56 protein-coding genes (2 of these 56 running past the window's edge) are annotated in these 55,347 nt (G+C 68.8%); 28 read left to right on the forward strand and 28 right to left on the reverse strand.

Annotation, left to right across the window (positions count from 1 at the left end; genetic code table 11):
- The 6 genes from DAERI_RS15130 to DAERI_RS15155 all read left to right on the forward strand — a co-directional run.
- Positions 1-567, forward strand: partial view of a sensor domain-containing diguanylate cyclase gene (locus tag DAERI_RS15130; protein ID WP_103130270.1) — the 3' end only. 909 nt of this gene lie to the left of the window's left edge; only the last 567 of its 1,476 coding nucleotides appear in the window; its start codon lies off the left edge, out of view; the stop codon is at positions 565-567.
- 28 nt (positions 568-595) lie between these two features.
- Entirely contained in the window at positions 596-1,027 is a 432-nt protein-coding gene (locus DAERI_RS15135; RefSeq protein ID WP_103130342.1) for a VOC family protein, read from the forward strand.
- Positions 1,024-1,398: a VanZ family protein gene (locus DAERI_RS15140; protein ID WP_235610415.1), complete on the forward strand. Its 375-nt coding sequence runs from the start codon at positions 1,024-1,026 to the stop codon at positions 1,396-1,398. The genes DAERI_RS15135 and DAERI_RS15140 overlap by 4 nt, the downstream gene beginning before the upstream one ends.
- Positions 1,399-1,408: 10 nt before the next feature.
- Positions 1,409-2,362 (forward strand): AAA family ATPase, encoded by a 954-nt coding sequence (locus tag DAERI_RS15145; RefSeq protein ID WP_103130271.1) that lies wholly within the window; start codon positions 1,409-1,411, stop codon positions 2,360-2,362.
- A gap of 11 nt (positions 2,363-2,373) precedes the next feature.
- Positions 2,374-5,208, forward strand: a complete 2,835-nt coding sequence (locus DAERI_RS15150) for a transglutaminaseTgpA domain-containing protein (RefSeq protein WP_103130344.1) — start codon at positions 2,374-2,376, stop codon at positions 5,206-5,208.
- A 180-nt stretch (positions 5,209-5,388) separates the two neighbouring features.
- Positions 5,389-6,186, forward strand: a complete 798-nt coding sequence (locus DAERI_RS15155; RefSeq protein ID WP_103130272.1) for an IS5 family transposase — start codon at positions 5,389-5,391, stop codon at positions 6,184-6,186.
- Here the strand turns inward: DAERI_RS15155 and DAERI_RS22070 are convergent.
- The 3 genes from DAERI_RS22070 to DAERI_RS15165 all read right to left on the reverse strand — a co-directional run bounded on the left by DAERI_RS22070 (position 6,167) and on the right by DAERI_RS15165 (position 8,814).
- Entirely contained in the window at positions 6,167-6,529 is a 363-nt protein-coding gene (locus DAERI_RS22070) for a hypothetical protein (RefSeq protein ID WP_133162046.1), read from the reverse strand. The two genes, DAERI_RS15155 and DAERI_RS22070, sit on opposite strands and share 20 nt — an antisense overlap.
- A 79-nt stretch (positions 6,530-6,608) precedes the next feature.
- A complete protein-coding gene (locus DAERI_RS15160; protein ID WP_103130273.1) occupies positions 6,609-8,093 on the reverse strand; it encodes an ATP cone domain-containing protein in 1,485 nt (494 codons plus the stop codon).
- A 97-nt stretch (positions 8,094-8,190) separates the two neighbouring features.
- Entirely contained in the window at positions 8,191-8,814 is a 624-nt protein-coding gene (locus tag DAERI_RS15165) for a TetR/AcrR family transcriptional regulator (RefSeq protein ID WP_165794231.1), read from the reverse strand.
- 281 nt (positions 8,815-9,095) lie between these two features.
- On the opposite strand from DAERI_RS15165, the gene DAERI_RS15170 reads away from it, so the two are divergent.
- Positions 9,096-9,443, forward strand: a complete 348-nt coding sequence (locus DAERI_RS15170) for a hypothetical protein (protein ID WP_103130274.1) — start codon at positions 9,096-9,098, stop codon at positions 9,441-9,443.
- A 6-nt stretch (positions 9,444-9,449) separates the two neighbouring features.
- On the opposite strand, the gene DAERI_RS15175 is transcribed toward DAERI_RS15170, so the two are convergent.
- Both DAERI_RS15175 and moaA read right to left on the reverse strand, forming a co-directional pair.
- On the reverse strand, positions 9,450-10,142 hold the full coding sequence (locus DAERI_RS15175) for a GntR family transcriptional regulator (protein WP_103130275.1): 693 nt from the start codon (positions 10,140-10,142) through the stop codon (positions 9,450-9,452).
- A 297-nt stretch (positions 10,143-10,439) separates the two neighbouring features.
- On the reverse strand, positions 10,440-11,441 hold the full coding sequence (gene moaA / locus DAERI_RS15180) for a GTP 3',8-cyclase MoaA (protein WP_103130276.1): 1,002 nt from the start codon (positions 11,439-11,441) through the stop codon (positions 10,440-10,442).
- Between the two features lie 209 nt (positions 11,442-11,650).
- On the opposite strand from moaA, the gene DAERI_RS15185 reads away from it, so the two are divergent.
- From DAERI_RS15185 to acs, 3 genes are all read left to right on the forward strand, one after another.
- A complete protein-coding gene (locus tag DAERI_RS15185; RefSeq protein WP_103130277.1) occupies positions 11,651-11,950 on the forward strand; it encodes a DUF485 domain-containing protein in 300 nt (99 codons plus the stop codon).
- Complete coding sequence (locus DAERI_RS15190; protein ID WP_103130278.1) at positions 11,947-13,539, forward strand: solute symporter family protein; 1,593 nt, start codon at positions 11,947-11,949, stop codon at positions 13,537-13,539. The genes DAERI_RS15185 and DAERI_RS15190 overlap by 4 nt, the downstream gene beginning before the upstream one ends.
- A 206-nt stretch (positions 13,540-13,745) precedes the next feature.
- On the forward strand, positions 13,746-15,698 hold the full coding sequence (gene acs, locus DAERI_RS15195; RefSeq protein ID WP_103130279.1) for an acetate--CoA ligase: 1,953 nt from the start codon (positions 13,746-13,748) through the stop codon (positions 15,696-15,698).
- A 79-nt stretch (positions 15,699-15,777) separates the two neighbouring features.
- On the opposite strand, the gene DAERI_RS15200 is transcribed toward acs, so the two are convergent.
- Entirely contained in the window at positions 15,778-16,959 is a 1,182-nt protein-coding gene (locus DAERI_RS15200) for an aminotransferase class I/II-fold pyridoxal phosphate-dependent enzyme (RefSeq protein WP_103130280.1), read from the reverse strand.
- A 246-nt stretch (positions 16,960-17,205) separates the two neighbouring features.
- Complete coding sequence (gene dnaG, locus DAERI_RS15205; protein WP_165794232.1) at positions 17,206-18,969, reverse strand: DNA primase; 1,764 nt, start codon at positions 18,967-18,969, stop codon at positions 17,206-17,208.
- Between the two features lie 294 nt (positions 18,970-19,263).
- Between dnaG and DAERI_RS15210 the strand changes: the two genes are divergently transcribed.
- Positions 19,264-19,695 (forward strand): hypothetical protein, encoded by a 432-nt coding sequence (locus tag DAERI_RS15210; protein WP_103130281.1) that lies wholly within the window; start codon positions 19,264-19,266, stop codon positions 19,693-19,695.
- A gap of 24 nt (positions 19,696-19,719) precedes the next feature.
- Here DAERI_RS15210 and DAERI_RS15215 read toward each other — a convergent pair whose 3' ends face one another.
- Together DAERI_RS15215 and DAERI_RS21805 are read right to left on the reverse strand one after the other, a co-directional pair.
- Positions 19,720-19,953, reverse strand: coding sequence for a hypothetical protein (locus DAERI_RS15215; RefSeq protein ID WP_103130282.1), 234 nt, complete (start codon positions 19,951-19,953; stop codon positions 19,720-19,722).
- An 81-nt stretch (positions 19,954-20,034) separates the two neighbouring features.
- Entirely contained in the window at positions 20,035-20,193 is a 159-nt protein-coding gene (locus DAERI_RS21805; protein ID WP_165794233.1) for a DUF433 domain-containing protein, read from the reverse strand.
- Positions 20,194-20,402: 209 nt separating this feature from the next.
- Here DAERI_RS21805 and DAERI_RS15220 point away from each other — a divergent pair, with 209 nt between their 5' ends.
- The 6 genes from DAERI_RS15220 to DAERI_RS22455 all read left to right on the forward strand — a co-directional run bounded on the left by DAERI_RS15220 (position 20,403) and on the right by DAERI_RS22455 (position 22,248).
- Positions 20,403-20,816 carry a putative toxin-antitoxin system toxin component, PIN family gene (locus tag DAERI_RS15220; RefSeq protein ID WP_103130283.1) on the forward strand — a complete coding sequence of 138 codons (414 nt, stop codon included), beginning with the start codon at positions 20,403-20,405 and terminating at the stop codon, positions 20,814-20,816.
- Complete coding sequence (locus DAERI_RS15225; protein WP_103130284.1) at positions 20,813-21,052, forward strand: YlcI/YnfO family protein; 240 nt, start codon at positions 20,813-20,815, stop codon at positions 21,050-21,052. Before DAERI_RS15220 ends, DAERI_RS15225 begins: the two co-directional genes overlap by 4 nt.
- A gap of 79 nt (positions 21,053-21,131) precedes the next feature.
- Positions 21,132-21,314, forward strand: a complete 183-nt coding sequence (locus DAERI_RS15230; RefSeq protein WP_103130285.1) for a hypothetical protein — start codon at positions 21,132-21,134, stop codon at positions 21,312-21,314.
- Positions 21,315-21,434: 120 nt separating this feature from the next.
- Positions 21,435-21,680 (forward strand): antitoxin, encoded by a 246-nt coding sequence (locus tag DAERI_RS15235; protein ID WP_103130286.1) that lies wholly within the window; start codon positions 21,435-21,437, stop codon positions 21,678-21,680.
- 2 nt (positions 21,681-21,682) lie between these two features.
- Positions 21,683-22,093: a type II toxin-antitoxin system tRNA(fMet)-specific endonuclease VapC gene (gene vapC, locus DAERI_RS15240; protein WP_103130287.1), complete on the forward strand. Its 411-nt coding sequence runs from the start codon at positions 21,683-21,685 to the stop codon at positions 22,091-22,093.
- On the forward strand, positions 22,090-22,248 hold the full coding sequence (locus DAERI_RS22455) for a hypothetical protein (RefSeq protein ID WP_165794234.1): 159 nt from the start codon (positions 22,090-22,092) through the stop codon (positions 22,246-22,248). Before vapC ends, DAERI_RS22455 begins: the two co-directional genes overlap by 4 nt.
- A gap of 608 nt (positions 22,249-22,856) precedes the next feature.
- On the opposite strand, the gene DAERI_RS15245 is transcribed toward DAERI_RS22455, so the two are convergent.
- From DAERI_RS15245 to gcvT, 4 genes are all read right to left on the reverse strand, one after another.
- Positions 22,857-23,594, reverse strand: a complete 738-nt coding sequence (locus tag DAERI_RS15245) for a TIR domain-containing protein (RefSeq protein WP_103130288.1) — start codon at positions 23,592-23,594, stop codon at positions 22,857-22,859.
- A 68-nt stretch (positions 23,595-23,662) separates the two neighbouring features.
- Positions 23,663-26,539: an aminomethyl-transferring glycine dehydrogenase gene (gcvP, locus tag DAERI_RS15250; RefSeq protein ID WP_103130289.1), complete on the reverse strand. Its 2,877-nt coding sequence runs from the start codon at positions 26,537-26,539 to the stop codon at positions 23,663-23,665.
- 81 nt (positions 26,540-26,620) lie between these two features.
- Positions 26,621-26,983 (reverse strand): glycine cleavage system protein GcvH, encoded by a 363-nt coding sequence (gene gcvH / locus DAERI_RS15255; protein ID WP_103130290.1) that lies wholly within the window; start codon positions 26,981-26,983, stop codon positions 26,621-26,623.
- A gap of 71 nt (positions 26,984-27,054) precedes the next feature.
- Entirely contained in the window at positions 27,055-28,125 is a 1,071-nt protein-coding gene (gene gcvT / locus DAERI_RS15260; protein WP_103130291.1) for a glycine cleavage system aminomethyltransferase GcvT, read from the reverse strand.
- Positions 28,126-28,256: 131 nt separating this feature from the next.
- On the opposite strand from gcvT, the gene DAERI_RS15265 reads away from it, so the two are divergent.
- Positions 28,257-28,787: a 2'-5' RNA ligase family protein gene (locus DAERI_RS15265; RefSeq protein ID WP_103130292.1), complete on the forward strand. Its 531-nt coding sequence runs from the start codon at positions 28,257-28,259 to the stop codon at positions 28,785-28,787.
- Here DAERI_RS15265 and DAERI_RS15270 read toward each other — a convergent pair.
- Positions 28,748-29,326: a 5-formyltetrahydrofolate cyclo-ligase gene (locus DAERI_RS15270; RefSeq protein ID WP_103130293.1), complete on the reverse strand. Its 579-nt coding sequence runs from the start codon at positions 29,324-29,326 to the stop codon at positions 28,748-28,750. The genes DAERI_RS15265 and DAERI_RS15270 overlap by 40 nt on opposite strands.
- 48 nt (positions 29,327-29,374) lie before the next feature.
- Between DAERI_RS15270 and DAERI_RS15275 the strand changes: the two genes are divergently transcribed.
- On the forward strand, positions 29,375-30,007 hold the full coding sequence (locus tag DAERI_RS15275) for an SDR family NAD(P)-dependent oxidoreductase (protein ID WP_103130294.1): 633 nt from the start codon (positions 29,375-29,377) through the stop codon (positions 30,005-30,007).
- 9 nt (positions 30,008-30,016) lie between these two features.
- On the opposite strand, the gene DAERI_RS15280 is transcribed toward DAERI_RS15275, so the two are convergent.
- The 3 genes from DAERI_RS15280 to hisF all read right to left on the reverse strand — a co-directional run bounded on the left by DAERI_RS15280 (position 30,017) and on the right by hisF (position 32,413).
- Positions 30,017-30,865 (reverse strand): DUF4394 domain-containing protein, encoded by an 849-nt coding sequence (locus DAERI_RS15280; RefSeq protein WP_235610416.1) that lies wholly within the window; start codon positions 30,863-30,865, stop codon positions 30,017-30,019.
- A gap of 115 nt (positions 30,866-30,980) precedes the next feature.
- Positions 30,981-31,637: a bifunctional phosphoribosyl-AMP cyclohydrolase/phosphoribosyl-ATP diphosphatase HisIE gene (gene hisIE, locus DAERI_RS15285; protein WP_103130295.1), complete on the reverse strand. Its 657-nt coding sequence runs from the start codon at positions 31,635-31,637 to the stop codon at positions 30,981-30,983.
- Positions 31,634-32,413, reverse strand: coding sequence for an imidazole glycerol phosphate synthase subunit HisF (gene hisF / locus DAERI_RS15290; RefSeq protein ID WP_103130296.1), 780 nt, complete (start codon positions 32,411-32,413; stop codon positions 31,634-31,636). The genes hisIE and hisF overlap by 4 nt, the downstream gene beginning before the upstream one ends.
- A gap of 133 nt (positions 32,414-32,546) precedes the next feature.
- Between hisF and DAERI_RS15295 the strand changes: the two genes are divergently transcribed.
- The 3 genes from DAERI_RS15295 (at position 32,547) to DAERI_RS22075 (ending at position 34,587) form a co-directional block, all read left to right on the forward strand.
- Positions 32,547-32,960 (forward strand): response regulator, encoded by a 414-nt coding sequence (locus tag DAERI_RS15295; RefSeq protein WP_103130297.1) that lies wholly within the window; start codon positions 32,547-32,549, stop codon positions 32,958-32,960.
- Between the two features lie 54 nt (positions 32,961-33,014).
- Complete coding sequence (locus DAERI_RS15300; protein WP_103130298.1) at positions 33,015-33,842, forward strand: DUF72 domain-containing protein; 828 nt, start codon at positions 33,015-33,017, stop codon at positions 33,840-33,842.
- 88 nt (positions 33,843-33,930) lie between these two features.
- Complete coding sequence (locus DAERI_RS22075; RefSeq protein ID WP_133162047.1) at positions 33,931-34,587, forward strand: hypothetical protein; 657 nt, start codon at positions 33,931-33,933, stop codon at positions 34,585-34,587.
- Between the two features lie 97 nt (positions 34,588-34,684).
- Here the strand turns inward: DAERI_RS22075 and ttcA are convergent, their stop codons facing one another.
- Positions 34,685-35,560, reverse strand: a complete 876-nt coding sequence (gene ttcA / locus DAERI_RS15305; protein ID WP_103130299.1) for a tRNA 2-thiocytidine(32) synthetase TtcA — start codon at positions 35,558-35,560, stop codon at positions 34,685-34,687.
- A 49-nt stretch (positions 35,561-35,609) separates the two neighbouring features.
- Positions 35,610-36,533: a DUF817 domain-containing protein gene (locus tag DAERI_RS15310; RefSeq protein WP_235610417.1), complete on the reverse strand. Its 924-nt coding sequence runs from the start codon at positions 36,531-36,533 to the stop codon at positions 35,610-35,612.
- 122 nt (positions 36,534-36,655) lie between these two features.
- Here DAERI_RS15310 and DAERI_RS15315 point away from each other — a divergent pair, with 122 nt between their 5' ends.
- A complete protein-coding gene (locus DAERI_RS15315) occupies positions 36,656-39,139 on the forward strand; it encodes a transglycosylase domain-containing protein (protein WP_103130300.1) in 2,484 nt (827 codons plus the stop codon).
- Between the two features lie 64 nt (positions 39,140-39,203).
- Here DAERI_RS15315 and DAERI_RS15320 read toward each other — a convergent pair whose 3' ends face one another.
- Genes DAERI_RS15320 through DAERI_RS15330 form a run of 3 tightly spaced genes read right to left on the reverse strand, consistent with a single transcriptional unit; the run spans position 39,204 to position 40,608 of the window.
- A complete protein-coding gene (locus DAERI_RS15320; RefSeq protein ID WP_103130301.1) occupies positions 39,204-39,545 on the reverse strand; it encodes a YraN family protein in 342 nt (113 codons plus the stop codon).
- Complete coding sequence (locus DAERI_RS15325) at positions 39,542-40,210, reverse strand: HAD family hydrolase (RefSeq protein WP_103130302.1); 669 nt, start codon at positions 40,208-40,210, stop codon at positions 39,542-39,544. Before DAERI_RS15325 ends, DAERI_RS15320 begins: the two co-directional genes overlap by 4 nt.
- Positions 40,207-40,608 (reverse strand): putative dsRNA-binding protein, encoded by a 402-nt coding sequence (locus tag DAERI_RS15330; RefSeq protein WP_103130303.1) that lies wholly within the window; start codon positions 40,606-40,608, stop codon positions 40,207-40,209. Before DAERI_RS15330 ends, DAERI_RS15325 begins: the two co-directional genes overlap by 4 nt.
- A gap of 168 nt (positions 40,609-40,776) precedes the next feature.
- Here DAERI_RS15330 and DAERI_RS15335 point away from each other — a divergent pair, with 168 nt between their 5' ends.
- From DAERI_RS15335 to DAERI_RS15350, 4 genes are all read left to right on the forward strand, one after another.
- Positions 40,777-42,051, forward strand: coding sequence for a uracil-xanthine permease family protein (locus tag DAERI_RS15335; RefSeq protein ID WP_103130304.1), 1,275 nt, complete (start codon positions 40,777-40,779; stop codon positions 42,049-42,051).
- Positions 42,052-42,274: 223 nt separating this feature from the next.
- Positions 42,275-43,150 carry a helix-turn-helix domain-containing protein gene (locus tag DAERI_RS15340; RefSeq protein WP_103130305.1) on the forward strand — a complete coding sequence of 292 codons (876 nt, stop codon included), beginning with the start codon at positions 42,275-42,277 and terminating at the stop codon, positions 43,148-43,150.
- A gap of 149 nt (positions 43,151-43,299) precedes the next feature.
- Positions 43,300-43,905 (forward strand): YceI family protein, encoded by a 606-nt coding sequence (locus DAERI_RS15345; RefSeq protein ID WP_103130306.1) that lies wholly within the window; start codon positions 43,300-43,302, stop codon positions 43,903-43,905.
- Between the two features lie 3 nt (positions 43,906-43,908).
- Entirely contained in the window at positions 43,909-44,316 is a 408-nt protein-coding gene (locus tag DAERI_RS15350) for a hypothetical protein (protein ID WP_103130307.1), read from the forward strand.
- A gap of 420 nt (positions 44,317-44,736) precedes the next feature.
- Here DAERI_RS15350 and DAERI_RS15355 read toward each other — a convergent pair whose 3' ends face one another.
- On the reverse strand, positions 44,737-45,678 hold the full coding sequence (locus tag DAERI_RS15355) for a dienelactone hydrolase family protein (RefSeq protein WP_103130308.1): 942 nt from the start codon (positions 45,676-45,678) through the stop codon (positions 44,737-44,739).
- Between the two features lie 138 nt (positions 45,679-45,816).
- On the opposite strand from DAERI_RS15355, the gene DAERI_RS15360 reads away from it, so the two are divergent.
- The gene (locus DAERI_RS15360; RefSeq protein ID WP_103130309.1) at positions 45,817-46,293 is read left to right on the forward strand and encodes a hypothetical protein; all 477 of its coding nucleotides are present in this window, start codon (positions 45,817-45,819) and stop codon (positions 46,291-46,293) included.
- 10 nt (positions 46,294-46,303) lie between these two features.
- On the opposite strand, the gene uvrB is transcribed toward DAERI_RS15360, so the two are convergent.
- The 5 genes from uvrB to DAERI_RS15385 all read right to left on the reverse strand — a co-directional run.
- Positions 46,304-49,885: an excinuclease ABC subunit UvrB gene (gene uvrB, locus DAERI_RS23395; protein WP_439952257.1), complete on the reverse strand. Its 3,582-nt coding sequence runs from the start codon at positions 49,883-49,885 to the stop codon at positions 46,304-46,306.
- Positions 49,886-50,248: 363 nt separating this feature from the next.
- Entirely contained in the window at positions 50,249-50,944 is a 696-nt protein-coding gene (locus DAERI_RS15370; RefSeq protein ID WP_103130310.1) for a TMEM175 family protein, read from the reverse strand.
- Positions 50,941-51,807 (reverse strand): hypothetical protein, encoded by an 867-nt coding sequence (locus tag DAERI_RS15375; protein ID WP_103130311.1) that lies wholly within the window; start codon positions 51,805-51,807, stop codon positions 50,941-50,943. Before DAERI_RS15375 ends, DAERI_RS15370 begins: the two co-directional genes overlap by 4 nt.
- The gene (locus DAERI_RS23140; protein WP_103130312.1) at positions 51,770-54,472 is read right to left on the reverse strand and encodes a DUF4062 domain-containing protein; all 2,703 of its coding nucleotides are present in this window, start codon (positions 54,470-54,472) and stop codon (positions 51,770-51,772) included. The genes DAERI_RS15375 and DAERI_RS23140 overlap by 38 nt, the downstream gene beginning before the upstream one ends.
- A gap of 93 nt (positions 54,473-54,565) precedes the next feature.
- Positions 54,566-55,347: the 3' portion of a LysR family transcriptional regulator gene (locus DAERI_RS15385; protein WP_103130313.1), read on the reverse strand. It continues 112 nt past the right edge of the window; the window shows 782 of its 894 coding nt (coding positions 113-894); the start codon falls outside the window, past its right edge; its stop codon occupies positions 54,566-54,568.

Genomic DNA, 55,347 nt, shown 5'->3' on the forward strand with positions numbered 1-55,347 from the left:
ACTCCCGAGGAGCGCCGGGCGCTAGAGGCGGGCGCCCGCGCCGTGGCCGTGGCCCTGGAGCGGGCCGAACATGACCGGCGGCTGGAGCGGGCCGTCCTGACCGACCCCCTGACCGGGTTGGGTAACCGCCACGCCTTTGACCGCGCGCTGGAGGAGGCCGACGGCCTGCGCGCGCGGGGCGGGGTGGGCTACGTGCTCGCGCTGGTGGACCTCGACGGGATGCGGCGGGTGAACGACGAGTACGGCCGCGCCCGCGGCGACGAGCTGCTGCGCGAGTTCGCCCGGCAGCTCCAGCACCCCGACGTGGCCGCCTACCGCCTGGGCGGCGACGAGTACGCCCTGCTCCACCTGAACCCCGGCCTGCCCGAGGCCGCCGCGCAGGCGCTCGTGAACCGGGTGGCGGGGGCGGTGCGCTTTACCCGCAGCCTGGCCTTCCCGGTGGGCGCGTCCGTGGGGGTCGCCACCGTGCCCGACGACGCCCCGGGGGCAACCGGGGCCCTGCGCGCCGCCCTGCGCCGGATGCACGCCCAGAAGCGCGCCCGCCGGGGGGCCGGGCATGGCCGCTGACGCCCCGGGCCCCGCTACCCTGGAGCCGATGACCGTCACCCTGCTCGATCACGTCGCCATCGCCACCCCCGACCTCGACCTCGGGGCCGCGCCCTACCTCGCCCTGGGCCTGACCCCCGAGGGGCCGGACGAGGAGGTCCCCACGCAGGGGGTGCGGGTGCGCGCCTTCGTGGTGGGCGAAACCCTGATCGAACTCCTGGCCCCCACCCGGCCCGACAGCCCCATCGCCGCCTTTCTGGAGCGGCGCGGCCCGGGCCTGCACCACACCGCCTATCGGGTGGCCGACCTGGAGGCCGAGATGGCGCGGCTGCGGGGGCTGGGCGCCCGCTTCCTCTCGGGGGTGCCGTCGCCCGGGCGGGCGGGCACCCGGGTCGCCTTCCTGCACCCGAAATGGGGCGCGGGCACCCTGATCGAACTCGTGGAGCATCCGGCGGGGCACGGGGGGCAGGGCCACCGTTGAGCCGCCCCGCCCGACCCCTCTGGTGGCTCCCCACCCTCGCCGTGATGGGGGCGATCTGGTGGCTGAGTTCGCAGCCGCACACGCCCGGCCCGACGCTGGTGCATCCGCTTGACTGGGGGGCGCATTTCACGGCGTACCTGATCCTGGGCTTCTGCCTGGGCCGCGCGACGGGGCGGTGCGGGCTGGCGCTCGTGCTCGCCGCGTGGTTCGGGGCGCTCGACGAGGTGCATCAGGCCTTCGTACCCCCGCGCGAGGCGGGCGGGACCGACTGGCTCTTCGACCTGGCGGGGGCCTGGCTGGGCGCCTTCCTCGCCACCCGCCGCCGTGCGGAGGCGTCGCCCGTCGCAGTTCTGTCAGAAGCCCCCCGCTAGCCTGAGGCCCATGACCCGCGCCGCGCCCTCCACCCCCCTCCGGTTCGCTCCCCAGGCGCAGGCGGTGGGGCGCGCGTTGGAGGGACTCGACCGGGTGATCCTGGGCAAGCCCACCCAGGTGCGGCTGGCGGTCGCCTGCCTGCTCGCCCGCGGCCACCTCCTGATCGAGGACCAGCCCGGCGTGGGCAAGACCACCCTGGCGCACGCGCTCGCCCGCACCCTGGGCCTCGCGTTCCGGCGGGTGCAGTTCACCTCCGACCTGCTCCCCGCCGACCTGCTGGGCGTGAGCATCTGGGACGCGCGCGAGGGGATCTTTCGCTACCACCCCGGCCCGGTCTTCTCGGAAGTCCTCCTCGCCGACGAGATCAACCGGGCGACCCCGAAAACGCAGGGCGCGCTGCTGGAGGCGATGGAGGAGCGCACCGTCAGCGAGGGCGGCGTCACCCGGCCCCTCCCCGACCCCTTCTTCGTGATCGCCACCCAGAACCCGGCGGCCTTCGTGGGCACGTCGCCGCTGCCAGAGGCGCAGCTCGACCGCTTCCTCCTTACCGTGACCCTGGGCTATCCCGACCCCCGCGCCGAGCGCACGCTGCTGGAGACGGGCGGGCGGGCGCAGGCGGTGCGCGACCTCCCCGCCGTGCTGGACAGCGCCACCCTCCTCGCGGCCCAGCGGGAGGTGGACGCCGTTCACGCCGCGCCCCCGCTGCTGGACTACCTTCAGCAGCTCGCCCGCGCCACCCGCGGCCATCCGGCCCTCGCCGCCGGGCTCAGCCCCCGCGCGCTGCTCGCGCTCCTCGCGGTGAGCCGCGCCTGGGCCTTCCTGGCGGGCCGGGACATGGTCCTGCCGGAGGACGTGCAGGCCGTCTTTCCCGCCCTGAGCGCCCACCGCCTGCCCCCCCGAGACCCCGGGGTGCGGATAGGCGACGTGACCGCCCGGATTCTGGCCGAGACGCCGATCCCCTAGGGCCGAGTGTGATGCGCCAGCCGCGTCGGCAGGACGCCCCCTCCCCCTCCCTGCGGCCCACCCGGCTGGGACTTGTCTTCCTGGGCCTGATCCTGGTCACGCTGGTGGGCTGCATCAATTACGGCCTGAGCCTGGGGTACGGGGTGACCTTCCTGCTCGGCGGCGTGTGGGTGGCGACGGCGGCGCACGCGACCCGGGCGGGGCGGGCGCTGGGGGCCACGCTGGAAGCCCCGGCGGAGGTGGTGGCCGGAACGGACGCGGCCTTCGTGGCGCGGGTGTCGAGCAGTGGCCCCGCTTTGACGGCGGTGGTCCGGGCCGGATCAGGACGGCGGGCGGCTTCGTCCACCGTCCATGTCCCGGCGGGGGAGACGGCGACGGTCACCCTCCCCGTCCCGGCGCCTGTCCGTGGTTCCCTCACGCTCACCCGCCCCGGCGTGGCGGCCCTCGACCCCCTGGGGCTGTGGGAGGTGGGGCGCCCCCTCCCGGCCCCCGCCCCCCTGACGGTCTTCCCGGCGCCCGAGGCGAACGCGCCGCCCCCGCCTCCCCGCCCGGTCGCCAGCGTGGGGGAGGGGACGGGGCGCACCCGCGGCGACGAGGAGTTCAGCGGCCTGCGCGCGTACGTCCCCGGCGACTCCCCCCGGCAGGTCTCGTGGCGCCACGCGGCGCGCACGGGAACACTGCTCACCCGCGAGACGGACGCACCTGCGGGCACGGCGCTCGCCCTCGACTGGGCCGAGACGGCGGCCCTGCCCGGCACCGAGGCCCGGCTCTCGCGGCTGGCGGCGTGGGTCAATGCGGCGCGGCGCTCGGGCACGCCCTTTCGCCTCACGCTGCCGGGCGTGGCGCTGCCCGTCGGGGCGGGGGAGGCGCACGCCCGGGCGGCTCTGACCGCGCTCGCCCGGCATGAACCGCTGCCCGCTCCGCCCGCCCCGTCGAAGAAAGCCGTCCCCCGTCCCCCCCTCCCCGGCGCCCCGCTGCGCTTCACCCTGTTCGCCCTGGCGGTCGCGCTCGCCCCCGCCGCGCTCAGGCAGCCCGTGTGGCTGACCGCCCTCATCGCGGGCGTGCTGGGCTACAGCGCCGCGCGGACCCTGCGCCGCCTTCCCGCACCGCCCACCCTGCTCCTGGGCCTGACGGCGGGGCTGGGGATCGCCCTGCTGAACGCCGAGTACGGCACCCTGCTCGGGCGCGAGGCGGGCACGGCGCTGCTGGGCCTGCTCGTCGCGCTCAAGGCCGCCGAGACGCGCACCCGGCGGGACGGGCGGCTGCTCGCGCTCCTGGGGATCTTCGTGACCCTCACCCACTTCTTCTTCGGGCAGGGGCCGCTCGCGGCGGCGCACGCGGCGCTGAGCGTGCTGCTGCTGCTCGCCGCGCTGGGGGGTTGGACCGGGGGGACGGGCTCGCTGCGGGCGGCGGGAGTCCTCGCCCTCCAGGCCGCGCCCCTCGCCGCGCTGCTGTTCCTGCTGTTTCCCCGGCCCGACGGGCCACTCTGGCAACTCCCCGTGCAGGACCGCGCCCGCACCGGCCTGGCCGACGAGATCACCGCGGGCGAGTTCGGCGACCTCGCGCAGAGCCGGGCGGTCGCCTTCCGCGCCGACTTCGCGGGCTCCGTCCCCGCCCCCTGGGACCTCTACTGGCGCGGCCCGGTGTACGAGGCCTACGACGGCCTGCGCTGGACCCAGGTGCGCGCCCGCGTCCCCTCACCCAGCGTGGAGTTCACCGGTCCTTCCCTGGCCTACACCCTCACCCTCGAACCCAGCGGCAAGCCGTGGCTCCTCGCGCTCGACACGCCGACCCGCCTGCCGCCCGGCGCGTTCCTGACTGACGCGTTCCAGGCCGTGACCCCCCGGCCCGCCACGGGCCGCACCCGCTACACCTTCGAGGGCCGCCGCGCCCGGCTGGGGGTGCGCGAAAGCGTGGAGCGCCTGAACTTCGACCTGCGGCTGCCGGTGGGGGAGAGCCCCCGGGCCCGTGCCCTCGCCGCGTCCTGGCGCACCCTACAGCCGGACGCCCGGGTGGCGGCGGCGCTGGAGTTCCTGCGGCGGGGCAATTTCCGCTATACCCTCTCGCCCCCGGCGCTGCCCGCGCACGACCGGGTGGACGCCTTCCTGTTCGGCACTCGGCAGGGCTTCTGCGAACACTACGCCTCGGCCTTCGCGTTCCTGATGCGCGCGGCGGGGCTGCCCGCCCGGATCGTCGGCGGTTACCTGGGCGGCGAGCCCAACCCCGACGGCGGCTACCTGATCGTGCGCCAGCAGGACGCCCACGCCTGGACGGAGGTGTGGCTGCCTGGTCAGGGCTGGGTGCGGGTGGATCCCACCGCCGCCGTCGCGCCCGCCCGGGTGAACGCTGATCTGCCCACCGCGCTGCGCCAGCCCACCGCCCTGGCCGCCCCCTCGCCCGGGGGATTGGACCGCGTCGCCCTGCGCCTCGACGCCCTCCAGAACCGCTGGAATACCTGGGTCGCCGGGTACGGCGGCGATCAGCAGCGCGCCCTGCTGGGCCGCCTGGGCGTGGGCGGGGTCGGGAGCCCCCTCTACCTCGCGCTGGGTGGGGGGCTGCTCGCCCTGGGATTGCTGCCCGCGCTGTTCGCCGCGCGGGTGCGGTACCGCCCCACCGATCCCGCCGCCCGCCTGCTCGACGACCTCACCCGCAGGTTGCACCTGCCCCGCAACCCCGGCGAGACGCCGACCGCTTATGCCCAGCGGGCGGCCCTGAAGTATCCCGAGCAGGCGTCCGCCATCGTGGAGGCAATCCGGGCCTACCACAACGCCCGCTACGGCTCAGGCCGTGATGCCCGGGCTCTGTCCGACCTGCGGGCGGCGGTGCGCCGGGTGCGGGGACAGTGAGCGGAGGGATGAGGATAGAAAATCCCCCTATTCCTTATGCCACCCCATCATCTGATGTTCCTTTTGGCCGCAGATGCTTTGAGTGCAACTATTCTTCTGTTCTTATTATAGTATTCTAGAGGCTGCCAAGAACAAGGTTGAACTTCCAGGGCGAGAGTTTGGACAGGGCAGAATGAGTGGGTGACCCGGCGAGGCTATCCCAGCGACGTGGACGACGACACGTATCTCTTCCTGCTTCCGTACCTGCTGCTCAGTCCCGAGGATGCAAGGCAGCGGAAATACAGCATCCGAGAGGTTTTGAATGCCCTGCTGTGGGTGGCCTGCACCGGGGCACAGTGGGCCTACCTCCCCCACGATTTTCCCCCAGCGGAGACGGTGCGCCAACAGGCGCACCGCTGGTTTGAGGCCGGGTGCTTCGAAAACGCCGCCCACGACCTGCGGGTGCTCTCCCGCGTCGAGCGGTCCAGAAACGGGGAGCCGACGGCCATCATCATCGACAGCCGCACGCTGCAAAGCACGCCCGAGAGCGGCCACCGCGCGGGGTTTGATGGCGCGAAAAAGCGCAAGGGCACCAAGGTGCATCTGGCCGTAGACACCCTGGGTCATCTCCTGGCGGTGTTGACGACCCCGGCCAACGAGCAGGACAGGGCACAGGTCTTTGACCTGTGCCTGGAGGTGCAAGAAGCCACCGGCGTGAACGTTGAGGTGGCGTTCGTGGATCAGGGCTATACGGGAGAGCAGACCGCCCGACAGGCCACTGAGGCGGGCGTGGAGCTGGTGGTGGTCAAACGCCCGGAGGCGACCAAGGGCTTTATCCTGCTGCCACGCCGTTGGGTGGTGGAACGCTCCTTTGCATGGTTGTCACGGTTCCGACGGCTGGGACGCGATTTGGAGCGTTTGCCGTCCACGCTGGTCGGATTCCATTTCCTGGCCGCCTGCGTTCTGCTCTGTCACAACCTCAAGCCTCTTTTTGCCTAACGTCCTTGGCAGCCTCTAGATACTCAGCTAGATATGCCGAAGATAATATGTCCTTCATCACGAATTGCGCTTCCTGATAAATTTCGTCTGATAGAGTTAGCGCGGCCCCATTGTCATAGTCCGAGTAGTTCATCCCAGAAATTTCTAGCCTGATGTAATGCGTGCATATTCCTTTTGGACAAGCAAAAATTACATTCGTTTCAACATCGCCGTACTTGCTGGACATCACCCCTCTAAGCTTTTCTGATATCCAGACAAACAGCCCAAAAGCAAACATGTTCTGCTCGCTGATTCTGTGAATTTCGTTGGAGAATGGCGCATCAATGAATACAGTTATTGCCATTGTGAGCCTCCAGAGTCGCCGGACTCCTCTATCTCTTGATCCCGTTGCAGAATGAGGACGGGGGACAAACCTCTGCTGCTCAGTTCGTGGGGGCAGTGCCCTCGCCGGTCTCCCCCAGCAGCGCGGCCCGCTCCTCCGCCGTCAGGGCGTCCACCACGCGGCGCAGCACCACGTCCACCGCCTGATCGGCGCTCTCGTCCAGCGTCATGCCGTCGAGGAGGGGCACGCCCTCCCGCCGCGCGAGGTCCTCCAGGAATTCCTGCATGAGGCGGATCTCGTCGAAGTAGCGCATGTAGCGGTGCAGGGGGCGGCTCGCCGCCGTCTCGTGGTCGCGCGTCTCGAAGTGGCGGCGGTGCTCGGCCTCGTCGGGCAGGGTGACGAGCATGGGCACGACGAGGGCGCCCGCGTAGTCCGCCGCGCGCAGGTAGCCGGGGACGAGGTGGACCCCCTCCAGCACCAGGCTGGTCCCCTCCTCGACCGAGCGGCGCACGACCGCCCCCACGCCCACGTTGACCTGCCCCACCTGATCGCGGAAGCCCGCCAGCAGCTCGGCGCGGGTGGGTTTGTCGGGCCTCGGCTCACCGGGGGGCAGCAGCGCCTCCCAGGCGTTGAAGGTGCTCGCGTGCAGCCCCGGCACGAGTTCGGGCGAGACCATCGCTCGCATGACCTGCCGGATCGAGTCGGTGCCGATCACCCGCGTGATCCCCAGCCGGTAGGCGACCTCGGCGGCCAGGTAGCTCTTGCCCGTGCCGCTCACGCCACCCAGCAGCACCACCAAAGGGCGGGGCGGGCGGCGGATCACCCGCAGCAGGCGGTAGCGGGCGCTCACGTCCGGGCCGACCTCGTCGCGCAGCAGGGCCTCGACCTTCTCGCGGATCGCGTGGCGGGTCACCAAGCGGTCCTCGCTGCCGCGCAGGTCGCGCTGGGTCACGCGGGCGACCTTGCGGGCCACGTCCGGGGTCACCCCCGCCGCCAGCAGCGACTGCACGAGCAGCCCCTTGCTGAAGGGCGTGGGGCTCCCGCCGTCCTCGCCCACCACGCCCAGCTTGCCCCGGTTGCGTTGCAGGAAGCGGTAGGTCAGCCGCAGGTGTTCCCCGTACCGCTCGGCCAGCGTCTCCTCGGTGAGCGCGTCGAGGTCGCGCACGCTGATCTCCCGGATCCCCGATTGCCGCATCCGCACGTCCACCGCGCTCGCCGTCCCGTAGGCGTCCCGCGGCGAGAGGCCGGTGTCCTCCAGCGTGCGGGCGAGCACGCCGCGGCTGAAGGGCAGCGTGCCCTTCTTCGCCGTCACGAGGATGTCCACGAAGGCCGGGGTCTGCCGGGCGGCGGCGTCCGCCACCTCGTCGCCCGCCACGTCCCGCGCAACCTCGACCATCAGGCCCTGAAGCTCAGCCGGGCTGATCGGCGAGCGCCGGGTGTTCCGAAGCTGCTGCTCGACCCGCCGCGCCACCGCCGCCGCGACCGGCCCACTCGCCCCCGCGTTCACCAACGACTCCACCACCAGCCCCCGGCTGAAGGGCCAGTGGTGCTTGGGCGTGCCGACGGTGAGTTCGGGTTGGGTCAAGGGTAGGGGCCTCCAGGGTCCGGGCAGGAACCGGGAGGCATTCTAGGGGCTGGGAAGGGAGCTGTCTGGACTGTTTGGCCGGAAGGTCGGGACGCGCTCAGGTCGGACGCGGGGTCCCCTCCCGCCGCAGGGCCCCCTCCAGCAACAGGTTCAGCGCGAGCCGCGTTTCCTCCTGCAACGTGCGGTCGGTGCCATACGCGCTCCAGCGCAGGGCGACCATCAGGTACGTATCCGCGATCAGGTTGCTGATGCGCTGGAGGCTGAGGTCGCCGCGAATCTGCCCGGCCTGGTGCAGCGGGCGCAGGATCAGCTCGATCACCTTGCTCAGGGGCAGGGCCTGGTAGGCGGTGCGGGCCCGCTCGGGGTTGGGGTTCATCACCTCGTAGGCGAGCGGCGGGAAGAGGTCGCGCTCGCGCCCGCTCTCGGTGGCGAGGTCCTCCCAGATCTCGTACAGCACCGTCAGCGGGGGCACGCCCTCCCCCAGCCGGGCTTCCGCCTTGTCGCGCAGGCGGTCCATCACCTCGCTGCCGTAGTCGAGGAGGACCGCCTCCTTGTAGGGGTAATAGTTGAAAAAGGTCCCGCGCGAGACGTTGCTGGCCCGGGCGATGTCGGTCGCGGTGGTCGCCTGGAAGCCGCCCCGCTTGAACAGGTCGAGGGCTACGCTGTAGATCCGCGCGCGGCGGCGTTCCTTCTGGCGCTCCCGGAGCGACGACGAGTCCATAGTCCTCCAGATATAGCGCCTGCGGTTCAAAATTGCACCCCGTCAAACCTGGGAAGAGCGCGGCGGGTGGTGGGCGGCAGGGGGGACCGCACCGGAACGGGCCTCTGCTCCCCGGGACAGGAAGGGTGGAGGGTCAACTCTGAGCCTCGCCGACCCCGGTGGGGAGTCCGGCTGCCCTGAGACCGCGGCAAGCCGGTTCCCCTCACCCCCTTGCCGCAACCCCAAAGCCGGGTTAGGGAAAAGGCCATCCTTTCCCTCCGGGCGTCCCCGATGCTGGCCCCATGAAACCTATCACCCCCACGATGCACGGCGGCCTCGACTACGCCTCCTGCGCCACGATGCTGGCCGCCCCGTCACTGCTGAACCTCAGCCCCGGCGCCCGGACCCTGTCCTACCTGTTCGCCGGGTCGTACCTGATGGTCAGCGCCCTCACCGACTACCCGCTGGCGATCCGGCGCATGATCCCCTTTCCCCTGCACGGCAAGATCGAGCTGGCGACCGTCCCCGCCCTGCTGCTCGTCGCCGCCCTCCAGAAGGAGACGCGCGACCGGGCCTACTTCCTGGGGCTGGCGGGCACGGTGGCCGGGGCCTACTCGCTGACCGACTGGGAGGCCAACCCCGACGCCTGACCGGGCTCAGGGCTCGAAGCTGTCCTGAAAGGCGTAGCGGTCGCCGCGCACCCAGTAGTTCACGTAGGACACGCGCCGCGCCCCGCTGTACGTCGTGCGCCGCAGCAGGAAGGACGCCGTGCCGATGGGCACCCGCAGCAGGTCCGCCTCCTCCTGGCGCAGGTTGACCGCTTCCAGGTTCTGCTCCACCCGCGTGAGGGGCACTCCCATGCTCACCATCACCTCGTGGATGCTCTCGGTGCCCAGGTTGTGGTCGAGCAGGCCCGGCACGAGCGCCGCGTTGATGTACCGCTTCTCGATCACCAGCGCCTCGTCGCCCGCCGTCCGCAGGCGGTGGATGAAGATCACCGGGTCGCCGGGCTGAAGCTGAAGCACCAGGGCGATCTCGGGCGTCGCCTCGATCTGCATGGCGCGCAGCACGGCGGTGCGGTGATCCGGGTGCCGCGCCCACTCCTTGAAGGGCCGCACCCGGAACATCCCCTGCCGGAAGCGCTTGCCGGTGGGAAAGGTGCCCGCCCCCTGCACCCGGTAGACGTACCCCTCGCGCTCCAACTCGTCGATGGCGCGGCGGGCGGTCATGCGCGAAACCTCAAATTCGCGGGCCAGTTGCGGTTCACTGGGGAGAGGCAACCCTTCCGGGTAGTGCCCGCCCAGCAGGCGATCTTTCAGCGTCGTTTTGATGAGCGGGTACTTCGCCATGCATCCCTCCGAACCCCCGCAGGCACGGGGGCCTTTGGAAACTCATCTTAGAGTTTGTGTCCGAGGTACACAAGGCGGCCTTGTCTGTTACGGGTGACGAGACATACGGGTGTGACCTTCCCCCGGGACCTCTGCGGGAAGGCGAGGTGAATTCGGTCGGCACCGGGGCGAGGAAAGACAAGCGAGGGCTCAACGCTCCCGCTGAGCTATGGAAGCTTCAGGCTCCCCCTTAAAGGACGGTTTTCATTCGATCCACACGCTGTTTTTCAACCGCTTGATCGTCCGGGGCCGCCGCGTTCAACCGCCGATGTGCGACATCTCCACCTTGCGGGCCCGCGTCACCTCGCCGCGCTCCTCGCTGTAGCGGTCGCGGCGTTCCCGCCAGACGCCCGAGATGAGGTCCCGCAAGTCGGCGTCGGAGGCCCCGGCGCGCAGCGGGGTGCGGAGGTCAGTTCCCTCATCCGCGAAGAGGCAGGTGTACAGCACGCCGACCGCCGAGAGCCGCGCGCGCGAGCAGTCGCCGCAGAAGGGGGCGGTGACAGAGGAAATCAGCCCGACCTCGTGCCCCTGCCCGTCCACGTGGCGGGAGGCGACCTCGCCGCGGTAATTGGGGTTCACTGGGCGCAACTCCCCACCCGTCCCGTCCTCACTCAGCCGGGCCAGCACCTCGCGCGAGGGCACGACCGACTCCAGGTTCCACCCGTTGTGGTTGCCCACGTCCATGAACTCGATGAAGCGCACGACCGCTTTCTCGCGCAGGGCCAGCCACAACTCGCGCAGGCCCGCGTCGTTCACGCCCCGCTGCACGACCGTGTTGACCTTGACGCCCAGCCCGGCCTTCAGCGCCGCCTCGATGCCGTCCAACACCCGCTCGGGATGAATGCCCAGGCCGTTCATCCGCCCGAAGACCTCCGGGTCGAGGCTGTCGAGGCTGACGGTCACGCGCCGGAGTCCCGCCGTCTTCAGGTCGGCGGCCAGGCGGGGCAGCAGCAGCCCGTTGGTGGTCAGGGCCACATCCTCCACGCCCCCGATCCTGACCAGGCGGGCGACGAGGTCGGGCAGGTCGCGGCGCAGCAGGGGCTCACCGCCCGTCAGCCGCAGCTTCCGCACCCCCAGGGCCACGAAGGCCCGGCTGAGGCGCTCGATCTCCTCGAAGCTCAGCAGCTCCGAGCGGGGCAGGAAGGCGTAATCGGGGCCGAATACCTCGGCGGGCATGCAGTACGTGCAGCGCAGGTTGCAGCGGTCGGTCACGCTGACGCGCAGGTCACGCAGGGGGCGGCCCAGCCGGTCGAGAAGCACGCTCCCACCATACCCGCACCGGGGCGCGGCGTCCGCAGACTGACGCACGGTCCGGCGTCACCCCTGTCCCGCACCCGGGAACGCCGACGTTGGACCGAGTTCATTGATTTCAGGTTAAGCGACTTCTACTCTGCGGCTAGCCCCACAACCCAGTCCGCGCCGTGGCCGACGCTCCCCCCTCGCCCCTCACCGCCGCACAGGAGGACCGCATGACCGTCTCCCGCATCCAGTCCGGCTCGCCGCCCCTGCGGAACGCCGCCTACCAGCGTCTGGTGGCCGAGCGCAACCGCTTCACGGTCGTCATGACCCTGACCTTCCTGGTGCTGTACTTCCTGCTGCCCATCCTGGCCGGGTACAACAAGCCGCTCATGGCGACGAAGGTGTTCGGGAACGTGACCTTCGGGTACGTCTTTGCCTTCCTGGAGTTCGCGATGGGCTGGGTCATGGCCGCGATCTACGTCGTCAAGGCCCGCACCTTCGACCGCCTGGCCGCCGAGGCGCAGCGATGACCTTTGTTCTGGCGGCCGTCATCGTGGCGATCACGCTCGCCATCACCTTCTGGGCCAGTCGGCGCAACACCAGCGCCAGCGACTTCTACGTGGCGGGCGGGCGCATCAGCGCGACGCAAAACGGCATCGCCATCGCCGGGGATTACATGAGCGCGGCCTCCTTCCTGGGGATCACCGGCCTGATCGCCCTGAACGGCTACGACGGCTTCATGTACTCGGTGGGGTGGTTCATCGCCTACCTGACGGTGCTCTTTATCGTGGCCGAGCCGCTGCGGAACCTGGGCAAGTACACGCTGGCGGATATGCTCGTCTACCGGCTGAAAGACCCGCGGGTGCGGACCTACGCCGCGATCAGCACCATCGTCGTGAGCGCCTTTTACATGATCGCGCAGGTCGTGGGCGCGGGGTCCCTGATCAGCCTGCTCTCGGGCGGCGTGCTCGGGCCGAGCGTGGCGATTCCGCTCGTCGGCATCCTGATGATCATCTACGTGGTGGTGGGCGGAATGCTCGCCACGACCTGGGTGCAGATCGTCAAGGCCGTGCTGCTGATGTTCGCCACGATCATCATGACGGTGCTGATCCTGAACCGCTTCGGCTGGAGTTTCTCCAACCTGCTGGGGGCGGCTGAGGCGAGGAACGGCGCGGAGTTCCTGGGCGCGGGCTTAAAGTACAAGAATCCCGTGGACCTGATCTCGCTGGGCCTGGCGCTCGTGCTGGGCACCGCCGGGCTGCCGCACATCCTGGTGCGCTTCTACACCGTGCCCACCGCGCAGGACGCCCGCAAGAGCGTGGTGTGGGCGATGGTACTGATCGGCGCCTTCTACGTGATGACCGCCTTCATGGGCAACGCGGCGAACGTGCTGGTGGGCAAGGAGACGATCACGACGGCGAACGCGGCGGGCAACATGGCCGCGCCCCTGCTGGCGGAAGCCCTCTTCGGCGGCAAGGGCACCTTCGGCGGCGAACTCGGCCTGGCCTTCGTGACCGCCGTGGCCTTTGCGACCATTCTGGCGGTCGTCGCGGGCCTGACCATTGCGGCGAGCACGTCGTTCACCCACGACATCTACAAGGGTGTGATCCGCAAGGGGCAGGCCACCGAGCGCGAGGAATTCCGGGTGGCCCGCCTCGCCACCGTCGGGGTCGGCGTGGTCGCCATCGGGCTGGGCCTGCTCGCGCAGACGCAGAACGTGGCCTTCCTGGTGGCGCTCGCCTTTGCCATCGCGGCCAGTTCCAACCTGCCGGTGATCCTCTTCACGCTGTTCTGGCGCCGGTTCAACGCGACGGGGGCGATCTGGGGCATCGTGGGCGGCATCCTGACCTGCCTGGCGCTGATCGCCGTGAGCCCCAACATCCGCGGCATCGACCCGCCGGAGAAGACCACGGGCCGTCACCCGGTGCAGGCCGCCCCGATTTTCCCGCTGGAGAACCCCGGCATCGTCTCCATCCCCGCCGGATTCGCGTTCGCGGCCCTGGGGACCCTGATCGGCGCCGCCCGCCGCCGCGAGGGCGCCGACCAGGACTTCGACGAGATGCAGTTCCGCGCCTACACCGGGGCGGGCACGGACGGGACCGTCGCGGCGCACGACTAGGAGCGGCGAGCCAATCGCAACCAGCCCCCGGCCCCGTGTCGGGGGTTTTCCTGAAAGGGCGCCGCCCGGGAGTTTGAACCCGGTTCAGTACCCCTGCCGTAACCCTACATGTGACGCGTGTATGCGGCGCTACATTAGGCGCACCCACAACCCAGTCGCCGCTGGCAGGCGCAGCAGCCCGCGTTTCTCCCCCCTCGGAGGTCCCCATGTCCAACCCCACCGCGACCGATCACATCGACGCCATGCTGCACGAGAACCGGGTGATTCCCCCCAGCGAGGAGTTCGCGGCCCGCGCCCGCATCTCCCGTGAGCAGTACGACGCGATGTACCGCCGCAGCCTCGACGACCCCGAGGGCTTCTGGGGCGACGTAGCGGGAGAACTCGTGTGGATGAAGCCTTGGGACCGGGTGCTCGACTGGCAGGAGCCCCACGTCCAGTGGTTCGTGGGTGGGCAGACGAACATCGCGTACAACGCCCTCGACCGCAACGTGGGGCGCGGGTTGGGGAACAAGACAGCGATCATCTGGGAGGGCGAGGACGGCACCGTCCGCACCTACACCTACGCCGAACTCCTGCGCGAGGTGAAGAAGGCGGCGAACGCGCTGACCTCGCTGGGCGTCGTGACGGGCGACCGGGTGACCCTCTACCTGCCGCTGATCCCCGAGGCGGCCATCGCCATGCTCGCCTGTGCCCGCATCGGCGCGATTCACAGCGTCGTGTTCGGCGGCTTCTCGGTCAGTGCCCTGGCCGACCGCATCAACGACGCGCAGAGCAAGGTGCTCATCACCGCCGACGCGGGGCAGCGCCGGGGCGGGCTGGTGCGCCTCAAGGAGAACGCCGACCAGGCCGCGCAGAACACGCCCAGCCTGGAAAAGATCGTGGTCGTCTGCCGCGCCGACTGCGACGCCCCCATGCAGGAGGGCCGCGACGTGTACTGGCACGACGTGGTGGGCTCGGCACAGGGGGAGCACGAGGCCGCGGCGCTTGACGCCGAGCATCCCCTCTTCATCCTGTACACCTCGGGCAGCACGGGGAAGCCCAAGGGGGTGCTCCACACGACGGGCGGCTATATGGTGGGCACCTACCTGACGACCGGGACGGTGTTCGACCTGCGCGACGACGACATCTACTGGTGTACCGCCGACGTGGGCTGGGTGACGGGGCACTCCTACAGCGTGTACGGGCCGCTGCTCAACGGCGCGACCGTCCTTATGTACGAGGGCGCCCCCAACCACCCCGACTGGGGCCGCTTCTGGGAGATCGTGCAGAAGCACCGGGTGACGATCCTCTACACCGCGCCCACCGCCATCCGCTCCTTCATGAGGCAGGGGGACGAGATTCCCGCGCGCTACGACTTGAGCAGCCTGAGACTCCTGGGCTCGGTGGGCGAGCCCATCAACCCCGAGGCGTGGATGTGGTACTACCGCGTAATCGGTGGGGAGCGCTGCCCGGTCGTGGACACGTGGTGGCAGACCGAGACGGGCGCGATCATGCTGACGACCCTGCCCGGCGCCCACCCCAGCAAACCCGGCAGCGCGGGTCTCCCCATGTTCGGCGTCGAACCCGCGATCATGACCCACGCGGGCGAGGAGCTCGGCCCCGACGACGGCGGCCTCCTCGTAATCAAGCGGCCCTGGCCCTCCATGCTCCGCACGGTCTACGGCGACGAAGAGCGCTACCGCAAGAGCTACTGGGGCGAGATTCCCCACGTGTACTTCGCTGGGGACGGCGCTCGCCGGGACGCCGACGGCTACGTGACGGTCGTGGGCCGGGTGGACGACGTACTCAACGTCTCCGGCCACCGCCTGGGCACGATGGAGATTGAGTCGGCCCTGGTCGCGCACCCCTCCATCGCCGAGGCCGCCGTGGTGGGCTGCCCCGACGACGTGAAGGGCGAGTGCGTGGTCGCCTTCGTGCTGCCCCAAGCTGGGCACACCGTTGATCCCAACGTCGTGCGCACCCACGTCGCCAAGGAGATCGGCGCCCTCGCCCGCCCCGACGCCATCTACATCGCCGACGCGCTGCCCAAGACCCGCAGCGGCAAGATCATGCGCCGCTTCCTGCGCCAAATCGCCGCTGGAAAGGAAATTCAGGGCGACACGAGCACGCTGGAGGACCCGGGCGTGCTGGACCGGCTGGCGGCGACGCAGGCGGTGTGAGGAGTGGGTTGTAAGAAGAGAGGGGAGAGGGCGCCTACCGGGAAACGGGTTGGGTACCCTCTCTGGTTGCTCAGGAGGTTTACGGCGCGACGGGTTGCAACGTCGGCTCCACGGAGACTGGAACGGTGGCGAGTCTCCGTGCGGCCTCCCCCAAAACTTCTGGCGGCTGCACGAGGGCGAAGCGCACGAAGCCCTCGCCCTGTTCGCCGAAAGCTTGCCCTGGGCTGAGCGCCACCCCCGTCGTCTCGGCAGCACGCACCGCGTAGGTCACGCTGTCCGTCAGGCCAGGCACTCGCGCCCACACATACATGCTCGCCTGGGGAAGCGCGACCTCCCAGCCGATCTCCCGCAGGGCCGGAACGAGCGCGTCGCGGCGAGCCTCGAAAATCCGCGCCCCTGCCCGACTCACCTCGTCCGGCAGGCCCAGCGCGACCGCTGCCGCCCGCTGGATGCCCAGGTAGGGGTGGAAGTCCACCGCGCCCTTCACCCGCGCCAGCGCCGCCACCGCGTGCCGGTCCCCCGCCGCGAAGCCCACCCGGAAGCCCCCCAGGTGGTGCGTTTTGGAGAGCGAGTGCAGTTCGACGACGCCCTCCGTCCCGGCCTCCAGCGCGCTCGGCGCCCGGTAGTCCCCGAAGGTCAGCTCGGCGTAGGGGTGGTCGTGGATGAGGAGCGTGCCCCGAGCGCGGCACCACTCGGCCACCTCCCGGAAAAACGCCGCATCCGCCACCGCCGAGGTCGGGTTGTTGGGGTAGTTCAGCAGCAGGGCGCGGGGGTGAATATCTTTGGGGACCGCGCTCAGATCAGGCAGGAAGCCGCGCTCGGGGGGGAGGGGCAGCGTGACCACACTCAGCCCCGCGACCGCCACCGCGCCCAGGTAGGGCGGGTAGCAGGGGTCGGGCAGCAGCAGCGTGTCCCCCGGATCGGTGACGGCCAGCAGCAGGTGGGCCAGCCCCTCCTGCGCGCCGATCAGCGGGAGCAGTTCTGTCTCTGCATCCAGCCTCAGCCCGAAGCGCCGCCCCAGGTAGGCCGCCGCCGCCTCCCGCAACGGGCGGGTGTCGCTGAAGAGGGGATAACGGTAGGTCTGGGGGTCGCGCGTGGCCTCCCGCAGCGCCTCCAGAGCCGGTTCCGGGGGATTCTGATCACTCGACCCGATGCTGAGGTCGATGACGCTCAGTCCCGCCGCCCGCGCCCGCCCCTTCGCCGCGTCCATCAGCGCGAATACGCTGCCCGGCACTGCTGCCGCTCGTCTGGAGGCCCACATATCAGGCAGGCTAACACCCGGCCCGGAACGCGACATAACCCGCCGTCCGGGAATACGGGCTTGCGGTGGAGTAGTCCTGCTCGCCGGGGCTCTCGAACAAATCGTGGGCTAAACAGCGCCCCGGCCACAGCAACCTGTCGCCCTGAACCCAGTGAAGGGCCTCGCCTTTTGCCCCTGTTGGAGATGCTTCGCGTCCGCTCAGCATGGCGGGGTGGAGGTCACGCGCTGGGCCGAGGAGACCGACCCCTACGCGCTGCCCCGCCGCGCCCGCTTTTCGGCCTCAATGGCCCGTTGCAGATCTTGAATCTGACGGAGCAGGCCAATTTGCTCGGCGGGCGGCGCCCCGGCGACCTGCCGCTTGAGCAGATCGACTTCCGCCCGCATGGAGTCGATGCTCAAGCCGACCTGAATGTCGTCCACGGCGGCGGCGGCGTAGGCCGTCACCCGCTGCTCGTAGAGCTGGTTGGTGTCGCGCGAGATGGCGCCCGTGTCGCGGCCCTCGAACATCAGGCGGATCAGGAGCTGCTCCTCGGGCTGGCCCCGGAAGACTTCCAGAATGTCGTCGGGGCTGCGGGCTCCCTGGGCGGCCAGCATGACCTTGCGGACGGCCTCGTTGCGCCAGGGGGTCGTGCCGTCCAACTTGGCAAGCAGGGTCGGGTCCACCAGGAGTTGCCGCAGCAGGGCGAGTTCGCGGTCCTCCTCGGAGCGGTGGGCGCTCATGCCCGCGAGGTGCGTGTCCGTCAGGCTGCGGCGCTTGGCCTTGCTGCCGATCCACTCCAAGAGCGCCTCGGGCCGGATGCCCAGGAGTTCGCAGGTGAGCGAACGCATCCGCTCGGCGCCCTCGTCCAGCGGGTCGAGGTTCTGCATGCGGGGCAGCAGGGCCATCAGCACGCGGCGCTTGCCCTCGGTCGTCTCCAGCCCGTGCGCCTCCACGGCGGCCTGCACCCGGTACTTGACCTCATCCAGCCCGCCCGCGAGCGCCTGCCGAATGCCCGCGTCATCCCCGGCCAGCAAGGCGTCCGCCGGGTCCTTCCCGCTGGGCACGCTCGTCGCCCGGACGCGGAACTTGGCGCCCAGCACCTGATCGAGCCCGGAGAGGGTGGCCTTGAGCCCCGCCTCGTCGCGGTCGAACATCAGCACCAGGCTGCTCGCACCCAGACGTTCCAGGAGGGTGGCATGCTCGGCGGTCAGCGCCGTGCCCAGGCTCGCCACCGCGCCCGTGAAGCCGTGCTGGTGCAGGGTGATCACGTCCATGTACCCCTCGACCACGATCAGTTCGGCGCCGCTGCTCAGCCCCGCGCGGGCCTTGTCGAGCCCGTACAGCAACTCGCCCTTCTTGAAGGCGTCGGTCTCCGGCGTGTTGAGGTACTTGGGCTTGGAGTCGTCCAGCACCCGGCCCCCGAAGCCCACCAGCCGCCCCAGGTGGTCGCGGATGGGGAACATCACCCGGGCGCGGAAGCGGTCGTACACCCGGCCCGACTCGGGATTCTCGATCAGCAGGCCCGCCTCCAGCAGTTGCCGCTCGGAGAGGCCACGGGAACGGGCGCGCTTGAGCAGGCCGTCCCAGCCCTCCGGGGCGTAGCCGAGTTCAAAGTTTTCGATGGTCGCGTCCGTCAGGCCCCGCCGCCGCAGGTAATCCAGCGCGGGGCCAGGCAAATTCTCGCGGAAGTAGCTCAACGCGAAGGCGTTCACGTCGTACAGGTCGCGGCTGCTGCGCTCGCCGTACTTGGCCTCGACCTGCACGCCCGCTTTCTCGGCCAGTTGGCGCAGGGCGTCCCCGAAGCTCAGGTTCTCGACCCGCTGCACGAAGGAGAACACGTCGCCGCCCGCCTTGCAGCCGAAGCAGTAGAAGTAGCCCTGCTCCACGTCGACCTGGAAGCTGGGGCTCTTCTCCTTGTGGAAGGGGCACAGGCCCTTGAGCCGTCCCTTCCCGGCGGGGGTGAGGCGCACGTGTTCGCCGACGACGTCCGCGATGTTCAGGCGCGCACGCACATCCTCCTTCGTTCCCACGTTGTTCCTCACCCCCTCTTGTTGTTGTAAGACACAACAGTAGAAGGTTAGTGTACGCCCCCCGGCCCCCCGGTGCCAACCCCAAAAAAGGATGTCTGGCACGTGCTTTTTCGGCACAAGCGAGCTTTGGCGTGTTGGACGGCCTCGGCGGCTCCAGCCAGGGTGGTCGGTGAGCCTGAAGTGTGCTCTCACTCCCGGGCCCGGCACACGCCCAACACGGCCCTCTCAAGTCTCCTTGGCCGCCCTTCCCACGGTTCATCCACAGGCAGGGGCGTAAGGTGAGGGTCATTCCCTATGCCCCCCCTCGGCGCCCCCCCGATGTACAGCACGCCCGCCATGCTGGGCCTGGCGCTGCTCTCCCTGCTGACCGCCCTGTGGCACTTCACCCTGGGGGCTCTGGACTATGCGGGCGCGGGGCGGTACCAGGGCCTGGCGCTGATCCTGCTCGCCGGATGGATGCTGGTCTACGGCGTCCTGACCCTGATCCGCTACGTCGAGGCGCTCGACGCCATGACCGACCCCCACCCCCGCACGCCCATGTACGACACGCCCCACCAGAGCCGCGTGCCGCTGATCGGGGTGGGCCTGGCGGGGCTGCTGGTCGCGGGTGACATCGCCTTCGCCCTGGCCGCGCAGCACCCGCTGTGGCACGGGCTCGGCCTCCTTCTGGCCGTCCTCGTCGCCCGCCAGGCGCTGAGGATCAGGCCGCCGCGGGGCGAGGAGTAGGAGGGGGCACACCCTCTCCCGGGCTCAGAGGTCTTCGAGTTCCGTAGTCGTCGGTGAACCTGCCATGTCCGTGTCTACGGTCACGTCCATCGTGCCTGCCATGCCGCCCATTCCCCCCGTGCGGGAGGTGTCCAGCGTGGTATCGAGGCTGGGGGCGGCATTGTTCCCCGGCTCGTTGGCCGTGCTGTTCCCCCCCTCGCCGGGGGAGTTGCTGGTGTCCACGGGCGGGTTGTAGCTCTCCCTGCGGTCGTCGGTCATGGTCGTTCCTCCTCTGCGACGTTTGCCCCTGCATTGTCTGCCCGCCGCTCATCCGGTTCTTAAGAGGGGAGGAAAGGGGTGTTAGGCGTCGGGCGCACAGGGATGGAAGGTCACCCGATGGCCCGCGAGCCGCGCCGCGTAGTCCAGGCACCCCAGCACGTCCTCCACGCTGACGTGTGTTCCGGTGACTGTGAGTTTGCCGCCACTCACCTCAGGGTCGATGCTGACGCGAGCGGTCATCCCTGAGTGTAGACATAAGTAGCTGCCGGGTGATGACAGGGGCATCACCCCGAACGGAGTGAGCAGGCAAAAAGTGGCTGGTGGTGGAGGTGGAGCGTTTCCCGGCGCCCTTTCCGGGAAGGGCGGAACCGTAGCCGCCAGCCACTTAGGGGGAATAAGAGGGGGAAGTGGCGGCAGGAGAGTAGTACCATATATGGTATTGTCTTCCTGTGCGGGTTGTCCTAGACACCAACGTGCTTTACTCGGCACTCCGCTCGAACCGGGGGGCAGCTTTTGCGGTGTTGATGGGACTCAGGCAGGGGCGGTTCCAGATAGCTCTTTCCGTCGCGCTCTGCCTGGAATACGAAGACGTGCTGCTTCGGGAGCCGACGCCTCTTCCCAAACACGCCATCCATGACATCCTCGACCAACTCGCCGCCGTCAGCAGCCATCCCCGTATGTCCTTCCTCTGGCGGCCACAGTTGCGGGACCCGAAGGACGATCACGTTCTGGAACTCGCCATCAACGGCCAGTGTTCCCACATCGTGACCTTCAACGTCCGGGACTTCGGGGGCAGCGAGAGGTTCAACATCCAGGCCGTCACGCCCGCCCAATTCCTGACCCTGATGGGAGGCCCACCGTGAGCACCCTGAGCGTCCGTTTGCCCGACAGTCTGCACAAGCGCCTGAAGGACCTTGCCAAACAGGAAGGCGTGAGCGTGAATCAGCTCATCTCCACCGCCGTCGCGGAGAAGGTAAGCGCCCTGCTGACCGAGGACTATCTGAAGGAACGTGCCGCGAGAGGCAGTTGGGAGAAGTTCGACGCGGCGATGGCCCTTGTCCCCGACGCCGAGCCCGACCCCGCCGACCGTCTTCCCTGACCTGACCCGCGCTCCCAAGCGGGCAGAAGCCGAAGTGCGTGGTGGGCTAAAATGCCTCATAGCCCTCCGTGACGCCCAAATGAATCGTCACGCCCTCGAAATCGCCTCCCTGGAGGATGAAGGCGGTGACCTCGCGTACTGGCTGACGCGCACGCCCGCTGAACGTCTGGAGGCGCTGGAACTCCTGCGGCAGATTCACTACGGCTACGATTCGCTGACTGCCCGGCCTCAGCGGGTTCTTGACGTTGTCGGGGCGACCTGAGCGAGCTCCCCGCCAAGCGGTGACCCGCCTCCCCTTACCCTCGCCACTGAGGGAAGAGGGAAGCCCAGACGAGGATCGCCGCTCGGTATATACTGCTGGTATCTATCGAGGGGGTAGCGGATGACCAGCGCCAAATACGACACTGCGAAGCTCTTTCTGACAGGCCGCAGCCAGGCGGTCCGGTTGCCCAGGGAGTACCGCTTCGAGGGCGAGGAGGTCATCATCAAGCGCGTCGGCGACGGCGTGCTGCTGCTGCCCCGCAACAACGGGTGGAAGAACCTCCTTTCCAGCCTGGAGAAGTTTGACGGTTTCCAGATCGAGCGGGATCAGGGTGAACAGCAGGAGCGCGACTGGGGCGACTTCTGAACATGGCTTCTCCCCTGTACTTCCTCGACACTAACACCTGCATTTACATCATCAACAAGCGTCCGCCTCACGTGGCGGAGGTGTTCCGGCGCCACCGAATTGGTGATCTGGCCGTCAGCACTGTGACCGTAGCGGAACTGGCGTTCGGCGTGGCGAGGAGCAACCGCCCCGGCACCTATGAAGCCCTGGAGGAATTCCTGCTGGACCTTGTGACGGTCCCCTACGATGACGCTGCCGCCTGGGCCTACGGGGAAATCAGGGCGAAGTTGCAGGCGACCGGAAAGCTCATCGGCCCACTTGACCTGCTGATCGCCGCCCACGCCCTCAGCGCAGACGTGACGCTGGTGACCAACAACGAGGGGGAATTCAGGCGCGTGCCGGGGTTGAGGGTCGAAAACTGGTTCCCGGAATGACGAAGGGGGGCAGCACGGCCTACGATCAAGAAGCCAATCTCCTCCGTGTTCTCGTCACCGACCCCCACCCCACCTTCGACCACAAGCGGCAGCGCCTGCAAAAGCAGGGGGAGATAGGAGAGCACGAGTCGGGGATAACGGAGGTAAATGCGTGACGTTGCGCCTGAGGCTCAAATCAAGTTGGCTTTAGCACTCTAATTTTTCAATTAGATTTGAAATAAGCTTGTCAATAAATATCCTTAGCGATCTCTCCGCTCCGGCTCCGACCAATCCATATCTTCTCTAGGCCGCGCAACAAAATTATGGTTAATTAGATAGCTATGGCGACGTTTGTTAAGATTGCATACCCCTACGTAGGGGGTTGTAGAACGCAAGGAGTGAGGCGAGTCAATTATAATAATTAACCCAGTGCAGGAGGGATAGGTGCATCTGCCTGACATTTTGAAGATTTCAAAGAAACTACCTAATTTACGATAGAATAGGCCGTTTCTTATATAACCATTCATTCTGCCAATTGATCTGAAACCAAGTATTATGTCATTGAAGTTTAAAGTAACGTGTAGAAACAGTAGGATAATGGAAATAAAGTAGTAGTTCTGCCCTTTGCTGGCGTCGAAAATATGCAGCAAAGAGTAAGTAAGTTCACCAAGCGTTATCAGGAAGAGGACTAGTGTTAAGAAACAGCCTTTGAAATAGACATTTCTGACGTTAGGTTTACTCAAAACTGTTTTTTCGGTGAGTCTAGTCGTTGGAATCATGCTGCCTATACGTCAAAGAATTCTTGAAGCTCTCTATGTAGGTCGCTAAAACTAGCTTCTATCCTGCCTTTTTCAAATTGAACCCTCCCAAGCCCATCTATGTTGGACGGTATGCTGGTGCCTATCTCATACATCAAACACACACGCTCTATTCCAAACTTAGCTTGAAAAAAGCCAATCTCATGTATAACATTCTCGCGGGCTCTGCTAGCACCATCCTCTGTAATGTCATCACCAGTCATAACTATAATAGCGTAGTTGCAGTTATTTGACTCCTGATCTAGCTTAGTTAATGTGTGCCTACCTCTGTAGGCCTGCTGAGAAAGTTCAATAGTATTTAATCTCAACTGTTTTTCAAGATACGCTTGCAGTCTTCTCCATTGCTCATCTCTTCCATGGGTTATGAAGATCTTATCGCCCTTTGACTTGCCAACGAGACTATCTTGCTCAGACAAAATATCTATTGCGATCCTTATATCGTTGACTACCCTATTGATATCCGAAGCAGTATATAATTCCTCGGAGTAGCCAACTCGTAATGGCTGAAATGGTTCAAGAACTTCAGTCCCATCAACATCTTCATTCTTCAGATCCCGCAAAATTCCAAGGTACTTATCGATGTAGGCATCAACTGCACGAGCTTCTACCGAGCCAAGACTGGCTTGAGAAAGCGAATTTGCAAGTGCTTTTTCTAAACGCTGAAGCGCCCTAAGCTGTCGTCGTTGATGAAGAGGCTCTGCCATACCTCTACTTTACATTGTGGGAAGTTGAGAGCATAGGGATGAATGTGTAACAAGCCCTCCGTTTGAATTCAAACCCCCACCCACTCCTCCATCGGCGGGCAGGAGCACACGAAATTCCTGTCCCCGTATACGTTGTCCACCCGGTTCACCGCGGGCCAGTACTTCCACGCCCTCTGCGCGCGGGTGGGGAAGGCGGCGGTCTCGCGGCTGTAGGCACGGTTCCACTCGTCCGCCATCAGGTCGTCCTGGGTGTGTGGCGCGTGCCGGAGCGGGCTGTCCTCGGCTTTCAGCAGACCGTCCTGCACCTCCTGAATCTCGCGGCGGATGTTCAGCATCGCGTCGATAAAGCGGTCAAGTTCGGCCTTCGGCTCGCTCTCGGTCGGCTCAATCATCAGGGTGCCGGGGACGGGGAAGCTCATGGTGGGGGCGTGGAAGCCGTAGTCCATCAGCCGCTTGGCGATGTCCTCCTCGGTGATGCCGGACGCCTGCTTGAGGGGCCGGATGTCGAGGATGCACTCGTGCGCCACCCGCTCGTGACGGCCCGTGTACAGGACCGGGAACGCGCCGCCCAACTTCTTGGCGATGTAGTTAGCGTTCAGCAGGGCGACCTGCGTGGCCTTTTTCAGCCCGGCGGGGCCGAGCAGCCGGATGTACAGGTACGAGATGGGCAGGATGCTCGCCGAGCCGAAGGGGGCCGCGCTGACCGCCCCGGTGTGGCTCTCGCTGACGGGCCGCACCTCATGGTTGGGCAGGAAGGGCGCGAGGTGCGCCTTCACGCCGATGGGACCCATACCGGGGCCGCCGCCACCGTGGGGGATGGCGAAGGTCTTGTGCAGGTTGAGGTGCGACACGTCGCTGCCGATCAGGCCGGGCTTGGCGAGGCCCACCATTGCGTTCATGTTCGCGCCGTCCAGGTACACCTGCCCGCCGTGCGCGTGGATGATCTCGCAGACCTCGGTGACGTGTTCCTCGTAGACGCCGTGGGTGCTGGGGTAGGTGATCATCAGGGCGCCCAGGTTGGCGGAATGCTGCTCGGCCTTCGCCCTCAGGTCGTCCAGATCGATGTTGCCGTTCGCGTCGGTCTTCACGACGACAACCTGCATTCCCAGCATGGCGGCGCTGGCGGGGTTGGTGCCGTGCGCGGAGGCGGGGATCAGGCAGACGGTGCGGTGGCCCTCGCCCCGGCTCTCGTGGTACTTGCGGATGGTCAGCAGGCCCGCGTACTCGCCCTGCGCGCCGCTGTTGGGCTGCAGGGAAACCGCGTCGTACCCGGTGATGTCGGCCAGCCACGCCTCCAGCTCGGTGAGCATCTGCGCGTAGCCCTGCGTCTGGTCGGCGGGCGCGAAGGGGTGCAGGTTGCCGAACTCCGGCCAGGTGACGGGAATCATCTCCGCCGTGGCGTTCAGCTTCATGGTGCAGGAGCCCAGCGGAATCATGCCGTGGACGAGGCTGTAGTCGCGGTTCTCCAGCGTTTTGAGGTAGCGCAGCATGGCGCTCTCGCTGTGGTGCGTGTTGAAGACGGGGTGGGTGAGGTAGGGGGATGTGCGTTCAAGGGCCTCAGGAATCCCACTGATAAACTTGTGCTGGTACTCAGACAACACCTTGAATTCCTGGCCCTGATCGTTCTGGCGCGTTCCAGTAATGACCTCAATCAGGTCTTCAACGTCAGCAGGCGCGACTGTTTCGTCCAAGCTGACCGAGATCAGGTCGCCTTCGTAGCGTAGGTTGATGCCCTTCGCTTCCGCACGGGCGCGGATGGCAACGCTATCGCCCTTGAATGTCAGCGTGTCAAAGAAGTTCCCGGTAACAACCTCAACCCCAGCCTCTGCCAGGAAACGCGCCAGAATGCCCGTCAGCCTATGCACCCGCTCCGCAATCGTCCGAATGCCCTCCGGCCCGTGGTACACGGCATAGGCGGCGGCCATGTTCGCCAGCAGCGCCTGCGCCGTGCAGATGTTGCTCGTCGCCTTCTCGCGGCGGATGTGCTGCTCGCGGGTCTGCATCGCCATCCGCAGGGCGGTCTTGCCTCGGGCATCCTTGCTAACGCCGATCACGCGACCGGGCATGGACCGCTGGTACTCGCTGCGGCAGGCGAGGAACGCCGCGTGCGGGCCGCCGAAGCCCATTGGGACGCCGAACCGCTGGGCGCTGCCGATCACGATGTCCGCGCCCTGCTCGCCGGGCGGGGTCACGAGGGCGCAGGCCAGCAGGTCCGTCGCCACGATCAGCGCACCCTGCGCCGCGTGGATGCGCTCGGCGATGGGGGAGAGGTCGTGCAGGTCGCCATACGTGCCGGGCGTCTGCACCAGGATGGCGAAGGTTCCCTCCGGGATATCGCCGTTCGCGGGGCCGGTGGCGACCTCGTACCCGAAGTACTCGGCACGGGTGCGGACCACGTCGAGGGTCTGGGGGTGAACGTCGTCGGCCACGTAGAACACGTTGCCCTTGCTCTTGACCTGCCTTCGGGCCAGCGTCATCGCCTCGGCGGCGGCGGTCGCCTCGTCCAGCAGGGAGGCGTTGGAGACGGGCATCCCGGTCAGGTCCATCACCATCTGCTGGAAGTTCAGCAGCATCTCCAGACGGCCCTGGCTGATCTCGGCCTGATAGGGCGTGTACGCCGTGTACCAGCCGGGGTTTTCCAGCATATTCCGCAGAATCACGGGGGGCACGTGCGTGCCGGAGTAGCCCATGCCGATGTACGAGCGGAAGACCTTGTTCTTGGCGGCGACGGCCTTCAGGTCCGCGAGGGCCTGCGCCTCGGTGACGGGGCCGCCGACCTGGAGTTCGCCCCCAAAGCGGATGCTCTCGGGCAGGGTGCTTTCCACCAGCTCGTCCAGGCTGGACACGCCCAGCGCGGCGAGCATCTCGGCCTGTTCCGCTTCAGTGGGGCCGATGTGGCGGGAGGTGAAGTCGTCGGTTTGCAGAAGTTCGTTGAGGGGGCGCATGGGGACTCCTTTGGAGGGATCAGCAAACAGCGGTCAGGTTCAGCCCGGGTGGCCGAATGCTGACCGCTGGGGGTGGAAAGGTCAGCTATTGGCGGCGCTGTACGCCTCGGCGTCCATCAGGTCGCCGCTTTCCTCGGTCACGTCGAGCCGGAAGAGCCAGCCGTCACCGTAGGGGCCGCTGTTCACGAGTTCGGGGCTGCCGGAAAGCTGCTCGTTCACGGCGGTGATGGTGCCGCTGGCGGGGGCGTAGATGTCGGAGGCCGTCTTGACCGACTCGACCACGGCGACCGTTTCGCCCGCCGTGACCACGCGGCCCACCTCGGGCAGCTCGACGTACACCACGTCGCCGAGCTGGTCCTGCGCGAAGTCGGAGATACCGACGGTGCCGTCCTCGGCGAGCCATTCGTGCGTGGGGGCGTACTTCAGTTCGGAGGGAGTCTGCATGGGGTTGATTCTCCTATGTCGAGCAGGGGAGATGTGTGGGATTTGGGAGGGAAAACGGGGTGAGTTGGCGTTTACCGCTTGTAGAAGGGCAACTCCACCCGCCGCGCCGGATGCGCCTTACCCCGCACCTCGACCTCGTAGGCGTCTTCGGAGGCGGCATCCGCCCGAACGAGCGCCATGGCGATGGGGTGGCCCAGCGTCGGGCTGCTCGTGCCGCTGGTGACCTGGCCGACCCGCTCGCCGTTCAGCAGCACGGGGTAGCCCTCGCGCACCGGCACCCGGTCAAGCGCCAGACCGATGAGCCTCACGGGCGGCGCGGCCTGAATGCCCGCGCGGCCCACATGCTCCTTGTCCTTCACGACCCAGGTGTACGTGCTGGCGAGGGGGTGGAGGTCGTCGGCGAACTCGTGCCCGTAGAGGGGGAAGCCCGCCTCCAGTCGCAGCGTGTCCCGCGCGCCCAGGCCCGCCGGAGTGAGGCCCACCGCGAGCAGGCGGTCCCAGAGAGATTCGGCCTCCTCCGCCTTCACGAAGACCTCGAAGCCGTCCTCGCCGGTGTAACCCGTGCGGGCGAGCAGCACGTCGAAGCCGAGCAACGTCGCCTTGAAGAAGGCATTTTTCTTCTTCGTGCTCAGGTCCACATCCACGTGCGGCTGGAGCATGGTCTCGGCCTCGGGTCCCTGTACGGCGAGCAGGCCCCAGCGGTCCGACTCATCGGCCAGCGTCACGGCAAAGCCTGCCGCCTGGTTCAGGAGGTGCGCCCAGTCCTTCTCGATATTGCTGGCGTTGACGACGAGCAGGAATTCTTCCGGCCCCACCCGGTACACGTAGATGTCATCCACCAGGCCGCCCGCCTCGTTCGGCAGCCAGTTGTACTGGGCGCGGCCGGGCTTGAGCTTGCTCACGTCGTTCGTGGTGACGCGCTGGAGAAAAGCCTCGGCGTCCGGCCCGGTGACGCGGAATTCCCCCATGTGGGACACGTCGAAGACCCCGGCGCGGGTCCGCACCGCCTCGTGTTCGGCCCGGACTCCGGTGTACTGCACGGGCATGTCCCACCCGCCGAAGGGCACCATGCGGGCCCCGGCGCGCAGGTGCGCGGCGTGCAGGGGTGTCCGCTTCAGCGGCGTCTCAGGAGTGCTGGTCACGTCTGAACTGTACCGGAGGTCGCCCCGCGCCCGTCCGGCGGACCTGGACGTGAAGTGGGATAGAGTGGCTCATGCCGGAGAGCGAAAAAGCGCCCCCACACGTTGTCTTTTCGTTTCACGGGGCCGGGTAGGTGACGCCCTCTTTCCTGCTGGGCCTGTTGCCTCCCGCCGACTTCGCCGCCCGGGTGGAGGCCTTCCGGGAACGTCTGGGCCTGCGCGAAAGCGCCCCCCACGTGACCGTCAAAGCCCGCAGCGGACTCGGCGGCGATCTGGAGTGGGTGCCGTCCGCGCGGGCAGGCGTCGCGGCCAGTCCCCCCGTCGCCCTGCAAGTAGGCGGCGCGAGGGCCTTTCGCAACGGGAGCGCGGTTTATCTGGCCGTTCAGTCGCCGGAGGTGGTGGCGCTGCACGTCCGCCTCCTCGAGGCTCTGGCACCTGCCGAGCGGTTCGGGTACGAGGGGCCACACATGACGCCGCACCTTACTTTGGCGCTCAGGCGGCGTGGCGTGGACCTTCGAACTGTGTTGGAAGCGGCAAGGGCCGAGTTCGCCGACCTGGAAGTCGGGCCTCTGGCCTTCACCTGCTCGGAGGTCTGGCTCCTGCGGAAGCCCGGACCCGGAGGCCTCTACAGGCCCGAGGAGGCCTGGCCGCTCGCCCAGCGCTGAACGGCCCGCACCCCCGTCTCCGTCGCCAGGAATCCCACCCGCAGGTCGTGGGACTCGCTCGGCAACTCGTCCACGATGAGGGCGTCCCAGACCACCCCGACGGTCAACCCCCTAAACTCCGGCAGCAGCCGGTCGTAGAAGCCGCCCCCGTAGCCCAGCCGCACCCCCCGCCGGTCGTAGGCGAGTGCGGGGAGGAGTACGGCGTCCACCGTCTCCAGCCCCACGCGCGGCGCGTCCGCCGGGGGTTGCAGCACCCCGAAGCGGCTCATCTCGGTCGCCGTCTCCCAGGGGTGCAGCGTGAGGTGCGGCGCGGGCCGAAAGCGGGCGCGGGTGGTCAGGAGGTCGAGGTGAGGGGCGAGGGCGGAAATGTCAGGCTCGCCGGGCAGGGCGCGGTAGGCCAGAACGCGCCTGGCCCCCCGGGCTTGCAGGAAGGTGGTCAGGTGTGCGGTGACCTCCGCCGAGAGGTCGGGCACCTCCTGGCGCCTTGTCCGCGCCCACGCCCGCCACTCGGCCTTGCCCTGCGGTGCGGAAGGCGGCATGTACCCGAGCGTACCGTCCCGCCCGCCCGTGCGTGTTCTGCTGCCCGGGTGAACACGCTCATCGTGGGGGCGACCGGGGGTATCGGCACGGCGACGGCGCGGGCCTTTGCGTCGGGGGGCGCGCGGCTGACCCTGAGTGGACGTGACGCGGAAAAGCTGGAGGCGCTGGCGGCCGAGCTGGGGGCACGGGCCAGGGCAGCGGACCTCGCCTACGAGAGCCATGTGCGGGCGCTGCTGGAGGACCTGAGCGATTTGGACACCCTCGTCTACGCCGCCGGGGCCGCCCTGCCCGGCCCGCTGACGGAAGCCGAGCCCTCCGCTGTGCGCGCGGTGTGGAACGCCAACTACTTCGGGGCGCTGTGGGTCCTCAAGCACGGGCTGGGGCGCATGGCCTCTGGGGGCCGGGTGTACCTGCTCGGCGCCCGGCCCGAACTCGTCACTGCACGGGGCTTCTCGCAGTACGCCGCGAGCAAGGCCGCCCTGAGCCGCGCCGCCGAGGTGACCCGGCTGGAGGCGCGCGGCGTTGGGATCACGCTGGTCCTGCCGCCTGCCGTAGACACGGGGTTGTGGGCTCAGGTGGGCCGGGTTCCACGCGGAGCCCTCTCGCCGGAAGTCGTCGCCCGCGCCATAGTCGCCGACCGTTCCGGTCCCGTGCAGAACGAGTTGCGGGTGGGGCCGTAACCTCCTGACCTACGAGCGCGGCGAGAGCATGACCGCGAAAGCCTTGAGCGCGACCCCATTGATCGTCGACTTCAGGGTGGCCTTGCCGGTGCTCAGGTTCAGCGTGTAGAGCATGGTGTTCGTGCCGCTGCTGGTGGTCAGGTACGCCTCGTTCGTCCCCGCGATGTCAAAGCCCGTCATCCCGGCGCCCGCATCCACACCCAGGCTTCCCACCGTGTTCAGGGTGCTGAAGGCCGGGCCGACCGTGTGCGTGACCAGGGTGTCGAGGTCGGCATCGACCGAGTACAGGGTGGTGGGCGGGTTGAAGTCGGCCATCACCGGCTGGTAACCCTGGAAGGAGTTCGTGTACGCCGCCGCGACGAGGTTGGGGTTCTTGCCCGCGCCCGCGTCGGTCGCCGCGTACATGAGCATGCCGTCGTCCGTGACCGCGCCGTCGGTGGGGGAACCCGTGGCGGGCGTCAGGCGGTAGTTCATGTCCCCGGTGCTGAAGACGCGCAGGCGCAGGGCCGCCGGGTTGAAGTCCATGACGCGGGGGGCGCCCAGGCTCCCGCTGGTGTTGAGCGTCAGGGCGCCCGTGGCCGTGTCCACCCGGTAGAGCTTGCCCGTGTCGGTGAGGGCGTACAGCGCGCCGTCCTTATTGAACACGTCGAGGTCCACCAGGGTCTCGCCCACGCCCAGGCCGGTTAGCGCCCGGGTCGTCACGCTGACGGAGGCGTTGTCGAGGCCGAAGGTGACGAGCCGCCCCTGGGCATCCAGCCCGTAGGCCACGCGGCCTGAGGGCGCGACCGGCGAATTGGTCAGGCCGCAGGAGGAGAGGGCGAGCGCACAGGCGACGGGCAGCAGAGTGAGTCGTCTCATAGGTGAACCTCCCGGCGGCGCGGTTTGCAGGAGCGCCGCACTGTTCACCCAGCGGTATGCGAACACGGGGCCTGCGGATTTCTCATGGGCTTTACCGGGCGTTCACCGTTGCGGCTCACCCCACCTCCTTCGGCCCCTTCAACCCGCTCTTGCCTTCCCGCCCCTGTAGGACGGCGGCCACATCGGCAGGGGAGACGCCCACCTCGGCCAGGGCGAAGAGGGTGTGGAAGAAGAGGTCGGCGGCCTCGGTGGCGAGTTCGGCCCGGTCCCCGTTCTTCGCGGCGAGCAGCACCTCACCCGCCTCCTCGCTGATCTTTTTCAGCACGCGGTCCAGGCCCCCGGCGTGCAGCCGAGCGACATAGCTGTTCTCGGGCAAGGTGGCAAGGCGCTCGGTGATCGTCACATACACGCGCTCCAGCGTGCCGTCCAGCCCGGTATCCGCTGTCTGTTCCCCGAGGAGTGGCCGGTGGAAGCAGGAGTATTCGCCCGTGTGGCACGCGGGGCCGGTCTGCTCGACCCGGTACAGCACGCTGTCGCCGTCGCAGTCGAGGGCGACGGACACGACGCGCTGGGTGTGCCCGCTCGTGGCGCCCTTGACCCACTGCTCGCCGCGCGAGCGGCTGTAGTAGGTGGCCTCGCGGGTGTCCAACGTGCGCTGCACGGCGGCGCGGTCCGCGTACGCCTGCATCAGCACGGCACCGGTCCGGGCATCCTGCGTCACGACGGGGATCAGGCCGTCCGCGCCGAATCTCAGATCGTCCAGCCTCGTCACAGGTCCCTCCACTCCGGGCGCACGGGCAGGCCCTGGCCCCTTAGATACGTTTTGACCTGCGGCACGGTCAGTTCGCCGAAGTGGAACACGCTGGCGGCAAGGGCAGCGTCCGCGAGCCCGTCCGTCAGCACGTCGCGGAAGTCCTCCAGCCGCCCCGCCCCGCCCGAGGCGATCACGGGCAGGTCCACCGCCGAGGCGACGGCCCGGGTGGCCTCCAGGTCGAAGCCCGCCCGGGTGCCGTCGGCGTCCATCACGTTCAGGCAGATTTCGCCCGCGCCCAGGTGTTGCCCCCGCTCGGCCCACTCCAGCAGGTCGAGGCCGGTGTCCACCCGGCCCCCGCCCACGTGGACCGTCCAGCCCTCGCCGTTCGGCCTGCGCTTGGCGTCGATGCTCAGCACCACGCACTGGGCGCCGTAGTGGTCCGACGCCTCGCGGATCACCTCAGGGCGCCGCACCGCCCCGCTGTTCACGCTCACCTTGTCCGCCCCCGCCATCAGCAGTTGCCGGAAGTCCGAGACGGCGTTCACCCCGCCCCCGACCGTCAGCGGCATCATGACCTGCTCGGCGACCTGGGCGGCCACGTCGAGCATCAGCGAGCGGCCCTCGTGCGTGGCGGTGATGTCGTAGAACACCAGTTCGTCGGCCTGCTGCGCCTCGTAGGCCTGGGCGAGGGTGAGGGGGTCCCCGGCGTCGCGGTGGTCCTCGAAAAACCGCACGTTCTTGACCACCCGCCCGTTTTGCACGTCCAGGCACGGGATGATGCGCTTCGTCAACATGGGGGCAGTCTAGAGCGGCTTCCCGTCCCTTTACGGTCGAGCGAACACGGCTCGGTCACACCTCGGTCGTCAGAATTGAGAAAATCTTCATATCCGGCGTGCAGGCTGGGGGGCGAGGGGAAGGAGGCGTTCGGTGGAGCGGCGGCGTATCCTGTTGGTAGACGACAACCCGCATGACGTGGAACTGGCCCTGAACGCCTTTCAGGACAGCGGTGACCACGAGATTCTCGTCGCCGTGGGGGGGCGCGAGGCCCTGGCCGCGCTCGACGGCCCCGCGCCCCTCCCCGACCTGATCCTGCTCGACCTCAAGATGCCGCACATCGACGGTCTGGCCGTTCTGGATGCCGTGCGGGGCCGCGCCGCCACCCGTGCCATCCCGGTCGTCATGCTCACCACGAGTGGCGAGGACCGCGACATCCGCGAGAGCTACGCCCACGGGGCGAGCGCCTACGTGATCAAGCCGATGGACTTCACCCAGTTCCGCGAGGCGGTGCGGACGATTACCGCCTTCTGGGCGCACCTGAACCGCCACCCCCGCGCGGGCTGAAGGCGGCCTTTAGCCTCCGCCCTCCCGCCCGTACCGCCGCGCTACGCTGGCCCCATGCGTGTCTGGATCGGTTGTGGCGGCTACACCAACGACGACTGGGCGGCCCCCGGCCTGATCTACGAGGGCGTGAAGAAGGACGCCTACCTGGAGACGTACTCGCGGTACTTCGATGCCGTCGAGCTGAACTCCTCCTTCTACGCGATTCCCGGCCTCAAGGCCTTCGAGGGGATGGCCCGCAAGTCCGCCGGACGCACCCGCTTCGCCGTCAAGCTCAACAAGGTCTTCACCCACGACCGCGCCCCCACCGACGCCGACTACGACCGGATGCTGCAAAGCCCCGGCCCCCTGGCCGACGCGGGGTTGCTGGGTCCCTACCTCGCCCAGTTCCCCTACTCCTTCCACCGCACCGCCGACAACCGCAAGTACCTGCTGGGCCTGGCCGAGCGCTTCGCCGGACACGAACTCGCCGTCGAGCTGAGACATGCCTCCTGGGACAAGCCCGAGGTCCGCGAGGGCATGGCCGAGTACGGCCTGATCTGGGTCAGCCCCGACTATCCCCCGGTCGGCGGGATGCCCGAGCCGCAGGTTCACGTCACGACTGACGTGGGCTACCTCCGGTTGCATGGCCGCAACAAGGGCAGTTGGTGGGAGGGCGGGAGCGCCGCCGAGCGGCACGACTACCTCTACAACCGCGCCGAGATGGACGAGTGGGCGGAGAAGATCGCGCTGGTGGCGGATGATCTGTCTGAACTCTACATATTTTTTCTGAATACGACCCGCGGACATGCACTCAAGAACATCCCCATGCTGCGCGAGGCGTTGAACGCCCGCGGCGTGCCGATACAGACGCCGGACCCGGGTGACGAGGGGCGGCTAATCTGAGGGTCAGTTGAAGTCCATACACAAATTAGGCAGTGCATGGGCGAAGGGGGCATTACACTTATCTCGGGTTTCCCCGGAAGGAGAAAAAATGAAAATGATCCTCGCCACCACTACTCTTGCTGCCGCCTCTCTTGCGGGTGCACAGGTGGTAGACTGCCCTACCCTAAAAATGGGTAGCTATATTAGATTAAGCTACAAGGAAAAAGCGACTTTTCCTGACGTTCCAAAGGCTACAGATAAGTTTTTAAAATTCGATAACGTAGACATTGATCAGTGCGGCTATACCATAACGGGAGATACTAATAAAGTCTATATTAAGGCAAACAGCGTTTCAGAATTATTGAAGCTGGTTGCTGTGGAAAACACCTCTTCGTTTGCAATTCCTATGCTTAAATCAAGCGGGTACAAATACCCTTCTATAAGAGAGGGCTTCTACTTGTATCCACTCTATGTCGTTCTTAATACCAAGGATAATAGTGTAAGTAACTTAAAAGCTGATAATGCTTATATCGCTGAATCTACTTTTAGAGACTCCGTTATTGGTTATAAATTAAACAATGGTGCGTTAAAACCGTACTACTATGATGGCAAGGTTATTCCCTTTACGATTCCACCGGAGACGAGTACCCTCGATTTTTATGCTAAAAAAGGGGACACAGTAAATGACGGATGGGATCGAATATTGTTCAATTTCAAAGACAATTCTATAACACTATGGTATAATTATCCTTTTCCTCAAAACTAATATATCGATCGTATTTTATCCTGATAATTAGGGGTTAACTTACACATGTCTCCTGCTGTTGATGAATACGAGCAGAAGGCAGAGATTAGGTTGTATTTCATTGAATCAGCGTCATCTCTCTCAACCCCGCTAGAAACTCCCGCTCCGGGTACTCCTCGCCGTCAAACCCTTTGTCGCCCTCGACGGGCTGCACGCTCAGCGAGGCGAAGTCGAAGAGGTCGCGGTCGAGGAGGTGGCTGGGCGTCACGCGCGTCAGCGAGCGCAGGATATTTTGAAGACGGCCCGGATGCTCCCGCTCCCAGCCCTCCAGCATCTCGCCGACGACCCTGCGTTGCAGGTTCTCCTGACTGCCGCACAGGTTGCAGGGGATGATGGGAAAGCCCTTCGCCACGGCATACCGCTCGATGTCCCGCTCCGCGAGGTAGGCCAGCGGCCGGATGACCACGTTCGTCCCGTCGTCGCTCTGAAGTTTGGGCGGCATAGCCTTGAGCCGCGCGCCGAAGAACATGTTCATAAAGAGCGTTTCGAGGATGTCGTCGCGGTGGTGGCCCAGCGCGATCTTCGTCGCGCCGATCTCCCGCGCATGGCGGTACAGGATGCCCCGGCGCAGGCGGCTGCACAGCGAGCAGGTCGTCTTCCCCTCCGGCACCTTCTCCTTGACGATGGAGTAGGTGTCCTCGGTCAGGATGTCGTGCCTCACGCCTAACCGCGTCAGGTACTCGGGCAGCACATGGGTGGGAAAGCCCGGCTGGCCCTGGTCGAGGTTCACGGCGACGATCTCGAAGTCAATCGGCGCCCGCTTTTGCAGGTGTAGCAGGATGTCGAGCAGCGTGTAGCTGTCCTTGCCGCCCGAGAGGCAGACCATCACGCGGTCGCCGTCCTCGATCATGCGGTAGTCGGTGATGGCCTGGGCCGCGCCCCGGACGAGGGTGGAAAAGAGGCGTTGCGTCTCGGGTGTGAGGGTGTGGGTCATGGGGTCTCGCTTCTCTGGCTCTCCCGCGCGGGCGGGGCAGAACGCCATGCTAGGACAAATCGCGGGTAGGCTGCGGGGCAGCGGCACCCTTTGCGGGAGAGAGGGGAGGAGGTGCGGCAACTCCGGTGTGTGCTGCCCGCCCCCGCTCCTCCCAGCGTTTCAATCCCGACACGATCAGAAAGGCCACGACCACCATCAGGGTCCAGGCCAGCCATTTCGCGAGGTGGACGGGCTGCCAGCCGCCCGACTGGTGCGGGTAGACCCAGGCCCCCAGCCGGGTCGCGGCATTCTCGGCCAGGAAGACGAAGCCGCCGATCAGCGCGAAGGCGAGGCCCAGCGGCATGGTGTACCGCTCCGGCCCCACGGTGAAGGCGGCCCTCGTCCGGCGGTAGGCGAGCAGCAGCGCCGCCGTGACCACGTAGCGCAGGTCCGGCCCGAAGTGGTGCGTGAAGAAGTTCAGGTAGGCCGCCGCCGCCAGCCCACCCTGAACGCGCAGGGGTGGGGCATGCTCAAGGGCGAGGCCGAACCGCCGCCACGCCTGGGTCATGTAGCTGCCGACGCTCGCGTACATGAAGCCCGCGTAGAGCGGCACGCCCAGCACCTTGCTCAGCGCGTCCTCCGGGTAGGCCCAGCTCCCGTGGGCGACCTTGAAGGCCTCCAGCGTGAAGCCCAGCGCGTGAAACAGCAGGATGACTCCCGCCTCGCGCGGCGTCTCGAAGCGCAGGGCGAGCAGTGCCCCCTGCACCAGCAGGCAGCCCAGCAGCAGGAAGTCGTAGCGGGCCAGCCCCCACGCTCCCAGCGGCAGCGCCCGCGACAGCGCGAGCAGGCCCACCACCGCGAAGGCGAAGGTGCAGCACGCCGCCTGCCCCCGGGTGAACTGCCAGAGCTGGCGCCAGAACCGGGCGTCCCGGCGCGGAAAGGCGGGGGCGGACATGGGTTCCAGCGTGGCCCGCCCCACCCCGGGGCGCGTCATGCCAAAGGCGGACGATGGCGCCCCGGGGAGCCGGTAGGTTGAAGGCAGGATGCCTGACCTCCCCCCACCGACCGTGAGCCCCGCCCCGTGCGGCCACATGAAAGGCCGTTAGAGTGAGGGCCATGCGGTTGTTCACTGGCCTGGGCGTGCTCCTCCTGCTGGGGGCGGCGGGCGCGGGGGGGATGTGGTGGGCCTGGGGGCGCGACCTGCCCAGCGTGCAGGACCTCGACGTGCTGGAATTCAGCGGCAAGACCCGGGTGTACGACCGCCAGGGGTCTCTCGTGGGCACCCTGACCCCCAGCCTGGGCAGCGGCGAGGGCGTGAACCGCGACCTCCTCAAGCTCAACGAGATCAGCCCCTGGCTGCAAAAGGCCATCGTGACGAGCGAGGACCGCCGTTTCTTCGAGCACCACGGGGTCGACTACATCGGCATTGCGCGCGGGCTCCTGAAGGGCATCTTCGAGAACGACCTGGAGGGCGGCTCCTCCATCACCCAGCAGGTCGTGAAGAACACGCTGCTCTCCGACCTCAAGAGTGCGCGCACCCCCGAGCGCAAGTTCAAGGAGGCGGTCCTCGCCTACCAACTGGAGCGCAGCTTCACGAAGAACCAGATTCTCAACGCCTACCTCAACGTCATCTACTGGGGCGACGGGGGGCGCAGCGACATCATCGGGGCGGGGACGGCGGCGAGGGCGTACTTCAGGAAGAGTGCCGCTGACCTCAACCTCGCCGAGAGCGTCTACCTCACGACCATCGTGCCCGCGCCCAACAAGCGGTACAAGGACTTCCAGGCGTACCGTCCGCTCATGCGAAATCTGCTCGACCGCATGGTGGAGGACGGGCGGGTCACGAAGGCGGAGGCCGACGCCGCGTGGCGCACCCCGATCTACCCGGCGGGCTGGCGCATCGGCTGGAACAGTGACGGTACTGTTCGCAGCGCCGTTTTGGAACGGCCCGAACGCCTCCAGGAGAACATGCCTCCGCCCCCCGTCCAGACCGCCTTTCACTACCTCCAGGCGGTCGAGCGCGAACTCATCCCCAAGATCGGGCGCAAGGCGCTCTTCGGCGGGGGCAAGGTGTACACGGCGCTGGACCTCGGGGCACAGGAGGCGTCTGAGCGGGCGAGTTTGAACGCGCAACTCCCCGACGGCGCCACCCTGGGCCTGGCCCTCGTCAGCCCGAAAAATGGGGAGGTCCTGGCGCTCGTCGGGCAGAAGCTGACGGGCGGGCGGCCCTCGGACTGGAACAACGCCACCCAGGCGCGGCGGCAGGTGGGCAGCTCCATCAAACCGCTGTTGTATACGCTGGCGCTCGAAAAGGGCTGGAAGCAGAGCGACACCGTGCTGGACGCGCCGCTGACCGGTGACTACCAGCCGCAGAACTACGACGGGCGCTGGACCGGCCGCTACGTCACCATGCGGTACGCGCTCGACCACAGCCTGAACCTCCCCACCGTCCGCATCGCGCAGGAGGTGGGGCTGTCCAGTTTCGAGGCCAAGTTGCGCGAATTGGGGCTCGACCCGCCCCCGAACGCGGGCCTGTCCCTGAGCATCGGCACCCTGGAGGCGAGCCCGCTCCAGATGGCCGCCGCCTATGCCCCCTTCGCCAACGGCGGCCTCTACTACACGCCCACGCTGGTGCGCCGGGTGGAGGATGACCGCGGGCAGGTGCTCTACAACCGACCGACCCCGCAGGGCAAAAGGGTGTGGGACGAGCGCACCGCCTGGCTAGGGCTGGACATGATCCGCGGCGTGGTGAACGACCTCACCCCCGCCGAGGGCGGCCTCGCCACCCGCGCGCAGATTCCTGGCCGGGAGGTGGGCGGCAAGACGGGCACGACCAACGACGTGAAGGACCTGTGGTTCGCCGGGGTCACGCCCACGATCAGCGGGGCGGTCTGGGTCGGCAAGCAGGCGGGCGGCGCGCTGCCAGGCTGGGCCTACAGCGGCGAGATTCCCACCCCCGTGTGGCAGCAGGCGGTGGCGGGGGCGCTTGCCGGGCAGCCGCGCCAGAGCTTCACCGAGCCCGGCGGCATCACCTACCGGGTGGTGCGCCGCGTCGAGATGGCCTTCCGCGAGGAGGAGGCCGATCAGGAACAGGTCGCCCGCGACGGCAGCGGGAACGGCGAGGGAGGGGGCTTCTTCAGCCGCCGGGACCGCGCGCCCGCCCCGGCCCCTCAGCCGGAGCCCGACCCCGCCTCCCAGCCTGGCCCCGTGACCGAGGTGCCCCCGCAGGACGCCCCCACCGGGGAGGTGCCCTCCCTCGACCTCAACGCGGTGCCCGTGGACCCGGCCATCGACGGCATTCCCACCGGTGACCCGTATGCCGCCCCTCAGGAGAATCCGGCACCCCAGGAGAACACCCCCGTTCAGCCGAACACGGACGAGACCTTCACGTCCGGTGAGCCCGAACCTCTGCCCGCCGAACCCGCTCCCGACAGCGGCTCCTCCATCGACATCGCGCCGGAACCGGCCCCCGCCGAGCCGCAGCCCCTCCCCGAGGAGGGTGGCGACATACCCGTCTCGCCCGATGGGTTCTCGACGGACGGCAACCAGACAGACGGCAGCAGCGAGAGCAGCCCCTCCGAGACGGCCCCCACCTTCTAACGTGTCGGGCAGAAGAGGCCCCTCACCCAGGGGCTGAGGGGGCTTTCATCCCACGCGCTGGTCGCTACCCGTCCAGCGGAATCAGCGTGAGCGTCCCCGTCTGCGCCGAGCCGTCGATGGTCAGCACCTCCAGGCGGCAGGGCAGGTCGTCGCGGCCATGCTCGCGCACGAGGTAGTTCAGGGCGGCCCGCCGCATCAGCGCGAGTTTGCGCGCAGTCACGCTCTCGGCGGCGCTGCCGTGGCGGGCATTCCGACGTTGCCGAACCTCGGTGAAGATCAGAACTCCACCCTCGCGGCTCACGAGGTCGATCTCGCCCCCCGGAATGCGGTAGTTGCGCGCCACCACCTCCCGCCCCAGCGTTTCGAGGTGGGCAGCGGCGCGGGCCTCAGCATCAGCCCCCTTCATGCCAGCCACTCGTGCCAGGCGGTGAAGTCGGGCACCGCGAGCGACGCGCCCGCCGCGAGCAGCTTCTCCGCGGGGGCCGTGGTCGTCAGGGCCACGACCGTGCAGCCCGCCCCCGCCGCGCTGAGCACCCCGTTCACCGCGTCCTCGTGGGCCAGGCAGTCCTGCGGGTCCAGCCCCAGCAGCGCCGCGCCCCGCTCGAAAGGCTCGGGGTGCGGCTTGCCCCGGGTAACGTGTTCACCCAGCACCCGCGGTCCGAAGCGGGAGCCGAACCCCAGCGCCGCCATCCCAAATTCGACATTCACCGCGTCGGCACTCGTGACGAGGGCGAAGGAGATGCCCCGTTCCTCCAGGGCGTCGAGGTAGGCGCTCAGGCCTGCAACCTCGCGCAGCGCCCCCTGGGCCAGTGTGCGGTAACGCCCCTCCTTCGCCTCGTGGAAGCGCCGGATCAGCCCCTCGTCCGGGTACGTGCCCGTCAGCCGCTCGATGATCTCGGGGTTGCGGCCCCCGTCCACCTTGGTGTCGAGGTCGTGGTCGGTCAGCGTCAGACCCAGCACCTCGGCGGCGACCTCCTGCCAGGCCTGGCGGTGGAAGACGTTGTTGGAGGTCAGCACCCCGTCCATATCGAAGAGCACCCCGGCGGGGCGGGCGGGGAGCGTCAGGCTCACGCCTCCTCCGGCCCGTGCCCCAGCTCGGCGAGGAGGTCGCGGTAGAGCCGGGCGGCGTCGCGGCGCACGTCGTCCAGGGTCGCGTCCTCGGGCGCGAGTTCCAGGGCCGTCTCCAGCGCCCCCTCCAGCACCGCCGCGTAGATGGGCCAGCGGCCCCCCGACCGGGCCACGCCCCCCCCGTCCCGGTCGGCGTCGAGCGTCTGCAGGGCCACCTCCGCCGCCGCTCGCTCGGCGTCGCGCTTGGAGCGGCCCTCGCCCTGGCCGAGGGGGCGGCCCCCCGCCGAGACGGTCACGCGAAACAGCCGGTCGTGGGGCGGGCCGTCCGCCGTGGCGTCGAAGGTCGGCGTGCCCAGGCCCAGCGCCTGAAGCCGCGCGATCAGGTCTCCCTTGGGGTTCATGGTCCCCAGCGTAGACCACGGGAGGGGCCTCGTCCTTGTGGTCGCGCGAATGCTCCCGCGTGCCCCATTCCTCCGGCACCGGCAGGCGGTATGCTCGGCCCCCGGAAGAAGGAGCGCCCTGGTCTGCCCTCCCGGTGGCCCGCGGCGCCCTGCTGCCCCGGAGGCCCCATGACCCAGACCGTCCCCGCCGCCCCGCCCCCCAGCCCGGCCCGCCCGGAGCGCCGCCTGGTTCTCGGCGTGCAGCACGCCATCGCCATGTTCGGGGCGACGGTGCTCGTGCCCATCCTGGTGGGCCTCTCGCCCAGCGTGGCCCTCTTCGGGGCGGGGCTCGCCACCCTGATCTTTCACCTGCTCACCGGGGGCCGGGTGCCCATCTTCCTGGGCTCCAGCTTCGCCTTCATCGCGCCGACTGCGCTGGTCGTGAGGGAGATGGGGCCGGGCGCGGCGGCGGGCGGATTGATTGCCGCCGGGGCGATGTACCTGCTCTTCAGCGGGCTGGTGAGGCTCTTCGGCACCGACCGGCTGCTGCGGGTGTTTCCGCCGGTCGTCACCGGCCCCGTCATCATCGTGATCGGGCTGGGGCTGTCCAGCGTCGCGGTCAACGAGGCGAAGACGAACTGGTGGCTCGCTCTCGTCACGCTCGCCGCCGCCGTGGTCGCCAGCGTGTACGGGCGCGGGCTCTTCCGCATGATCCCCATCCTGATCGGCGTGGTGGTCGGCTACCTCGTCGCGCTCGCTACCGGGCAGATCGGGGGTGAGGCCCTGAACGCCATCTCGGCTGCCCCCTTGCTGGGCCTGCCCGACTTCCACGCCCCCGCGCTCGACTGGCGGGCGGTCGCCATCATCGCGCCCGTCGCCGTCGTGACCTTTATCGAGCACGTGGGGGACGTGATCGTGAACGGGCGGGTCGTCGGCCAGAACTTCCTGCAAAACCCGGGGCTGAGCCGCACCCTCTTTGCCGACGGCATCGCCAACATGAGCAGCGCGGCGCTCGGCGGACCGGCGGCCACGACCTACGCTGAGAACACGGGGGTGCTGGCCCTGACGCGGGTGTACGACCCGGCCATTCTCCGCATCGGCGCCGTGTTCGCCATCCTCTTCGGCTGCTCGCCCAAGCTGGCTGCCGTCCTGAAGAGTCTGCCGCAGGGCGTGCTGGGCGGCGTGTCCATCCTCCTCTTCGGCATGATCGCCTCCGTGGGCATCCGCACCCTGGCCGAGGCGCGGATCGACTTCGCGCACTCGCGCAACCTCATCGTGGTGAGCCTGATCCTGGTGCTGGGCCTGGGCGGGGCGGCCTTTCCCATCACGGTGGGCGGCACGACGCTCACCCTCTCGGGCATGGCGCTCGCCGCCGTGGTGGGCATCGTGGCGAACCTCCTCCTGCCCGCCCAGAGGGCCGAGGTGGACGGCGTGCCCGCGGAGGCGGAACGGGTCGTTCACTAAGGAGGGGGGGAGAGGGGGCCGATCGGGGGGAGAGGGGCGGCCCCACCTCTTTTCCCGCCGCATCCCGGTGGAGCCCCGTCCCAGGTTGGGAAGAGCTGGGCCTGGCCGACTTTCCCTTCCGGTCGGTGTGTTTGAGAGCATGACGCCGGAGGGGTCCACCTGTCTCCCCCGTAACCGTCCTAACGGTCCTCTCCTGACCGCCCATTAAGGTGGGGCCAGGCCCGTGACTACCATCCCCTCCTCCGTCGAATACGTGCCGCTCAAGGACCGGACTTTGCCCATCGTCGTGGAGCGGCTGGAGGGCTGGGCGAGCGCCCCCGGCCAGGTCTTCCGGCCCCACCGGCACGACTTCCAGGAAATCCTCTGGGTCCACTCCGGGCAGGCCCGGCACACCATCGACGGGCGGCTGATCGAGCTGCGGGCGCCCAGCGTGACCCTGATCGCGCGGGGGCAGGTTCACGCCTTCGTGGACGGGCAGGGCCTCGGCGCCTTCGTGGTGTCCTTTACCGAGGACCTGCTGGCAGGCACGCCGGGTGCGGCGGCGGGGCAACTGCTGTTCAACTACGCGCCGGGCGACCAGGTCGTTCCGGTGGGGTCGGAGGCGCAGGCGCAGGCGCTCGCCCTGCTGGAATTGCTGGCGGGCGAGTACGAGCGGGTGCGGGGCGGGGGAGATGTGCGGCTGCTGCGGCCCCTGGTCGAGGCCCTGCTGGTGCTCGTGTGGCGCGCCATTCGGGCCGCCGACGTGAACCACGTGACGGACGCGCCCGACCTGCCCCGGTTCCTCACGCTGCTGGAGCGTCACTTCACCGCCTGGCACGACGTGGGGCGCTACGCCCGGGCGCTGAACCTCTCGCCCAAGGGGCTTTCGCGGCTCACCCGCGCGGCGCTGGGCAAGACCGCCAAGGAGGTCATTCAGGACCGCCGGACCCTGGAGGCCCGGAGGCTGCTGAGCTTCACGGGCGCGAGCGTGAAGGAGATCGCGGGGCAGCTCGGCTTCGCGGACCCCTTTCACTTCAGCCGGGCCTTCAAGGCGGCCACGGGCCTCTCCCCCCAGGCCTTCCGGGAGGGGAGGCCGGAGGAGCGGGCCGGGAAAAAATGACATGGCGCCGTCCCATCCCAGCATTCCCCCCGCGGGAGCCCGCCTGTAGGGTGGGACAGGGGCGAATCCTGTTTCCCTGTCCGGTGTCCGCCCCCGAAGCGAAACGAGAGAGCCCGGTTCACCGGGCATGCCGCGCAAGGAGGCCCGTCATGCACAAGACCCACACCGCCCGCCTGCTGTCCCTAGCCGTCCTGTCCCTCGCCGCCGCGAGCGCCGCGCCCGCCAAGTTCGAGGTGGTGAGCAGCGCCGAGAACGCCAACGTGATGACCGTCGAGAGCGAAACGGCCGTCGAGAACTTCACGGGCCGCACGAACAAGATCAGCGGCACGCTCACCTTCGACCCCGTGGCGCGGACTGGCAGCGGCACGGTCATCATCGACGGCGCGAGCATCGACACCGGCATCGCCGCGCGCAACGGGCATATGCGCTCGCCCGCGTGGCTGAACTTCGACAAGGTGCCCCAGGTCAAGTTCACCGCGACCCGCGTGACCCGGCTGAGCGGTGACCAGTACCGGGTGACGGGGAACCTCACTCTGAACGGGGTCACGAGGCCCGTGACGGCGGACGCGACCGTGCGCTACACGCCCGCCGGTGACAGCACGAAGGCCGCGGGGCTCAAGGGCAACGTGCTGGCGGTCAGCACGAAGTTCAACGTGAAGCTCAGCGACTTCGGCGTGAAGAACGGGCAGATCACCTCGGGCCGCGTGAACGACGAGCTGGCGATCTCGGTGCGCTTCATCGCCAGCGACGGGTAGGGCGTGCGGCCTGCCCTGGTGCGCCGGGTCGCGGGCCTGCTCGCGGGGCTGGCGCTTGTGGCGCTCGTCGTGGGTGTCCTCGTCAGCGCGGTCCTGCTGCGCGGCGCGGCGCTGGTGCAGCGGGTCGAGCCCGCGGGGGCGGTGGGCGCCCTCTTCGGGGACACGGGGAGTCCGGGCACACCCATCGGCTCCCCCCAGCGGCTGATCGTGCGCGACGAGAAGGCCTTCCTGCCCGGCCAGGGCGAGGACGGCGTGCGGTACGTCAGCGAGACCTACCTGCGCGAGAACGGCGTGTACCCCCTCCAGGTCAAGACGGTGGAGCTGGTGCGAAACCTCGTGGTGGGGGCCTCGGTCGCCGCGCTGCTGTTCTTCGGGGGCGTGTGGGTCTGGGCTCGGCGCCGAATGACTTGATTCAGCGGGGAAAGGGAAGGGGCCACTTCCTCTGGCGGGAGTGGCCCTTTCGGTGTTTGGCATGTGGACAGGCCGCACTCGCCACCTCAACCCCTCCGAGGCCCTGATAAGGATTCCGGATCATCCGTTACGACCCCTCCGCTCCGCTCCGGTGCCTCCACTCCTATCCGTCACCGTTTTTCCTTCTCCCTCCGGTCGGGTTAACCAGTTCTTTCATAACTGATGAACCGGAATCCTTATGAGTGCTGGTGAAAGTCTCTCCTGCAGGAGAAGTGTCGTGAGGACCGGGAAAAAAGCCCCTCCCCCTTGAGGGGGGAGGCCGGGTGGGGGTGAACGGGCCGGGCGTCCGGGAAAGGTCGGAAGGTCTGCCCGCCTCGTGGTCAGGGCAAGGTAGGCGAGTTTGAAAGACCCCGCGCTCGCCTACATATTTCCCCGGAGCCACACCAGAGTCGTCGCCCAGGCATTCTCGGCCGCGTCCCGCTTGTAGTTCTGCCCGGTGTCGTTGTGGAAGGCGTGGTTGGCCCCCGGGTAGATCAGGAACTGGTGCTTGACGCCCGCCGCCGCGAGCGCCGCGTCCGTGGCCGGGGCGTTCGAGGTGATGCGGTTGTCGAGGCCGCCGTAGATACCCAGCACCGCCGCCCGGATCTTGGGGATGTCCTCGAAGGACGGGGACGGGCCGTAGAAGGGCACGGCGACCTTCAGGTCGGGCAGCAGCGTCGCCATCCGCCAAGTCATGCCGCCGCCCCAGCAGAAGCCCACCATGCCGAAGCGTTCGGCCTGCGCCCCCGGCTGGGCCTTGAGGAACTTCACCGCCTCCAGCCCGTGCGCGACGTGGGCCTCGGCGGGGGTGCGGGCGATGAAGGCGGAAATCTGGGCGGTGTCGGTGAACTTCGCCGTCCCGCCCTCCGGGGACACGAAGTCGGGGGCCAGCCCGATGAAGCCCGCCTTGGCGACCCGGCGGGTCACGTCCTGAATGTGCGGCTGGAGGCCCCGGTTCTCGTGAATCACCATCACGATGGGGGCACTCGCCACCCCCTTCGGGCGGGCCAGGTAGGCGAAGTTGGTGCGGCCCAGCGCCTCGTAGGTGACGGAACTCGCCTCGATGGAGGGATCGTCGGGCGCGACCTGGTAGACATTCTTGGCGGGCTCGTTCTGCGGCGGGGCGGTCTGCGCCTCGGCCAGCTCGGCGGCGCTCACACCCATCACCCCCAGCGAGGCGAGCAGCGTCCGCGCCCCCAGAATCGAGCCGCCCAGCAGCACGCTGCGGCGCAGAAACTCGCGGCGGGGCAACTCCCCCTCGCGGTAATCCTCGGCGAACTCCTCGGCCACGTAGCGGAACAGGTCCTGCCGGTACTCGCTCATACGTCTCTCCTTTGTGGGTAACCCTTTCGATGTTAAGCGGAAAGGGGGAAGAAGAGGTGTAGGAGCGCGCACGAACGGCGAGCTTGGGGGCCGGGGATGGACCCCACATCTCCTGCCCCTGGCGCCGTACTCTGAGCCATGCGCCCCCCTGTCCCCACCCTTCCGCTCGCCCTCGCGCTGGCCCTGGTGGGGGGTGCGGGGGGAGCCTCACCACCGGCCTCCCCCGTGCAGCCCGGCCAGGTGTGGAGGCTGGACGGCGTGACGGCCGACGGCGAGCAGTTCCAGACCGTTCTGCGCCTGGGGGCCCAGGCCCCGGCGGGCCAACCGCTGACCTACCGCGCGGATCGCGGCGCCCTACTGTACGACCCGCGCGTGCCGTCGTTCGTCGCCCTGGACACCGCCGATGCCGGGAACGGCGGCCTGGCCCTGGCCTGCGTGACCCTGGGAGCCACCCGCCCGCCGCTGTCCGGCGTCCTGATCAGCGGCACCCTCCCCGAAGTCTCGGCGCGCTTGAAAGAAGCCTTCGCGGTGGCGAGCGTCGCCCGCACCCCGGCTGATCTCCGCGCGGCGGCAAGGGAACGGCGGCTGGGCACCTGCACCCTCAGCCGCCGTTGACGCCCGGACCCTACCGCCGACCCTTGCGCCGCACCTTCTGCCCCGGCACCGTCGCCTGCTTGAACTCCTTGCCCTGGAGCTTGGCCTCGATGGCGCGAATCTGGTCGCGCAGGCTGGCCGCCCGCTCGAAGTCGAGGTCCTCCGACGCCTGCCACATATCGAGTTCCAGGTCGGTGAGCTGGGCGGTCAGCGCGTCGCGGTCGTCGCCCACCGTTTCAGAGCTGATCTCACCCTCGACCTCCTCACCGCGAATGACGTTGCGGACACCCTTGACGACCGTGGTGGGCGTGATGCCGTGTTCCTCGTTGAAGGCGATCTGCTTCTCGCGGCGGCGGGCCGTCTCCTCCATCGCCGACTGCATGGCGGGGGTCATGGTGTCGCCGTAGAGGATCACCTCGCCGTTCACATTGCGCGCGGCGCGGCCAATGGTCTGGATCAGCGCCCGCTCGCTTCTCAGGAAGCCCGGCTTGTCCGCGTCGAGGATGGCGACGAGCGAGACTTCGGGCAGGTCCAGCCCCTCGCGCAGGAGGTTGATGCCCACCAGCACGTCGTAGTGCCCCAGCCGCAGGTCGCGGATGATGACCTGACGCTCGACCGAGTCGATGTCCGAGTGCATGTAGCGCGCCTTGACGCCCTTTTCGAGCAGGTACTCCGTGAGGTCTTCCGACATGCGCTTGGTCAGGGTGGTGACGAGGGTGCGTTCCCCCCGGTTCGCCCGCTCGCGCACCCGGCCCAGCAGGTCCTCGATCTGGCCCTGGATGGGCCGCACGGTGACGGGTGGGTCCACCAGCCCGGTCGGGCGGATGATCTGGTCGGCCACGCTGTCGCTGACCTCGCGCTCAAAGGGGCCGGGGGTGGCGGAGACGAAGACGATCTGCCCGGTCTTGCTCAGGAACTCGTCGAAGTTCAGGGGTCGGTTGTCCATCGCGCTCGGCAGGCGGAAGCCGTAGTCCACCAGCGTCTGCTTGCGCGCCCGGTCCCCGTTCGCCATCCCGCCGATCTGCGGCACCGTCACGTGCGACTCGTCGATGAAGGTGATGAAGTCGTCCGGGAAGTAGTCGAGCATGGTGTAAGGCGTGGCCCCGGGGGTGCGCCCGTCGATGTGCCGCGAGTAGTTCTCGATGCCCGAGCAGTAGCCCAGAACCTTGAGCATCTCCAGGTCGTAGAGGGTGCGCTCCTTGAGCCGCTGGGCTTCGAGCAGTTTGCCGACCGACTTGAAGTATTCCAGGCGCTGGTCGAGCTCCTCCTGGATGGTCACGATGGCCCGCTCGATGTTCCCCGCGCTGGAGACGTAGTGCTTGGCCGGGTAGACGATGGTGGCGTCAAGGTCGCCCAGCTTGTCGCCGGTCACCGGATGCACGACCTGAATGCGGTCCACGTCGTCGCCCCACAGCTCGATCCTGAGCGGCTGCTCGTCGTAGCTCGGCCAGACCTCCACCGTGTCGCCCTTCGCCCGGAAGCGGCCCGGCGCCAGCTCGATGTCGTTGCGCTCGTACTGCATGGTCACGAGGCGGCCCAGGATCTCGTCGCGGCTCACCTTCTCGCCGACCTTCAGGATCAGGTTGAGCGCCCGGTACTCGGCGGGGTCACCCAGGCCGTAGATGCACGACACCGACGCCACCACGATGGTGTCCCGCCGCGTGAGCAGGCTGCGGGTGGTGGAGTGCCGCAGCCGCTCGATCTCCTGGTTGATCGAGGCGTCCTTCTCGATGAACAGGTCTTTGCCGGGCACATAAGCTTCCGGCTGGTAGTAGTCGTAGTACGAGATGAAGAACTCGACCGCCGCGTCGGGAAAGAACTCGCGGAACTCGGAGGCGAGCTGGGCGGTGAGGATCTTGTTGGGCGCCATGATGAGGGCGGGGCGCTGCGTCTCCTCGATGACCTTCGCCATGGAGTAGGTGTTGTGGACGAAGAGCCCGCCGCGTCCGGTCAGGAAGGTCTCGAAGCCGTCCACGCTGAAGTCGTACACGAAGGGTGTCTGAGGCTGGACGCTCTCGGAGCGCACGATGGGCGACCAGTGAACGTCGGCCAGCCCGATGAAGGCCGCGTCCTGGAGGCCCAGCGCCGCGCAGATGCGCCGGAAGAGGGGGGCACTGGGCGCACGAATCCCGCACTCGATGGCCGAAATCATGGTGCGGGTGCAGCCCGCCCGCTCCGCCACATCCCGCTGACTGAGGCCCGCGCGCTCGCGTTCGGCCAGCAGCCGGGGGCCGACGCCGGGAATGAGGTCCACGTTCGTGTTACCCCGTCCGGCCTGCTCCACGGCGCCGCGCAGGAGTTCCCGCTTCCGCCCGCTCAGGAAGCCGATCTCGCCCTGGAAGTGCTGCAGGTTCTCCGCACCGGAGATGGTCAGCTTGTGGTAGGTGCCGTATGCCCCATCGGGTCGCTTCTTCTGCACCGCGCGCACCCGCGCCCAGATGCCGAAGCGCAGCAGGGCCTCGGCGAGTTCCCCGACCAGCCGTTCACTAGCGGTGATCGCCGTGACCGCGTTCCCCTCCACGCCGCCGTCACCCTCGAAGTAGGCGCGCAGGAGGCCCGCCAGAAAGGCATTCGGAAAGGCCGCGAAGTTCTCGGGGAGGTGCTTGGTGTGGGCCGTTTTCCCCATCAGCCGGGAGAGCAGTTCGTGCCAGACGCGCCCACCCAACACGAAGTCGCCGTCCTGGCGGCGGAAGAAATTGGCATCCAGCGCCCTCAGCGCCACTTCCAGTTGCCCCTGGACTTCCGGGTCGCGCGCCGAGATCAGGGCGAACTGTTCGGCGGAGTGGCCCTCGGCGACGTACTGCCCGAAGACGAGGGCCAGCGGGGCGTTCAGGGGCAGGGCGGCGGGGAGTTCAGCCATCCGTGCGGAAACGCGGCTTTCTTCCAGGGTCATCAGGCCGCCCGCGATGGCCGCCCTGGCCCCCGCCGCGTTCAACCGGCCCGCCTTCTTGCCGTGCCGAACCGCGTGCAACTTGCCCGACGGTTGGGGATAGTGCGCCTGCACCAGGTCGCGCCACTCGCCGTCCCGCTCGGCGGTGTACGGGGCGGACACCTGAAAGGGTAGTCCGTCCAGAATGTCCAGAGTATTGAGATACGTCAGCGTCTGCCCCGGCTCCGGGGTTCGGCGCGGCACGGGAAGGGCGTCCCCCTCCTGCACCGCGTCCCCGTGAATCAGATGCAACTGTCCGCGGCGGAGAACCCAGACGCTGTGGTCGGCGGTCACCGTGACGTCGCGGCCACAGGCGGTCGTCAGGCGGTGCAGCGTCTCCGGCGTCCGGTGGCGGCTGAGGGCCGTCACGTCCCGCCAGTCCACCCGGCCCGTCTCCGCGTCCCAGGCGAGAACGCGCATGGACCCCAGCGGGGGGAGTTCCAGCGATTCCTCGTCCTGGGCTGGTGTGCCGAAAATTTCGTCGATGAGTTCACCGATGGGCAGGCGGCGCACCTGGCCGTCCACCTCGACCGTCACCGACTCGTGCCAGGCCACGCTCTTGCCCGTACCCGTAGCTCCTAATAATGTCTGAAACCGAAGTCCCGACTCCAGCCCATCCACCAGACTGCGAATGGCGGTCGGCTGGTCCCCGGACGGCGTAAAGTCGGACTGGACCCGTAGCATCCTCCTATTTTACGCCGGGGACGTAAGGGGAAGGTAAGCGCGATGGCGGACTCCACTCCTGCCGAGTCCTGCACGTCCTGCTGATAGGAAGGGCTGGCGCGGAGTTGCCCCGGCGATCCATGTCTGCCGTAGAACCTGGAGTGGGGGCGCCTGGGTGGGCCGGGGGATGAGGCCTGGTTCAAAGGAGCGGGACTTGCGTGAAAGGGGCATTGGGGCCGTATCTCTCCGGCGGCTTGTGTGGCGGTGGCCGCCAGGTGCGGGGTCGTGACGGAATTGGAGAGTTGGAGGCGCGCCGCTGCTGGGGCTCCTGGACGTTGAGGCAGGATCGGAGGCCAACCGGCTGTTGCCCATCCTCACCCCCGTCTATCCCACCCCGGGCGAGGCGCCGTCCGCCCGCTCCGGTCCCCCCTCCGCCCCGCCGGTCGGAAGCCCCCCGATGAGCCGGGCGAGCCGGGCGAGTTCGACGAGGGCGACGGGGATCAGCAGGAGGTACAGCACGAGGCTCCAGCGGGCCGCGAAATAGGCGACCGGGACCATCAGGAGGTAGCCGAGGGTCGCCTCCACGCCCATCGCCGTGATGCGGGCGATGACCCGGGGGGGCAGGTTGGCCTCGACCAGCCGGTGTCCCCGGGCGCAGTGCAGCCAGTTCAGCAGGATGAGCAGGGACAGGACCGCGACGTGGAGGCCGAAGACCGTGTAGGCCAGGGGCTCCTGCGGAAAGCGGCTGATCAGGGCCGCCGAGAAGGGCACGAGCGCCACCACGAGCAGGGCGAGCAGGTTGAGCGCCGCGTGCGTGAAGTCCGAGCGCACGATCAGGCTGCTCCCCAGGTGGTGGCCCAGCCACACCACGCCCAGCAGCGCGAAGCTGACGGCGTAGGCCGTGAGCTGCGGTCCCAGGGAGAGCAGGGCCGCGGGCAGGCCGCCGGGTCCCACCTCCTCCGGGGGGCGCACGTCGAGCACGAGCAGGGTCATCGTGATGGCGAAAACACCGTCGAAGAGTGTGTCGACCCGCAGGCTGCTCAGGAAGCGGGCCGGGGCGGGCCGGCGCGGGCGCGTCACGCCGGGCTCCCGCCCCGCGTCCCCCCGCGCTGTGCCCGGCGGTCCAGGATCAGCAGGGCGAGCACGCCCAGCCCCAGCATGACGCCCATGCCCGCCACGAACCCCCACGCGGCGGGGCGCCCGAAATCGATGGCGTCCCGGCCCCGCACCACCCCCAGCAGGATGGCGACGAAGGCGAGCACCTCGGCCTGCACCAGCACGCGGGCGGCGCTCCAGCGGCCGTCCCGGGCGAGGCTGAGCCCGACGACCCCCGGCAGCGTGAACAGCGCGCCCATCACCCGCGCGGTGAGCGGCGTCAGCGTCCACGGCCAGACCGCGATCAGCCCGGCGGGCCACAGGAACAGCAGCAGCCCGGTCGCCAGGGTGAGGGCGCCCACGGCGGCGAGGACGGCCCGCCACCCGCCCGGCAGGAGGAGGTCGCGCTCGTCGGGCGTGCCGGGGTCCGCCCCGCGGTTGGCCCACCACGCCGCCAGCACGAGAAAGGGCGTGGTGAAGTACAGCCCCGCCCAGGCGATGAAGCTCACGTGGCCGGGGTGAAAGCGGTCCCAGTGCAGCACGGTCGCGATGCCCAGCAGCGTGGCGAACAGCCCCACCGCCGGAAAGCCCGCCGCGACGTGGTGCCAGCGCCCCCGCAGGGTGCGGGCGAAGAAGAGGATGCCCCCCAGATACCCGGCGGCGAGCATCATGGCGGTGAGGGGCGGCTTGATCGGCCAGGCGAACAGCCGGTCGGTCCGCTCCGGCCACAGGTACAGCAGCGCGAAGGCGATGAGCAGGAAGGGCAGGACGAATGCGGCGAGCCAGCGGGTGGCGGGCCGCACCCGGTCGTCACCCGGCTGGGGAGGGGAGGGCGGCACTCGGGTCATGGGTCTCTCCTGGGGACGCGCCCGGCCCGCCCAGGGCGTAGGCCACGGCGTCCGCGACGCTCAGCTCGTGCCCGGCGGCCTCCTCGGCGGCGAAGGTCGCGGCCCCCGCGCCCGACCGCAGGGCGTCCACGGCGTCCTGGTAGAAGGCGGCGTTGAGGTTGTGGATCAGGCCGGTCTGTTCACGCAGCGCCCGCGACGCGCCCAGGAGCCGGGCGGCCCGCGGGGTGTCGCCGCGCCGGGCCGCCACCGCGAGCAGGCCTTCCAGCCCGTACGCCACGCCCTCGTCGTGGCGCAGCCGGGCGGAGAGGGAAAGCCCCGCGGCGAAGTGGGCCGCCGCCTCGTCGGGGTGGCCGAGCAGCAGGGCGGTCCAGCCCACGTGGTTCTCGGCGATGGCGAGGCCGAGCTGGTCCCCCTCGCGGCGGGTCAGCGCCAGGCTCTCCTCGAAGCGGGCGCGCGCCCCCGCCACCTGCCCGGCGGAGAGCGCGGCGCGGCCCAGCGTCAGGAGGGCCATCGCCTCGCCCCAGGCGTCGCCCGCCTGGCGAAACAGGGCGAGGCTGCGGGCAAAGGCGGCGCCCACCCGGGCCGGGTCGGGGGGGACCGCGGCGGCCAGCGCCAGCCCCAGGGCCAGGGACGCCACCCCCGCGCCCGAGAGGTCGCCCCCGGCCTCGAACAGCGCCGCGCTCTCCTCCAGGTCGGGGGCGAGCGGCCCCGGCTCCGCCTGCCAGAAGGTGATCGCCCGCGCGTAGTACAGCGCCTGGGCCCGGGCGAGGTCAGGCAGGGGGACGCCGGACGCGAGCACCTCCTCCATCCACGCCCGGACCTCGGCGAGGTGCCCGGCGACCCACCAGTACAGGTACAGGTCCCAGGCGAGCCCGGCGGCCCCCGCGGCGTTCCCGGTGTCGAGGTCGTGCCGCACCGCCGCGCGCAGGTTGTCGTGGGCGAACTCCAGCCGCGAGACCCACCCGGCCTGGGTGGGGCCGCGCAGCTCCGGGCGCGCCCGGGCGGCGAGGGCGTGGTAGTAGGCGGCATGCCGGGTCCGCAGCGCCTCCAGGTCGCCGCTGGCGGCCAGCAGCTCCCGCGCGTACTCGCGCACGGTGGCGAGCATGGAGAAGCACGGCTCCTCCTCGCGCGGCTCCTGCCCCACCAGGCTGCCGTCCACCAGGGCCTCCAGCCCGCCCAGCACGTCGGGCACGTCCGGGCCGCACACCGCCTCCGCCGCCTCCAGGGTGAACCCCCGCGCGAAGACCCCCAGCCGGGCGAAGAGGTCACGCTGCTCGCCCGTGAGCAGGCGCACGCTCCAGTCGATGGCCCCCCGCAGCGTCTGCTGCCGCTCGGGCAGGTCGCGGGCGCCACCCGTCAGCAGCGGCAGGCGCTGGTCGAGCCGCGCGAGGATCGCCGCCGGGGGCAGCAGCCTGATGCGCGCCGCCGCGAGTTCGAGCGCGAGGGGCACCCCGTCGAGCGCGGCGCAGATGCCCGCGACCGCCGCCGCGTTGGCCCCCGTCAGCTCGAAGTCGGGCTTGACGGCGTGGGCACGCTCCACGAAGAGCCGCACGGCGGGGGAGGTCAGGAACTGCGCGGGGGAGGCGCGGCGCCGGGGCTCCGGGAGCGGCAGCGGCCCCACCTCGACCTGGCGCTCCCCGCTCAGGCGCAGCGGCGAGCGGCTCGTGACCAGGAGGCGCAGGCCGGGCGCGTCCGAAAGCAGGTCCGTCAGCAGCGGCGCCGCCGGGAGGACCTGCTCGAAGTTGTCGAGGACGAGCAGCAGCTCGCGGCCCGCCAGCGCCCGGCACACATCCTGCGCCAGCGTCGGCCCGCCGGGGTCGCGCAGCCCGATGCCCCGCGCGATGGCGGGCAGGACCGCCCCCGGCTCGTGCAGCGCCGCCAGGGGCACGAAGCGGACCCCGTGCCGGAACTGGCCCCCCAGCGCGGCGGCGGCGGCGAGGGCGAGGCGGGTCTTGCCGATCCCGCCCGGTCCCCACAGGGTCACCAGCCGCACGTCCGGCTGCCCGAACAAGCCCGTCACCTCCCGGGTCTCCCGCTCGCGGCCCACCAGGCTGGTGAGGGGAACAGGAAGCGCCCCGGCCCCCAGTTCCGGCTCGGGCGGCGGGACCGCCGGGGCACCAGCGGCCAGGCCCTGCTCGTACCGCTCGGTGAGCAGCACCGCGAGGTCGTCCGCCAGCAGCTCGCGCAGCTCCCTCGCGGAGGTGAAGGGCTTGTAGGAGGCGGCGTCCTCCGCCCGGATCCGGCCCAGCAGCTCCTCCAGCCGGGCCTCGCGCCCCGGGGCGGGCGTTTTGACGTAGATCAGCTTGGGCCGGTCCCCGGCGAGCAGGTACTCGTCCTCCAGGCCGGACACCTGCTCGCCGGGCGCCACCCAGCCGTAGCGTTCCCAGTACAGGCCGACGAACACCTGGCTCTGGGCGAGGTACGCCCGGTACAGGTCGCGGGGCGGGTGGGGCCGCGCGCCCAGCTCGAACATCACGGGCGTCAGCCGCAGCCGCTCAATGGCGGCTCTCGCCGCCCGGCGTTCCTCCGCGAGTTCCTGGAGGGTCGAGGAGACGAACACGCGCAGCTTCTGGTCGGGGGTGCGGATGGCGGCGCTGGGGGCGGGGGGCGGGGCAGGAGACGGCTGGAGGGCCGCCGTCTCGTCCGGCCCGGGCTGGTCCGGCATGGGGAGCCTCCCTGGGGCGGACGTGCTGGCGCCCGGCCCACTTTGTAAGGTTCATCATACTCCCGCGCGCCCGGACCTCTTCCGGCTCCCGGCCTAAGTCTGATTGCCTAACGCCTCCCCCGCCACCCCCAGGAAGGCACGCACGATGGGTCCCCCGCCCACCTCCTCCCGGCGCCACACGGCGACGATCTCGACCAGGGGCGCGTCCTCGACCGGGCGGTACACCACACCGGGCAGCGCGAGGCGCTCGAAGAACCGGATGGGGAGGAAGACGCCCAGCCCGGCGGCCACCAGCGAGAGCAGGGTGGGAATCTCGATGGCCTCCTGCACCACGTTGGGGGTGAAGCCCGCCGAAGCGCACCAGCGCATGACCTGATCGAAGTAGGTCGCGCGCAGGTGGCGCGGAAAGAAGACGAACCGCTCGCCCCGGAGGTCACCGATGCGGAGCCTGCGCTTGCGGGCCAGCGGGTGCCCGGCGGGGAGAGCTGCGACGAGCGGCTGGCGCCACAACGCCCGCGAGTCCAGCCCGGGGTCGCGCACGGGCAGCAGCATCAGGCCCACGTCAATCTGCCCGCCCCGCAGCGCCGCCTCCTGCTCCTGGGCGGTGAGTTCGCGCAGGTCCACCGAGACGTTGGGGAAAGCCTCGCGGAAGGAGCGCACGATCTCCGGCAGCCCCCCGAAGGCGAGCCCGCCGACGAAACCCACCGTCAACCGCCCGACCTCGCCCCGCGCGGCCCGCCGGGCCCGCTCGACCGTCTGCGCCGCCTGGGCCAGCGTGGCACGGGCACCCACGAGAAACTCCTGCCCCGCTGGCGTCAGTTGCACCCGCCGGGTGGTCCGCAGCACGAGGGGCACGCCCACCTCGTCCTCCAGGT

This window comes from Deinococcus aerius (assembly GCF_002897375.1).
In the GTDB taxonomy this organism is placed as follows: domain Bacteria; phylum Deinococcota; class Deinococci; order Deinococcales; family Deinococcaceae; genus Deinococcus; species Deinococcus aerius.

What these genes read in the sequence shown, in the direction of transcription:
- DAERI_RS15135 (WP_103130342.1), top strand. Translation starts at nt 596, where the DNA reads ATGACCGTCACCCTGCTCGATCACGTCGCCATCGCCACCCCCGACCTC.
- DAERI_RS15145 (WP_103130271.1), top strand. Translation starts at nt 1,409, where the DNA reads ATGACCCGCGCCGCGCCCTCCACCCCCCTCCGGTTCGCTCCCCAGGCG.
- DAERI_RS15150 (WP_103130344.1), top strand. Translation starts at nt 2,374, where the DNA reads ATGCGCCAGCCGCGTCGGCAGGACGCCCCCTCCCCCTCCCTGCGGCCC.
- DAERI_RS22070 (WP_133162046.1), bottom strand. Translation starts at nt 6,529, where the DNA reads ATGGCAATAACTGTATTCATTGATGCGCCATTCTCCAACGAAATTCAC.
- DAERI_RS15165 (WP_165794231.1), bottom strand. Translation starts at nt 8,814, where the DNA reads ATGGACTCGTCGTCGCTCCGGGAGCGCCAGAAGGAACGCCGCCGCGCG.
- DAERI_RS15170 (WP_103130274.1), top strand. Translation starts at nt 9,096, where the DNA reads ATGAAACCTATCACCCCCACGATGCACGGCGGCCTCGACTACGCCTCC.
- DAERI_RS15175 (WP_103130275.1), bottom strand. Translation starts at nt 10,142, where the DNA reads ATGGCGAAGTACCCGCTCATCAAAACGACGCTGAAAGATCGCCTGCTG.
- DAERI_RS15185 (WP_103130277.1), top strand. Translation starts at nt 11,651, where the DNA reads ATGACCGTCTCCCGCATCCAGTCCGGCTCGCCGCCCCTGCGGAACGCC.
- DAERI_RS15190 (WP_103130278.1), top strand. Translation starts at nt 11,947, where the DNA reads ATGACCTTTGTTCTGGCGGCCGTCATCGTGGCGATCACGCTCGCCATC.
- acs (WP_103130279.1), top strand. Translation starts at nt 13,746, where the DNA reads ATGTCCAACCCCACCGCGACCGATCACATCGACGCCATGCTGCACGAG.
- DAERI_RS15200 (WP_103130280.1), bottom strand. Translation starts at nt 16,959, where the DNA reads ATGTGGGCCTCCAGACGAGCGGCAGCAGTGCCGGGCAGCGTATTCGCG.
- DAERI_RS15210 (WP_103130281.1), top strand. Translation starts at nt 19,264, where the DNA reads ATGCCCCCCCTCGGCGCCCCCCCGATGTACAGCACGCCCGCCATGCTG.
- DAERI_RS15215 (WP_103130282.1), bottom strand. Translation starts at nt 19,953, where the DNA reads ATGACCGACGACCGCAGGGAGAGCTACAACCCGCCCGTGGACACCAGC.
- DAERI_RS21805 (WP_165794233.1), bottom strand. Translation starts at nt 20,193, where the DNA reads ATGACCGCTCGCGTCAGCATCGACCCTGAGGTGAGTGGCGGCAAACTC.
- DAERI_RS15230 (WP_103130285.1), top strand. Translation starts at nt 21,132, where the DNA reads ATGAATCGTCACGCCCTCGAAATCGCCTCCCTGGAGGATGAAGGCGGT.
- DAERI_RS15235 (WP_103130286.1), top strand. Translation starts at nt 21,435, where the DNA reads ATGACCAGCGCCAAATACGACACTGCGAAGCTCTTTCTGACAGGCCGC.
- vapC (WP_103130287.1), top strand. Translation starts at nt 21,683, where the DNA reads ATGGCTTCTCCCCTGTACTTCCTCGACACTAACACCTGCATTTACATC.
- DAERI_RS22455 (WP_165794234.1), top strand. Translation starts at nt 22,090, where the DNA reads ATGACGAAGGGGGGCAGCACGGCCTACGATCAAGAAGCCAATCTCCTC.
- DAERI_RS15245 (WP_103130288.1), bottom strand. Translation starts at nt 23,594, where the DNA reads ATGGCAGAGCCTCTTCATCAACGACGACAGCTTAGGGCGCTTCAGCGT.
- gcvP (WP_103130289.1), bottom strand. Translation starts at nt 26,539, where the DNA reads ATGCGCCCCCTCAACGAACTTCTGCAAACCGACGACTTCACCTCCCGC.
- gcvH (WP_103130290.1), bottom strand. Translation starts at nt 26,983, where the DNA reads ATGCAGACTCCCTCCGAACTGAAGTACGCCCCCACGCACGAATGGCTC.
- DAERI_RS15270 (WP_103130293.1), bottom strand. Translation starts at nt 29,326, where the DNA reads ATGCCGCCTTCCGCACCGCAGGGCAAGGCCGAGTGGCGGGCGTGGGCG.
- DAERI_RS15280 (WP_235610416.1), bottom strand. Translation starts at nt 30,865, where the DNA reads ATGAGACGACTCACTCTGCTGCCCGTCGCCTGTGCGCTCGCCCTCTCC.
- hisF (WP_103130296.1), bottom strand. Translation starts at nt 32,413, where the DNA reads ATGTTGACGAAGCGCATCATCCCGTGCCTGGACGTGCAAAACGGGCGG.
- DAERI_RS15300 (WP_103130298.1), top strand. Translation starts at nt 33,015, where the DNA reads ATGCGTGTCTGGATCGGTTGTGGCGGCTACACCAACGACGACTGGGCG.
- DAERI_RS22075 (WP_133162047.1), top strand. Translation starts at nt 33,931, where the DNA reads ATGAAAATGATCCTCGCCACCACTACTCTTGCTGCCGCCTCTCTTGCG.
- ttcA (WP_103130299.1), bottom strand. Translation starts at nt 35,560, where the DNA reads ATGACCCACACCCTCACACCCGAGACGCAACGCCTCTTTTCCACCCTC.
- DAERI_RS15310 (WP_235610417.1), bottom strand. Translation starts at nt 36,533, where the DNA reads ATGACGCGCCCCGGGGTGGGGCGGGCCACGCTGGAACCCATGTCCGCC.
- DAERI_RS15315 (WP_103130300.1), top strand. Translation starts at nt 36,656, where the DNA reads ATGCGGTTGTTCACTGGCCTGGGCGTGCTCCTCCTGCTGGGGGCGGCG.
- DAERI_RS15320 (WP_103130301.1), bottom strand. Translation starts at nt 39,545, where the DNA reads ATGAAGGGGGCTGATGCTGAGGCCCGCGCCGCTGCCCACCTCGAAACG.
- DAERI_RS15330 (WP_103130303.1), bottom strand. Translation starts at nt 40,608, where the DNA reads ATGAACCCCAAGGGAGACCTGATCGCGCGGCTTCAGGCGCTGGGCCTG.
- DAERI_RS15335 (WP_103130304.1), top strand. Translation starts at nt 40,777, where the DNA reads ATGACCCAGACCGTCCCCGCCGCCCCGCCCCCCAGCCCGGCCCGCCCG.
- DAERI_RS15345 (WP_103130306.1), top strand. Translation starts at nt 43,300, where the DNA reads ATGCACAAGACCCACACCGCCCGCCTGCTGTCCCTAGCCGTCCTGTCC.
- DAERI_RS15355 (WP_103130308.1), bottom strand. Translation starts at nt 45,678, where the DNA reads ATGAGCGAGTACCGGCAGGACCTGTTCCGCTACGTGGCCGAGGAGTTC.
- DAERI_RS15360 (WP_103130309.1), top strand. Translation starts at nt 45,817, where the DNA reads ATGCGCCCCCCTGTCCCCACCCTTCCGCTCGCCCTCGCGCTGGCCCTG.
- uvrB (WP_439952257.1), bottom strand. Translation starts at nt 49,885, where the DNA reads ATGCTACGGGTCCAGTCCGACTTTACGCCGTCCGGGGACCAGCCGACC.
- DAERI_RS15375 (WP_103130311.1), bottom strand. Translation starts at nt 51,807, where the DNA reads ATGACCCGAGTGCCGCCCTCCCCTCCCCAGCCGGGTGACGACCGGGTG.
- DAERI_RS23140 (WP_103130312.1), bottom strand. Translation starts at nt 54,472, where the DNA reads ATGCCGGACCAGCCCGGGCCGGACGAGACGGCGGCCCTCCAGCCGTCT.